Genomic DNA, 47387 nt, shown 5'->3' on the forward strand with positions numbered 1-47387 from the left:
CATTGCTTTACTATCCAAACTCTTTTTTCAAATGTCAATTTGTACATAAACATCACCGAGTGAGGTTTATGTGTAAACTAATAATGGGATAGCACAGTTTGTATTCGTATCCGAAACCTTTAAATAGAAGTGTCTATTTTAACCTTTCTACGTTGACTTAAAGTCAACTAATCTATATGAAATTAAAGATATTTTAAAGGTGCCAGAAGATGACCAAGAAAAAGCACGAGCACGCTGAGGAAAAAGAGCCAAAAAAAGAGGCCGTGCAGGATCCTAAGGATGTTCAAATTGCAGAGCTGACAGACACCCTGCAAAGGCTCCAGGCAGAGTTTGAGAATTACAAGAAAAGAGTGGACAAGGAAAAAGAGAGTTTTGCAAAGTACTGCAATGGAAAGATGGTTGCAAGGCTTTTGCCGCTGCTGGACAGCTTTGAGCAGGCCATCAAGAATGGCAATGGCGCAGATATTGAAAAGTTCAGGAAAGGCATTGAATTGATTTATGCCCAGCTGTATTCACTGCTTGAGGCAGATGGCTTAAGGCCTATCAAGGCTGTTGGAGAAAAATTTGACCCTTACAGGCATGAAGTGCTGATGCAGGCTGAAAGCGACAAGGATGACACCATACTTGAGGAATTCCAGAAAGGATACATGCTCGGGGATTCGGTCTTACGGCACAGCAAAGTGAAAATCGGCAAGAAAAAGCCAGAAAATCTTGCAGGAGAGGAAAAGAATGAAACCTAAAAGATATCCAATTGCAACAACAGGCGTTGTTGTGGCAAACAGGAAGAATGAGATTTTGCTGCTCAAGAGAACCAATAATCCATACAAAGGCTACTGGACAATTCCCGGCGGGCATATTGAATGGGATGAAGATGTGGCAAAATGCGCCATCAGGGAAACAGAAGAAGAGACTGGAATCAAGCTTGACAAGATCAGCTTCCTGAGGTATAACCAGGAGATAGACAGGAAGAGGGATTGGCACGCAATTGCAATTGTTTTTCACGCCAAGACATCAAAGAAGCCAAAAAAGAGGACAAATGAGGCCAGCGAAATCAGGTTTTTCAGCGAAAAGGATGCAAAAAAACTAAAGATAGCATTTGGGCACGGCAAGACAATCAAGGAGTACTACTCAAAATCTGCAGGGTGATATCATGAACATGGAAACAATCATGCCGGAAGGCGGGCAAAACAGGATGTACCTTTCATCAGAGCAATTGTTAAAATACCTCATCGGAAAGGATGAAACTGTTGACACATTAATTATTTGCGGCAAGGAAGGAACTTCTCTTTTTACAACGGATCTTGCCCTGCACGAGGCGTTCGGCTCAATCAAGCCATATGACAATGTGAAGACAAACAGGATTGCAAAGCTGTTTGAGAATGTTGATGTGGAATCTTTTAGGAAGGCGGCCAAAATGGGCAAGCCTGTCCTGACTCATGAAAGGGTCGAAGAGTTGAGGAGTGTTGCATTAAAAAATAAAAATGACAATCGGGGTGGATGAACATGGCAAAAATAATTGGGATAGACTTAGGTACCAGCAATTCAGCAGCAGCATTTTTGGAGGCGGGCAGGCCGAAGATCATACCGAGCGCTGAAGGTGCATCTTTGTATGGAAAGGCGTTTCCGAGCGTGGTTGCGTTCACAAAAGACAACCAGATGCTCGTTGGCGAGCCGGCCAAAAGGCAGGCAGTGAGCAATCCTGACGGAACAATTTTCGCAGCCAAGCGAAAGATGGGAACAAGCCACAAGTACAAGGTGCATGGCAAGGATTACACGCCACAGCAGATTTCTGCATATGTGCTCCAGAAAATCAAGAAGGATGCGGAGGAATTCCTGGGGGAAAAGATTGAAAAGGCAGTTATAACAGTGCCTGCATATTTTGATGATAACCAGAGGCAGGCGACAAAGGACGCAGGGACAATTGCTGGCCTTGAAGTTGTGAGGATAATCAATGAGCCAACTGCAGCCAGCCTTGCATATGGCCTGGACAAGGTTGACAAGGAGCAGAAAATTCTTGTTTTTGATTTTGGCGGCGGGACGCTTGATGTGACAATAATGGAATTTGGCCAGGGAGTGTTTGAAGTCAAGTCAACTTCAGGCGATACGCAGCTCGGCGGCACAGACATGGACAAGGCTGTTGTTGACTGGGTGGTAAAGGAATTCAAGAAGCAGGAAAATGTTGACATATCCAAGGACAGCATGGCCATGCAAAGGGTTAGGGAGGCAGCTGAAAAGGCAAAGATTGAGCTGTCAACAACATTGGATACTGACCTGAACCTTCCGTTCATTACTGCAACAAACGACGGGCCAAAGCATTTGACCATGAAATTGAGGAGGAGTCAGCTTGAGGAGCTTGTCAGGCCGATTATAGACAAGTGCAGGCACCCTGTTGAACAGGCATTGAAGGATGCCAAGCTCACCAGGAATGATGTTGACAAGATTATCATGGTCGGCGGCCCGACAAGGATGCCCATCCTGCAGAAATTTGTGGAAGACATGCTGGGCAAAAAAGTCGAGAGGGGCGTTGACCCAATGGAATGCGTTGCAATGGGTGCAGCCATCCAGGCAGGCGTGCTGTCTGGCGAAGTGAAAGATATACTTTTGCTTGATGTGACGCCTCTTTCCCTTGGCATTGAGACTCTGGGAGGCGTGTTCACTAAATTGATAGAGAGGAATGCGACTATCCCAACTAAGAAAAGCCAGACTTTCTCAACAGCAGCTGACAACCAGCCTGCTGTGACAATAAGGGTATTCCAGGGAGAAAGGCCGATGGCGAATGACAACAAATTGCTGGGCCAGTTTGACCTTGTTGGAATTCCACCCGCACCAAGAGGCATCCCGAAGATTGAAGTCACTTTTGACATTGATGCAAATGGCATTGTGCATGTTACAGCACATGACTTAGGAACAGGCAAGCAGCAGTCCATCAAGATAACAGCAAGCCAGAAGCTGAGCGACGATGAGATTGAGCGGATGAAAAAGCAGGCTGAAGAGCATGCGGATGAGGACAAGAAAAGAAAGGAAGAGGCTGAAGTGATCAACCAGGCTGACACACTTGTCTATTCCAGCGAAAAATTGTTCAAGGACTTTGAAGGCAAGGTCAAGGCAGATGAGCTCGAGCCTGTGAAAGGGGAGATTGCAGAGCTGAAAAAGCTGCTTGAGGCTGAAAGCAAGGATGCATCAGCAATCAAGGCAAAGACGGATAGCATCAATGAGAAAATCCAGAAGCTGAGCACAGAGCTTTATTCCAGGGTGCAGCAAGAGCAGGCAGCGCAGGCTGCTGATCCCGGCAACGGCCATGCCGAGCATGGCGACAGCCATGGAAATGACAGTCCCGGCGACGAAAAAGTTGTGGATGCTGAATATGAAGTGAAGGACAAGGAAGGGAAAGGCGCGGAAGGTGACAGGAAAGCCGGGAAGAAGAAGTAATTAGAAAGATTAAGTTTGAATGGCAAATCACTTGGATTCGAAGTTGTGTTTAAGTTGCATGAACGTGGCCAATGGAAGTCGGAGAAGTAGTGCCAGAGGTGCACTTTTTTCCTGTTCGACCTTAACAAAACTCAAAATATCCGATATATCCGCTGGAAGATGATCATCAACTAAGGTTTTACCACCCATTAATGCATTGGCACGATACTGTGAAAATTGATCAGGATCCGATGTTTGATAAGTAGGAGTGGCATTTTCCCATAATTTGAAGGCTTCCTTAACAGTTGGAACATAGAGTACATATGTGACTTGAGATTTTGGATTGCCTGGTGGCAACAACACTTCCGCGAAGGAATAAGCACTTCGCCACGGGAATGGTACGTCATCGAACATGGGGATTAGCATATGGGCAAAATTATAAATCTTTGCAAAAGAAGGCTGGACTGGATTAAATTTAAATAGAACCAAAGAAGGACTTAAGAAGATGGCAGGGGAAAAAGACTACTACAAAATTCTCGGCGTTGAAAAGGGTGCAAGCAAAGAGGACATTAGAAAAGCCTACAAGAACCTTGCCAAGAAATACCACCCGGACCTCAATAAAAGCCCGGATGCCACTGAAAAGTTCAAGGAAATCAACGAGGCTGCGGCTGTGCTTGCTGACGACCAGAAGCGGCAGCAATATGATGCCTATGGCACAACAGCCGAGCAGTTCGGCGGGGCAGGATTTGACTTCCGCGATTTCATGAGCGGCCATGACTTTGATTTTGACACTATTTTTGACAGCTTTTTCGGGGAAGGCGGCTCAATTTTCGGGGGCCAGGATATTTTTGGGAGGGGCAGGAGAAGGTCAAGAGGCCCAAGAAGGGGCGAGGACCTGAGGTATGACATCGAGCTTGAGCTCGAAGACGCTGCTTTTGGCGCAAAGAAGGAGATTGTCATACCTAAGCTGGAAACCTGCAACAAATGCAACGGCAAAGGCGCCAAGGACCATGAGGACATACAGGACTGCCCGGAATGCCACGGCTCAGGGTATGTCCAGGAAACCAGAAGGGTTGCATTCGGGGTTTTTGCAACAACATCGCCATGCAGAAAATGTAATGCATCCGGCAAGTTTATCAAAAATAGGTGCATGCACTGCGAAGGCACCGGCAGGCTTGAAAAAACAAGCAGGATTGAGGTGGAAATTCCGCCGGGAGTGGATGAAGGGACAAGGATGAGGGTTGCGGGCGAAGGCCAGGCCGGGGAAAGGAATGCGCCTCCTGGCGACCTGTATGTTGTCCTGCACATCAACGAGCACAGGATTTTTGAAAGAAGAGGGGAGGACATCTATGTTGAAGTGCCCATTAATTTCACAACTGCGGCATTGGGCGGTGAAATTGAAGTTCCAACACTGGAAGGCAAGGCGACCCTGAAAATACCGGAGGGAACGCAAAGCCACACTGTTTTCAAGATGAGGAACAAGGGAATGCCAAGATTGCACGGGCATGGATATGGCGACGAGCTTGTGAAGGTCAAAGTGGTTGTCCCGGAAAGGCTCACAAAAAAACAGCAGGAGATTATTGAGGAATTGGCAGATGAGCTTGGGGAAGAAGTCAAGCCGCCAAAGTCATTCTTCAAGAAGATAAGGGAAGCGTTCTAGAATTTTTGGATTTTCATAAGGAGAAAAAACTTGTTCACTCTTGTCACCGCCAATATGATTAGTGATATTGCAATGTACACGGCCAATGCATATCCAAACATGAGCATCAATGGATATAGATCCCCAAGATAAATATATGCAACTATCAGCTGCATCGGTGCATAGGTATCCTGTACCGTGCCTCCATCCGGCAATTGTACATTCTCGTGCATGATTGGCAACAGCAATACCAGAAGCGTCAAGGTGACATTTACTATTGTGGGCCTGAGGAATCCAAATGCCATGGTGGCTAATAATCAGGCATATTTTAAAAAGGTTGCTGAAATAATAAAATATTATTTTTTCTTTATGACCGCTATGGTTACATCATCGTCACTATGCCTGCGCAGCTCTTTCATAATTGCCTGGTAAATTGTCTTGGCCTTCTCAGCCTTTACTTCCTGCAACAGAGGCTCGAGCCCGGTGCCCGCGAAGTTCATTGCGCCCTTTTTCTGCTCTGTCAGGCCGTCGGTATAAAGCAGCATTATGTCTCCCTGGCCGAGCAAGGCTATTTCGTTTACAGCATAATGGTCCTTTGTGCCAAATGTGGGCTCGAAATGCTCAATATCATGGTGGTATCTTGAGGGCAGGACGCCGAGAAAGGTGGAAGCAGCAGTGTACTTTCCGTCCAACTTCTCGAGCCGGTTATTTTCATTGGAAAAAACAAGAGGAGGAGGATGGCCTGCAAGGAGGTACCTGAACCTGCCGTCATTTGCAACCTCGCCATAAATCATTGTCACAAAGGGCGGGCTGGCCATTGTTGAGTGGCTGACAAGGTTGTACAGCCGCGTATTGAGCTTTTCAAAAAGCCGCGGTGTGATTTCGCCATGCTGCTCGAGCTCATAGCCAATGCCCATCTTGAAGGCGGCGTAAAGATATACGCCCATCGTGCTGTCAGTTATCCTGTGGCCAGCCACATCTGCAATCAATATGCCGAAGCGGTCAAGGTTTTTTGACAAGGCTGCTGCCAATTGCTGGTTGTTTTGCTCCAAGGCGCGCTCAATTTTCTTGGCAAGGTTATGCTCATGGAAATTTATGGTGATTGCAAGGTCACCTGACACCTTGCCCTGCAGCGGCTGGGAGCGCACATAGTAATCTATCCCAGGAAGCTGGGGAAAGCTGTCCTGGCGCGGCAGAGTCAGGCCTGCCAGATTCTGAAAATGCTCAATTTCACGCCTTAGACGCCCCAGTTCCTTTTCCAGTTCAGCCCTATCCATACCTTTGATTGGTTTCATACTTGCCTCATAAAAAGTGCCCACTGGCTATTTCATAGCTCTGGCTGGTATTGATTAATCCAGTTTAAAGTGGACGCAGATGCTGTTATTGGGAAAAATGAGGGTTAATAAAGCTATGTTTAAATTGTTTTTTCTCGACGGAGAGATGGCAGTAGTGAGTCTTGATGCCCTCATTCAATTATGATGTGTTTCCGCTTTTTTAGCGGAGACAATGACATTTTCTTTTCCCTGGACCTTAACAGCCGGATGAAGCGGGATATTTCCGGATCATCAGCTACAAGTGTATCAATTAGTTTACGGCGCAATTCAACCCCGACCAATTTTTGCCGGGGCGACTGGAAACCGATTATCAGCTGCGACTCCGAATCGAAATTAACTCCCAGGTACACCATTTCCTTCCTGGAATTGAGTCCCAGCGGAACATAATAGTCGTGTGGAAGAAGGAGAGTGTCTGAATACCGCATCTTAACCCCCTGGTCAGCAATTCTCTTGACCTTATAGCCAGACTCCGAAAACCTGCCAACTATGCCAAAGCTTGGGTCAACCAGAATAGGGTTTGCTGAAAGTATCTTTTCAATGCTGTCCGGACCTTTTGCAATTTGCTGATTGTCCATCAATGGCTCCTCACTAACCAGCAGGAATACATGGCTGCTGGCCTTATCGACAAAATAATTTGTGTCATGGCCTGTGGCCCTATATGCGAAACTTGCCGGGTACTGCTGGCGGATTGCATGATAAGCGGCAATCATCAGTTCAGAACATGAGCCTGATGTGATATTGGCAGCGTGGTTATAGAAAGGGTCGAATTTGAAAACCCTGTCTTCCGGATTATAAGATATGGCCATTCCATTGTCTAGAATGTTGAATTGCCCGTATTTGTACTGCCCAATGATTTTTTTCAGGCCTTGCTCAACCATATCAGAGACAGAAGGTGGCGACTTTTAAAGTTTTGTATTGTAACTACTACTCTGTAAAAAATTAAGTTGAATCCAACCTAAGTCAGTGAATTTCAAAAATTCCATAGTTAGATTTCAATTCAACAAATATTTCTCATAATACATAAACCTTTTATAATTCTGCAGCAAGGATTTCCATATGGCTATGTCATTCAGGGGATGGGCTAAGAATTACCTGTCAGGTCTGCTTGTATACACTTCGGGAATGGCATTGTTCAATTTCTTGCCATACTACCAGTCCGGCCTCTCCTGGCAAACCCAATGGACACTGATGTATCTCTATCTTTCCTATGTGATTTTGTCCCCGCTTTACTATGCATTCCTGAAAAATGGTTCGGGGGAAGGCAAGCCTTTCCTTTTCCTGAGGGCCGTAAAAAAATATTTTTCCACAGTTTTCTGGCCAGGCAAGCATTCTGAAATTTCAAGGGAAGAGAAGGTGGCAACTCTTTTCATGGCAGTGAAGCTCTTCTACCTGCCGACGATGATCAATTTCTTCTGGAACAACCTGGGCATTGCCAGGCCTTTTTATGAGAATTTCCAGTGGTATCCCTTTGCGCTGAATTTCCTGTTTGTTGTGGACACGCTTATTTTTGCATTTGGCTATGCCTTTGAATTCAGGTTCCTGAAGAATGTTGTGAAATCAGTTGAGCCCACCATATTCGGCTGGGCAGTGACACTGATTTGCTATCCACCTTTCAACATGTTTGCAGGAAAATATGTGCCATGGGGGGCAAATGACTATGCTGATTTTGGGAATGTGACAATTTATGCCCGGATAATTTTGGTGCTGTTGCTTGCAATATTTGTGGCTGCAAGCATTTCGCTCGGATTCAAGGCGTCCAACCTCACGAACCGGGGAATTGTGTCAAAGTTTCCTTACTCAGTTGTCAGACATCCTGCCTATGTCAGCAAGATTTTGATATGGTGGATTACATTGGTCCCCGTCATGAGCATCCCGTTTGCGCTGGGCATGTGCTTCTGGACAATAATCTATTTTTTCAGGGCAATGACCGAGGAAAGGCACCTGATGCAGGACCCGGATTATGTTGCGTACTGCAGGAAAGTGAAGTATAGGTTTGTGCCGGGGATATTTTGATTTGATGCTATAATGTTCTTCACTTGCAAAATGTTCATCACTCTGAAAGGACTACGTTCACATAGCTTTATTAATCATAGATAGATTCAGTTTTTTATGAATAAAAAACAGATGGCATACCAAACAACAAGGATTTTGTATGGCAAAGAGGATATTATCCTTCTTGGCTCTGCCGCGCTTTTTGGCTGGAACTCCGCTGATTATTTAGCCAACGCCCAGGATTTTATGCGCTATGCAATAGGAGGGGCATTTGGCCTTGCATCCCTGTCTGTTGGCTTTTTTGCTTTCCTTACAGTAGGAACAAGGCATTACCTGAATAAGGATCGGAAAAAACTCGAAAATGACGGGGCAAGCTATCCTCTCCAAAATTCAGAAAGAATAACAATAGAAGATGCAGATGGCTTGGAAAACCTGCTAGAAAGGACCCGTGCGGGCGAAAGAAAGGAATGGGGAACTTTGCTGAAAGCTTACGATGATAAAGGAACGACAGTTGTTACAGAGATACTTCACCCCGGGATTGCTGAAGCAGAAGGATTGATATTTTTTTTGACTGGAGGGACCGGCCAAGTAAATTCTGCATTGGCACGGCAGCAAGGGTATAATGGATTCCACCATTACCATCCAAATCATGGACCAGGATGGGCTGGCGCAGGGAATTTTTCGATTGGACTGGTGGATAGGAATAAACCATTGGACTGGATAAACCTTTTGACCTTCAACATGCCTGATGGCCCTGAAATAATCGGATTTAACCAGCGATTTGTATATGTGCCATTAGAAAAAGGGAGCAAAAATGAGCTTGTGAGAGCTGACCACGGCAAAATAATGGAATATTTGGGGGCATGAACTGGATTTCCACAAAATTATTTCCTAACCTTGCCAAGCAGATGATTCTGCTCCAGGAATTCCGCAACCATTTTGTCGACGTATTTCTTCCAGTTTCCGTTCCTGGTGATAATTCTCCTGACTTTTGTGCCGGAAATGCCGCGATAGATGTCGACTTTCCTGATAGGGAATTTGTGTTTTCTGAACAAGACCAGCATGTCATTGTTGCCCGAAAACATGATGGAATTGTTTGGCACAGCCTTTCGGAATTTTCGCATCCAGACTGCATCGCTTTTGGTATCCGGGATTCCAATAAGCTGGCAATTTTTTATCTTGAGCTTTCGCAAAGCAGCTTTTATCATCTGATTTCTTTCAGAATAAGTGAATGGGTTGTTCCTGCCTTTTTTCTGGCGTGTCCCGACAAGGATTAAAACCTCGGTATAATCCCTGCTTAGCTTCTTGACTACCCAAAGGTGGCCCAGATGGAATGGCTGGAACCTTCCTAAAAACAAGGCTGTCCTTGTGCTTTTTTTCATTTTTCAGTTTTAGTTCCACAATCATAAAAACTTTTGCATTATGAGACTAACAAGAAAACCCCCCAAACCATCAACGCTGTTCCGGCAAGATGGTAGACAAAGTTCTTCCTTTCCCTGAAAAGGAAAAATGCCACGACAACGGAAAACAGGATTGCCAGGCGCTTTATTGCAATGACATAAGCCACATATGTCAATGTCAAAGTGTACAAGTGGATTGCATACACAACAACCAAAATTGCGGCATATATGGCGCCATGCCGTAATTCCCATTTGTACTTTGAAAAATCAATGCGCTGGTGGTGCTTTCTCACATAAAAGGCTGCAAATGGAAGGACAAAAAAAGACCACAACATGAGGTATGACTCAAAATTTGTGTGGGTGACCATGTACTTGTCAATGACAGAGCCCAGGCCATAGAGCAATGCGACATAGAACATATACCTTGAGCCCCTGTTCCGGAAAATTGTCATGATTGGGGTGAGCAAATTTCCGCCACTGTCCCCTGCGTTGAGGATGTACGTTCCAAGAACTATCGCACTAATCCCGATCAACCCTGTTTGCCCGGGCGCTTCCCCGAGCCAGTAGAAAGCCAGGAGCGTGGTGAATAATGGTGTGAGGGAAAGCAGGGGAATTGTCTCGCCAACTGAAGCATACTTCAAGGATTTGAGGAACAGAAGTTCTTCTATGAGGATCAGGATTCCTGAAAATATGTAGAGAGGGATGAGGGCTAACGGCAGCGACACCTTGTCCCAGAAAATAATCATGCCAATAAGGCTCAGAATGGCAAATACCGAGTTGTAGATGAGAAAGAAAATCAATGCATCAGCCTTTTGCATGGATTTCTTTGCCCAAAGCTGGGCCACAGAGTAAGCGGCTGCAAGGAGCAGCCCGAAGATGATCCATTCCATGCAGGAAGAGAGTTGTGCTTGCTATTTATTGTTTTTGGAAACTGCAGTGCATGGCCGAAACTGGATGGCAAAATTTTTAAAGTGTGACAGCTCAAAGCGCCTGTAGATGGGACTTTTAGGCAAGCTGAAGTTTTGGAAAAAAGAGGACGACAGCCTGGATGACCTGGGCTTGGGTGGCGGTGACTTAGGTAGTGCTCCGGGAACTGACCCTTTCGGCGGTGCGAATGACCCATTTGCAAGTGCAGGCGATAATCCTTTTTCTGACATGCCAATGAATTTGCCAGGCCAGGGAATGCGCTCGCCCCAAGGCATGCCGCCAATGAGGCCCCAGATGAGGCCAAGCATGGACAGCCCTAATTTTGGGCAGCCTGGTTTTGGAAGCCAGCAAGCGCAACAGCCATTGGAGCAGCCGGATTTCAACAGGCCATTTACAATGAGTGCCCAGCAACAGCAGCAGGGCCAGGCCATGGCAAATAACAATTATGCGCTGTCAAAAGACATAGAGCTAATATCAAGCAAGCTTGATTCCCTGAGGGTTTCACTTGACATGATTAACCAGAGGCTTTCGAATATTGAGCGCATGAATGAAAGGGAACAGGTCAGGAAAAAAACAGGATGGTAGGCTTTTCTCAAGCTTTTTTTGGCGTAGTCCCGCAAGATTCCCAGTAAATTTTTATACAGGCAGGCCAATGAACGCTTATGAAGATTGATAATGACAGCAAGAAATTTTTTATTGCGGCGATTATTGTGATTGCGCTTGATTTGTTCTCCAAGATCCTGGTGCGAAATTTTATAGCATTGGGGCAGGAGATAAGGATTTTTGGGATTTTCAGCCTGACGCATACAACGAATACCGGTGCCGGCTTCAGCATTCTGCAGGGCTACAATGCAGTCTTGATATGGGTTGCTGTCATGGCAATGGGAGCTCTTGCCTATTATATCAATGAGTTTAAGGGCAAGAGTGCCGTATGGATTGGAATGGCTTTTGGCGGGATTGCAGGCAATTTGGTTGACAGAATTGCTTTTGGGAGGGTAACTGATTTTCTTGATTTTCATTATTGGCCTGTGTTCAACATAGCGGATTCAGCCCTGGTTTTAGGAGTAATCTTCTATGCATGGCAGACTATGCGGGAAAAATAAGTAGTGCCATTTAGTTCTTACATTTATTGTTAAATTTATGCTTTTTGTTAAGAGTTATATAACACAATAATTAAATGAATATACATAATAAGTATACTAATATATAAAAACATAAAATTTATATACTAGTTCTGTAATTAATATATTATGCAAAACATCCAAGTGTTTTGCGCCACCTAACCTATGCAGGAAATTTGCAAAGGTAGCAAGAAATTGCTAACAAAGCAAGAAATCCGCTATATCACATCAATGGAAGATGGGCACAACCACTATCGATTGCCTTCGTGACAATTCTGATACGTGCCGAGTCCGCCTCAGCCCATCTTCCATAATTCTAATTATGGATAATTGATTATTCAGATTGAAACAGATACCGTTAGAAATAAGATTAAACCTAGAATTCCTCGAAATCCTGCAGATTCTTCAGGTAGCCTTTCCTTTGCAGGAAATCAACCTGGGTTTTCCTGTATTTGAAAATTATATCGCCTTTGTCATCCCCGCTAAGCTCCCATGGCTCAATCAGCACAAGATCGCCTTCCCTTACCCAGAGCTTTCTCTTGAGCCTGCCGGGAATCCTGCAGATTCGCATCTTTCCGTCCAGGCAGCGCACTTTTGCCCTGCTCCCTCCAACCCTTTGCTCAAGAATGCCAAACACCTCATTTCCGCGCGGGAGTTTTACTCGCCTTATCTCTTCCTCAATCTGCTCCTGCCTTGCGAGTTCTTCCTTTTTCTTGCTCATGGCTTCCTCGGAATGCATGGGGTTTTATATATGTTTCTAATTGAAGTTTTGAATCCTAAGACAAAGGCTTTTATAGATTAATTTTTTTGACATTGAGATGCCACCCAAACCAAAGGTATACCTGGCCAATGCCGGCACAATCAAGAGATTACTGGCATTCATGCTCGATTTGTTGCTGCTCAATCTTATTGTATTGACTCCATTCCGAGGCCTGCTGAACAGCTCACTTCCAGAGGGAGACTTTGAATCAATGTACAATTTAATGCTGCAGAATGACGGCGTATACAGTACTGTTTATGCAAGCGCCGTGGCCATAGCCCTGATCATATTGTCCTATTTTGTATTTACTGAATGGAAATTGGGGCAGACGCTCGGGAAAATGATGTTTGGGCTGTTTGTTGTTGCTGAAACTAATGGCAGGCAGGAAAAACTTGACATTAAGGAAAGGGTGAAATTTTGGCAGGCTCTTGTGAGGTCTGCCTATTTTGTTCCAATATTCCCCTTGTTTTTCCTGATAATTATTGACCCGATTTACATGCTATTCAATAAGAATGGCCAAAGGCTCAGTGAAAGGCTGAGCAGGACAAGGGTTGTTGAGATGTACAGGTGGATGTAAGATGATCATTAGGTTTTTAATGTGCACAGATTTTCAATGGGCATTGGATTTTAAGGAGTGAACAATATGGCAGCGCAGAACAATATGGGAAAAAACACAGCATCGGGTGGAAAGTCCAAATGGATTTTTATTATAGGCATATTATTTATTTTATGGCTGATAAGCATTGTTGCTGCGGGCGCAATAAGCCTGTATTTTGGAGGGGATTATAGCATTGAGAGCAAGATGGGCCAGGGAAATGTGGCAGTGATTTCCGTAAAGGGCGAGATTACCGGCGATAAAACAGGCAGCTTATTGCTTGATGAAGGAACTGCGTCAACAACTGTTGTTAAGTTCATCAAGGCTGCAGACAAGGATCAGGGGGTTAAGGCCATACTTCTGGAAATCAACAGCCCAGGAGGGGCAGCGGTTGCCAGCGAAGAGATCATGGCAGCTTTTTCCAAATCACAAAAACTCAAGGTGGCTGTGATAAGGGATGTTGGGGCATCAGGAGCCTATTGGATTGCCTCACCCGCAGACAGGATTTTTGCAAGCAGGATGTCCCTGACAGGGAGCATAGGGGTCATATCCAGCTACCTCCAATTTGAAGGCACAATGCGCAAGTATGGCATCACATACGAAAGGCTCGTGGCTGGTGAATACAAGGATATTGGCTCGCCCTTCCGAAATATTACAGATGAGGAAAAGACCATGTTCCAGGAAAAAATTGACAAGATCCATGAATATTTCCTGAAAAGTGTTGCAGACAACAGGAACATGAGCAAGGAAAACATTGCAATTGTGTCGCACGGCAGCTTTTTCCTCGGGGAGGAGGCGCTGGAGTTAGGCTTGATTGATGAGATAGGCAATAAGGATGATGCTGTCAAGTATATTGAACAGGAAATCAATGCAAGCGCCAAATTGGTGCAATATGAGGAAAGAAGGGGGCTTTTCAACAGCATTATTGACACAATGTCCCACCAGTCATTTTATGTCGGGCAGGGAATTGGCTCTGTGATTTCGCGGCCAGGCATTGAGGAAAGCATTAATATCAGGACCTGATCCAGGTTAAATATTGGGATTGGAATATTGATAGAGAGGAGTGTTGCTTGTTATGGTAACAAAAGAAGAAGTGATTGAAACATTGAAAACATGCATGGATCCCGAACTGCAGATGGATGTCTGGACATTGGGATTGATATATGACATAAGCATTGCCAATGAAAGGGATGTTACCATACAGATGACTTTTACAACTCCCATGTGCCCATATGGCCCAATGCTGATGGATGAAGTGTATAAAAAAGTGCGCAGCATTGAGACAAGCAATAAAGTCAAGATTGACATAACCTTTGACCCCCCATGGAAGCCGAGCGATGAACTCAGGGCGATGATGGGCATTTAGTTTTCTAACATATGCGGCGAGAGTGGCAAAAAGTAAGCTGCCAAGAGTCAGCAGGCATCAATGCTCCTGAGAAATACGGCTAATCCTGTCATTCAGTTCGGGGATAGTGTTGCCATTGCCAGCATTGGCACCTGCATTCACGCCGAGTCCGGAATCATCCTCCACAAGCGAAACTGTCAGGAAAGTTGTCTTGCCCGGCAAAACAATGAAGTTCGCCTCATAAGAATAGTAGCCTTCAGCTGATATTGTGAGGCTGTGCCCGCCAGTAGGCAGGCCAATTATTGTCCTTGGCGAATTGCCCCTGATTTGTCCATCAATATAGAACAGTGCATCAGGGGGGTCAAATTTAATATCAAGCACACCAAATTCTGAAGAAGCTGCTGTAGCCTGGCCCTGTATCTCCTGCCCTCGCGGCACCAGGAGCACAGCGGTAATCAATGCTGCAAGCACCACTAAAACAGTAACATTGAAGGACGAATTCCTGTGTTCAGGACTGCTGCCGGATTTTTTTTGGGTTTGCTTTGCCATTCTTACCTCACCCGACCTGTTGGGTTTTTTCATTGCATGAGGCCAGATGCCCTTAATTTTCAGCTACTGCCTCTTTCACTGCCTGGAGCAGCTCATCCCTCTGGAGGTTAGGATAGCTCGCTGCCGGAAAATTATTCTTTCCTAAGTATCCGCCACCGATTTCCCAGAGTATCATGCCGCCCAGGTTATTCTTCTTGATTACCCGGACGCCATTCTTGATTGTATTGGCATCCTGGAAAGTTATGAAAATGTCATTTGCCGTGCCGGAATTGTCCATGCTGAAATATGGAGCCTGATTGTATTGGTCGTATTTGATGTATTGCGGATACTTGTCAAGATAGCATTTTCTAATGGCAAAATACCTGGATTCAACTGCATTCCTGATCGTGCAGTCAGTTTGGCCTGCTTTCCCAACTGACAGCCATGTTGGCACAGTGCTCCATGTTTCACGAGGATTCAGCAGCCCATTTGTGCCAGCTGAATTCACTCCGCCCTGCCAGTAATGGCCATTGAAATCAATCCCGCCGCCAAGCTTATTTCGCGGGATCCCATAGCCAAGATATTCATTGATTTTTTTCTCAACGGTATTCATGCAATCGGCTTTGCCCACCCTGTAGTCAACAGAACTGCAGGAGCCATCCGGGTTCTTTACATTCTCAGCGGCATTGTTGTGCCACATCTTGCCCCACCAGGTGCCCATGAGATCATAGGACATTATGTTAAGCTGGTCGATATATTGATGCGATTGGCCCCAGTACGTACCGGCAAAGCCCATTGCAGCAGTTATGATGGGCCGTTTTGTATTATCATAATAGGCATACTGTTGATTGAGCCTATTCCTAAGCTCCTGGGCAAATAGAGGCAGTGGCGGGCCCCAGACAGACACTGTACCGCCTTCTGGGTCCAAATCAATGCCATCAAACTGGTATTTGTTCATGAAAGCGACCAAGTTGTTAATAGCCTTGGTTCGCAAGGCCGGGTCAGGCATGACCTCATCCCAGCCTCCTTTGCCAGCGCCTCCAACACTGAAAAGAACTGGCTTACCGTGCGCATGGGCTGCCTGGACAATAGTCCTGAGCCTCAAATCAACCCAATTTCCATAGGGATTCGTATCCACATTACAGCAAGTGCCGTCTATATTAATGCTTGTTGCAAAGAATATCAAGTGCGTAAATGCGTCCCAGTCGATTTCGTCGACTGTCAGCGCACCTTCATTTGAAGCAGTGCCGGGAATATTAAGCTCCCATGATGGGAGATAGGCAGTGACCCACAGGCTGGAGTTGGTAATATTAGGAGGGGGCGGCACGCTGGATACTGTTACAAGGATTGCACTGGATGATGCAGAGTTGCCTGCTGCGTCAAATGCCTTTGCTGAAAGAGTCTTGCTTCCTGAAAGGCCTGCTGTGTTCCATGCAAAATTATAAGGCGAGGAAGTGTCAGTGCCCAGCAGGGTTGAGCCAAGATAGAACTCGACTCTTGTGACGCCGACATTGTCCGATGCTGTTGCTGCAAGATTAACAGTGCCTGAAACAGTCTGGCCATTGGCTGGATAAGCCAAGCTGACACTTGGAGGCGTTGTATCTGTAACTGAGGTTGATTTTGTAACTCGGACAGCTGAACTTGATGCAGTGTTGCCAGAAGTGTCCACTGCCACTGCGCTCAGGAAATAAGTTCCATCTGATAATCCTGAAGTTGACCATTGTATGCTGTAAGGCGAGGCTGTGTCTTCGGCTATTAGCGTTGTGTCGCGGTAGAATTGCACTTTCGCAATTCCAACATTGTCTGATGCTGTTGCGCTTATGGCAACTGTGCCGGAAACAACGCTTCCCATGGTTGGTGTTGTGATTGAAACAGTTGGTGGCGTTGTGTCAGCTGGAGGCAAGTTAGACACTGAAAAGCTTGAGGCTTCTTCAATTATTGAGCCTGTTGAAGTTGTTATAACTGCCTTGATTTGCCGTGGGGAAGGCCCTGTGACAGCCCAGGGTATTGCAAGAGCTGCATCCCCTCCCTGGAAATCCCAGGGAGCAGCGCCCTCATCCTTAACATAAGTGTTGTCAATGTAAAATGAGATTCGGGTGATTCCTGTTTCAGGTAAGACAAAGATGTAGGCATTTGTGCCTGCGCTTAGAGTAGCCCCATTTAATGCCTTGGCTGAAGCCCTGTCAGCGGAAAGGCTGTACAGGATGTTATAATCAGTCGGTGGGATGTCATTGCATATTCCATTGCTGCACATCTGGTTTGCTGAGCACAAAGCTGTTGAGCTCCATTCCAGGCATGAATCAGGGTCATAATTTCCGCATGTTTGGACTCCACTGCCTGAGCACTGCTTTGCGCCGGCTGTTGAACATTGGTTAGTGCAGGGCGGCACAACACCGCCTGATTTTGCGTTCATAATCGCATTGTGGTCGATTATTATGTACTCATCAGATGCACCTTCCCTTATCTGCATCCCATTATTGCTCAGCCACCAGCCAGGCACTTCAGTTGCGCCATACTGCCATAGGAAGGCACCGCCATACGCATCTTCTTGCTCTACCACATCAAGCCAGGAGATATATTCCGTATGATCAGTCTTGTAGCCATATTCCCCCAGTATCACCGGCTTGTTCAATTCAGCTGACACCTCAGCATGGTCCCTAATCCAATTTATTGAATCATCATGAGTCATTCTCCAGCCGTCATCTGGGTACATATGGAGCTGGCCAAAGTCTATTTCCGGAATTGCGGTATTAAGGTAGAAGCTTGACCCCTCATCTCCGCCCATGACCCAATTTGCAAGGCTGCTGTAGGTGGAATATTTGCTATTATACGGGCTTCCGTCAAACCCTTCCTCACCGGTTGTGACCAGATGCTTTGAATCAATTGATTTTATGTATTTGGCAATGTCCCTGTAAAAATCCCTAAGCACAGTTCGGTCAGCATAGACAAACCTGGCTTCATTGACAATTTCCCATGCCATTATTGCAGGGTCATCCTTATACTTGATGCCATTGTATGTATTAACCCGGTTAAGCATGACAGATATGTGATTCTTGAAAAGCTGCCTCACATCAGGGTCCGTATAGAATAGGGTCTTCTCTCCTGTTTTGCCGGCCCAGCCAACATAAGTTGCAATGCTTCCATATTCCTTGTTGGCATTGACAAATGGGAGTATGAGCTTGATATTGCGCTTGCCAGCCTCGGCAATCACATAATCCAGGGCCTTGAAAGTGTTTTCATCGTAAATGCCTGCGCTTGATTGGAGTGTCACCGAGCCAGGATCAGCAGGGCCATCAGCGAATGCCCAAGTTCGTATTACACGTATTCCAATTTCATTTGACCTATCCAGCTGCTGGAGGACTGCATTTTGGTACCCCAGCGCTTTTGCCTGCATGAGGAAATAAGCGTTATTTCCTCCGAAATAGAATGGCTTGCCGTTGAGCATGAAATTTGTTCCGCTCACTGTTACAAAGCCGCTCAGATTAACAATCGGAGGGGTAATGCATGATCCAGCCTGGCATATTTTTCCAGCTGTGCATGATGTCCACTGTCCATTCTGGCAGTATTCGTTGGGATTGGCTGGATTGCATGTAAGGCCTGTACAGGCTGTAGGTGTTTTGCAGGCACCGTTTTGGCATATTTGCCCTGATGCGCAGGCTGACCATTGGCCATTGAGGCAGTATTGACTGCTGTTTGCCGGATTGCAGGATGGCGCATTACAGGTTTGAGGTGGCACGCTTATTACACTAATTGATACAGGAGATGATGTTCCGACATTGCCAGCAGCATCATAAGCCTTTGACACTAAAATTTGCGTGCCGGACAATCCAGCTGTGTTCCATGAGTATGAATAAGGCGAGGATGCGTCAGCGCCCAAAAGTGTTGTGCCCCTGTAGAATTCCACTTTTGTGACAGCTTTGTTGTCTGACGCGGAGGCAGATATTGTGGCAATGCCTGACACGGTCGCGCCTGAAGTTGGAGAGGCAATGGAAACTGAAGGTGCAATTTGATCTTCTACAACCGGGCCTGACTCGCCTGTAAACTTGATATTGTCAATAAAAAAGATTCTTGTTGCGCCATTGAACTCCTGGACATAAAATGATGTAATGCCGTAATTATTGGGATTTAGCTCGCTGAGCGGGATGGAAATTGTGTTCCACGTGTTCGCAGCAATTGTTCTTTGAGAACTAGGGAATGCCAGGCCATCATCATTTTCCATCCTGACATTGATTTTTCCTCCTGTGGTGCCGCCATGTATCATGAATTCAAAGTTTTTGTATTGAGCCGGAAGTATATCCTGGCCAAGACCCCATGGCCCATTCCTAATCCTTAGCGCGCCCCATGGACCAAGAGAGGATTTGATACTATACGAATCTGAGAATACTGTTTCAGTGCTGGAATATTCAATGGACGCCCCCCATGGAGCGCTATACCAGGGTGAGTTCAGTGCATCTGAATAGACAACAAGTTCTTTGGTTTCAGTTGGAATTACAGCACAATTTCCAGATTGGCAGGTTTGCCCTGAGGGGCATGAGGCCCATTGGCCGTTCAGGCAGTATAGATTGGTGGTTGTTGGATTGCAATCACCTGATTCACAAACTGCAGGAGTCACACATTTCCCCTCAGCGCATATCTGGCTGGAGGAACAGGATGCCCATTGGCCGTTCAGGCAATACTGCTGCCTGTTGGCAGGATTGCATGTATTGGCATTGCAAACTGATGGTTTTACACAAAGGCCGCCATCGCAAACAAATCCGGATGAGCATGCTGTCCATTGGCCATTTGCGCAGTATTCGCTTTTATTTGAAGGGTTGCAGGAAGGTGAGCTGCATTCTGCTGCAGGCGGCATCGTGCATCTTCCGGCGTCACATATCTGATTTGTCGTGCAAGAAGCCCACTGGCCATTGAGGCAATACTGCTGCCTGTTGATGGGGTTGCATGCCCCTGCTTCACAAACAGGATGTACAGCACAAATCCCGCCGAGGCAGGTCTGGCCCTCCGGGCATTTAACCCATTGGTTGTCCAGGCAGTAATGCTCTGCAGAGTCAGGATTGCAAGATGGCACCGCACATTGGGTGTAGGGTGCGTATTGGATTGTAACTGCTGCCGTATCCGAAGAGGCGCTGTAAATATCAGTTGCCTGTGATTCAATTGTATTGCTGCCTTCAGCAAGACTGACAGTTGTGCTCCATGATGCGGTCTTGCCGGAAAGCTGGATGGTTTTTTTAACAGCATTGTTTACCTTGACATCGACCTTGCTCAGCCCATTATCGTCAGTAGCTGTGCCAATCACCGCCACTGCAGATGTAGTGAATGTCTCGCCAGTAGTGGGGGAGCTTATCATTATTCTCGGTGGATTTGCTGTGCCCAAGGTGTCAAGCTCCCCTATTTCGATATTGTCAATCCTGTAGCCGCTGGTTGTTCCGCCAAGGCTAGAAACGTATTCAAATGAGATGAAATTCCTGCCGTCCCTAAGCATTTGCCTGCTAAGCGGAATGACTGCTGTTTTTGTTTGCATATCGCCGACAATTGAGCCAGGAAGATTCAACGCATAGCCATTTATTTTTAAGCGGGCTTCATTCAGGGAATCTATGTCATAGGCTGTTATCAGTATTGCTGGCTGGCTGATGGCTGATGGATCCAAATAAGTTATGTAGCTTTTGACTGTCCCGACTGTTGTTCCAAAAAAATTCAAAGGCAGGGTGTTTGTGGTCTTGCGGATTTCAGTATCAATGGATGCCTGCGTTATTCTGAAACCATATGTCGAGCCGCCCAAATCCGATGAATATTCAATTGTCAGGTCATTGAGGCCGTCCTTGAGGTGGGTTGCGCTGATTGGGATTTCAGCAGTCATGGTCTTTTCATTTGAGTATATTGCTGACGGCAGAGACATCTCATAGCCATTGACATATACCCTGGCTTCAGCAGCGGAATCAAGGTCATATGCAGATAATGTCAAGGTCGGCTCAAGGGTCTCGTCTGCATTGTATTCAAAGCTTGTGGACATCTGGGTGCCGACCGGCTTTCCATAGAAGTCAAAAGGAATTCTGTCAAAAGCTTTGGCGCCCAGGACAATTTTGTAAATCCTGAAGCCAGTTGTTGTTCCATCGAGATTGCTTGCAAATTCAAACGTGACTTCATTGACCCCGTGCTTGAGAACCGACTTGGGGATTGGGACTGTTCCCTTTATTGTATTTTGGTCAGAGAATATGTTCGCTGGCAGTGGTATAAGGTTGCCATTGACATACATCTTGGCTTCAGCTTTTGCGTCGAGGTCAAATGCAGCAAGGGTGATATATGGCTCAACTGCTGTGTCCAGGTTGAATTTCAATGGGACAGTTTTCTTGGTTCCGACCGGCTGGCCAAAGAAATCCAAGGGCAAGATAGAATAGGCAGCAATGCTTCCACCAGCTGTTGATTCGCCAAGGCATTTGCCATCCCCACACCCTTTGGCGCAATTGAACAGTTGCATGTTATATGCCCCATTCTGCAGACAGGTGTATTCCTGCAAAGCATTGGCATTTGACTTGGAGCAGGAATCAGAAATTTTGAAAGGCTTGCCGCCAAGCGCGCCGGAAACAGTTCCCCTTTCATAGTAGGATAATCCGCCGTCACTGTCATCGCAATATGTCATCGACTTGTTCAAATCGGCAAGCGAGGCAACGACATTGAAGCGGGAGCTGGTGCCGGTCAGCTGGTTTCCAGAAGGTTCGCGCGCAATTATGATAATTTTTCCAGAGCCAAGATATAATGCCTTCAGGTCTTCAGGGATGTACCAGTCATAATAATTGCTGTCAGCTATATTGCTTGCAATAGTGTATGGCGCGAGTTGTGCAAGGCTGCATGGCGGATCCATGTCAAGGCAGGCTGGGTACACGGGCTCAAGCACAACGGATATCAGAGTTCCCTCTGCAAGCGCATTGGAAATCCATTGAATCCTGTACCCACGGCCTAATTGCCATATGCCATTTTCCTTAGGCGAGAAAACTTGGATGTACTTTGCGCTGCTGTCTGTTCCTGTATCCATGCCAGTGTTGGTTCCGGATGTGCCTTTTATCAAAGTAGCTTCAACAGTGGTAACATCGTTATAGATGACTTCTACGGTCCGCATATAGTCCTGGTAGCCATCCATCGACAGTTTGAGCTGGTAAGGGCCAGTTGGCATGCTGGTCAATTTCAATGGAGTCCTGCCCTGGTATTTTCCATCAAGATAAATGTCTGCGGCATTGGGCACAGAAGTTATGAACAGGCTGCCTTTCCTGGAAGTCAGCTCAGCCTTGATAGTTGTCTGCTGGCCAGCGTTTAGGTAAAGCGTTTTCTTGTAGTCAAAATGATTGGTCTTTTCAATCCGAAGTGAATGCTTGCCTTCGGCCAAGCCGGATATTTCAAGAGGGGTTTTGTCGGCCAATAATGTTTCATCCAGGTATACATTTGCGCCGTCGGGAACTGATTGGACAATAAGCGATGCCCCATTTTCAACTGCAACCAAATTTCCTGTGATCCTGTCAAAAGTCACTTTATTTTCCGGAGGGGAGCAAGCGGACAGGAGAATTAGCAAAAAGGAAACAGCGACGAGGCTAAGATATGCTTTTTTCATCTTTTGAACCAGCCCTTTTTTCATGCCAGACCGTGCATGCCAAGCAATATTGGCATGGCGCCACACTAATAATTTTCAACCCTGTATTGAACCCTAGCTCATATTAACTGTAAAGTCATTTACATTTGATATAATTGCATATATCAGTTTACTAATCTGTATATAAATATTTTGGTGGTTATGGCTGTAAACAGAACCGGTGGTTATGCGAATAAAAACAACCCAGAAGAGATTGAAAATAACAAAAAAAGAAAACAGGCAGGCAAATTGGGCCTGCAAATATTATTCTGCTTAATAGCCGTTTCCTGGCTAGCCTTTGACCATGTCTGCATTAATTTCAAGGACCTGGCCGGGCTCAAGCGTGAATTCCTGGACAAAATCCGCGTACAGCGGCTTGCTTACAGTGAGTGAATAATTGCCGGGCTTCATCCTGATGATGTTCACAGGAGTAAGGTCTTCACGGACCAGCTCATTTGTAGCTGGGTCATAAAGCTTGGCCGAGGCAACTATTGCAGTCCCGTTTTCAGTTGCTGTAATGGTCACATTGGTGGGGGGAATGACTTTTAGGTCTCCGTGAAAGCTGGAAACTTTTCCTGCGCTTACAACAACAATTCCCGTATAATCATAGTAACCCGACTTGGTCAGGCGGATATTGTGCTGGCCAGGTGAAATCCCCGGGATTCTGATATTGGTTGTGCCCTTGATGCCGCCGTCAATATATACCTGCGCCTGTGCCGGATTTGAGGTTACGCTGAGGTTTCCATATGTTATTCCGCCCTCGGCCACAGCCATAGTAAGGTTCACCGAAAGGCTTGTAACCTGGTCTTTCAGGATTGAAACTGATGCGTAATGCTCAACATAGCCTTCCTTGATTATTTTGAGATTGTAATCGCCCGCTTCAAGGGAAATTTTTGTTGGTGTGGTGCCAATGACTTCATCGTCGACAAGAATGTCAGCGCCATCGGGAATGCTGGTGATATCCAGATCCCCCCTGTATTCAGGCTGCTGAACGACAATTGTCTCCTCGCCTCCGGTTTTGGTGTCATCTGCCGGCGGAGTCTCTGTCTGTGTCTTCTGAACTGCGCAGCTTGCCATTAAAACAACAAGAGCAAAAGCCACGAGATGCAATATCCTTATGTTTCTGAAAATATTTTTCATCAAACATCCCCCCAATTCGGTATTAAATAAATCTGCTGTGTAATATTATATCTGTGTAATATTATATTAATATGACAGAGGGTATTAAAGATTTTGCTTTTGTATCGGGCCTTGTCCGGCCTGATTGCCTTCGGGCAAGAATAATCATTTCTTTGCCCTGCTTTTTGCAAGCATTGCATTGGGCTTGTCTGCCCTGTAGGCAATGCTCGTCTTGAGGATGCCTTCCGCGACATCATCAAGGTTCACAACTGGCTTCTGGAATTTGTAGACGTCATCGATGCCTATCCTTGGACAGGCTGTGTTGACCCAGCATTGGACAAACGGAAAATTCTCAAGCTGCGAGAAATCCACGTTGTTGTTGATTATAAAGTAGAAATTCTTTTTTGGGTAAAGTTCTTTCAATTTCATTGCATATTTCAGGAAATTCTGGCCTGGCTTGGTGGAAACAAGGACTCCGATGTTGTCTGCTGCGTGAAACTTCAGGATGCCTCCTTTTTTCCGCTTCAGCTTATCCGCGACGATTTTGGTGTCCAGCATTTCCCATTTCTTATTGTCGCCGAAAGGGTCAAAAATGAAAACGGGCTTGTTGTTTTCAACAACAAGCGTCTGGGGGTGGAATACGCCGTCCCCGACATACAGGAATGCATCAAATTTTTCATTGAACTTTTTTATTCCGCAGCCCAGGAGCTGGCCGGGATATTTTGAATGGGGGGCAGTGGGGAGCACCACTTTTTTTCCTTCTGCCTCAATCTGCCCCTTCATCTTTTGCTGTGAATTTGTGAATTGGACCGAAGTGAAAAGCGCCACTGCGCCTGGCAATGCCTCGACAAGGTCAGTTGGCAAAGTGATAATTTTCCTGTACAGTGCTTCGATAAAAATCGCTTTCATGGAAATCAGATTGCAAAGGTGGTTAAAAATCTTTGTTAAAATTAACCATTGTAATGCAAAACATTATATAGGACTTACTTTTACACATTTTGTAAAGGTTTCGGGTAATATGGATAATATTAGTGCATACGGAAATAAGCCAGTGGCTGGCATTGGTTAATATTATATATAAGCCAGCAAATACAGAGAGGCAAGGCAGTTTAGTGGAGGCATCCGGGAATGATATGCATTATCGCTTTGGTTGTTTTTGGGATTCTTGCTATTTTCAGTGCCAGGCACAGGCCAATGGCTAAAGAGGCCCTGGACTGCGTCCTGAGAAGGATAAGCTTCAGAAAATGCGAAAGCAGGCTGGATGTGAGGCTGAAAGGCGAGCTGACTGGCAAAATCATGAGAACCCATCCCGGCCTTGCAAAATTTGTCTTCAACTATTTTGAATGGCTTTCGTGGGCTTTTATCATCCTGACTGTCCTGAGCCTGGTCTATACAGGCATTGGAGGGTATAATTTTTACAAATATGGCAATTGCAATGGCAAGGTGAACGGGGAGGATTTTTGCATCTTTGACCCGGCAGGGAAAGGCAAATTTTCAGGATTGGTCAGCAATTATACCGGGCCCGTTGTTTTGCCCAGCCTGGGAAAGAACCCGACATTGGGGCCAGCTGATGCCAAAGTCGAAATGATTGAATTCGGCTGCTACATGTGCCCTTTTACCAAGAAAGCAGAGCCGACTGTGAAAATGGTTTTGCAGGCCTATGAAGGCAGAATTTTATTTACATTCAGGGATTTCCCGATAACCGAAAAGCATGAATTTGCAGAGCTGCATTCGCTTGCAGCAAGGTGCTCAAATGACCAGGACAAATACTGGGAGTTCAGGGATTTCCTCTTCGAAAAGCAGGGGAACATGAGCCATGATGCAGATGGCATGAAGTCATTGGCGCTGGAATTTGGCCTTGACATGGAGCAATTCAATGAATGCATGGACAGCAAAAAGCATATAGCCACAATTGAGGAGGATGTCATGGCAGGGATAAAAGCAGGGGTCTATGGCACGCCAACATTTTTTATAAATAACAGGACCCTGGTAGGCCCGCAGGACTTTGAAAAATTCGAGAAGATTATTGAACAGGAGCTCGCGAAATGAACATTGAGAAAATCAGGCAGGATTTTCCTGTACTGGGTGACAAGATTAAAGGAAGGCCTGTAATATATTTTGACAGCGCATGCATGGCGCTCAAGCCCCGCCAAGTGATTGAGGCGATGAATGATTATTACCTCCATTACCCTGGATGCGGCGAAAGAAGCGAGCACGCTTTTGGCAAAAAAGTAACTGAAATGGTTGAGCAAAGCCGGAAAACAATGGCCAAGTTTATTGGCGCAAAAAATCCCGGGGAAATAATTTTCACCAGGAATGCAACTGAAGGCATAAATATTGTTGCAAATGGCTTTGACTTTGGAAAATCCAAATCCAATGTTGCATTGCTGAGTGAGAAAGAGCACAACAGCACACTGCTGCCATGGCAAAAAAGAAAAATGAAGGGCAATGCAAGGATGGAATTTGCCGAGTTTGGAAGAGAGGGCTTTAATCTGGACGATTTCTCCAGGAAAGTGAAAAATGCAGGGATTGTGTCAGTGGTTTACACGTCCAATATGGACGGAAGCTCAGTTCCTGCAGGAGAAGTTGTGAAAATCGCGCATGAAAATAAGGTTCCTGTGCTTCTTGATGCTGCACAGGCAATCCCGCATAAGGAGATTGATGTGAGAAAGCTGGATGTTGATTTCCTTGCATTTTCAGGGCATAAAATGCTCGGCCCGACCGGCACAGGCGTGCTGTACGGCAAAAAAGACATGCTGGAGAAATTGGACGGGCTGTCTGTTGGCGGCGGGACAGTAATGGACTCAAATTACGATTCGGCAAAATGGGAAAATGCGCCTGAAAGGTTTGAAGCAGGATTGCAGAACTATGCAGGGATAATTGGCATGGCAAAGGCAGCTGAATACCTCAAGACAATAGGCATGGACGAAATTGAGAAGCATGAAATAATGCTGAACAAAAAAGCTTCCGATGCCGTGTCAGGCATTGGCGCTGAAATATTGGGGCCAGAAAAGGCCGGACAGAGAGGGGGCATACTGAGCTTTAATTTGCCTGGCATGGACCCGCACGCAATCACAATCATGCTGAATGAAAGCAGGAATATTATGATAAGGGCTGGAAGGCACTGCGTTCATTCGTGGTTCAACCATTACAAGGTTGATGGCAGCGCAAGGGCTTCGTTCTACATGTACAATACTGAAGAGGAAGTTGACGCATTTATTGATGAGATGAAGAAGATTTCTGGAATGATGAGATAAGGATTTTTAGCTTAATAACCATGGATAGAAAATTTTTCTTAATTTGTATACCAAATTTCGAGGGTAATTGCGTCCACATATGCTGTCGCAGTTGCGTTGGTGGAATTCAAGAGATTGTTCATTGCTGCAAATTTAACACCAAAATCCGGGTGGTTAATCATGCTCGGGGACCAAAAAGAATACCCCCATAAATCATCAGGACCGCCATATTTTTGGAAAACATTGTCATCTGTGGGCCATGAAAAAGATGAGTATCTTGGACCAGCGATGGGACTTTCGAAGTACATTAAGTGTACCGCATTATCATTAATAGAGTTTGGAGCGCTGGCTTTTCTTTCAATTCCCACCATGATACCTTGAATGATGGCACCAGTCGGAATTGTGAAGCCAAAGGATTTTGCTTCCAGCCAATTTGATGATTCTTGATATAGTTGTTTGGGCAACACCACTGTAGCAAATTGGTTATCACTGTAGGCAGCATACGTAGGAGTGGACCAGGCCTGGGAACTTGGACCAAATTGAGAGGTGCCAATTATACCGGGACTGAACGGACCCATAGTATTTGTCGTGTTTGTCTGGTTCTGGCAGGCGCCGTCAGAGCAGCCAGATGGGCAGTCATAAATTGTGGAGCTCCAGTTATTACCATTGCAATAAAACTCATTGACCCAATTAGTGCCTGGCTCGCATTCATCCCATCTGGAATATTGCTCTCCATTTTCTGAGCCAGCCACGTAGCCCTTGTTATAATAATTGAGATTATCGCTATCCCTGCAAGAATTGTTGGCCTGAAGGGTAACATAAATATCCGTAGTTTGTCCGGCAATAACTGTTTTAGTCCCGGCCCATGAGTTGTAACCTTCCTTTGAAATGTCGACACGATAATTGCCCTGCTGAAGGTTTGTTGCATAATGAGTGGTATAGCCAGTAAGAATATACTGCCAGCCTGCAACAGGTGTTAAATCCTTGTATAAGTAGAATTTTGCTCCGGTTGGCGTTGAATGGATACCAAGTGTGCCTGTTGTGTTAGTTGCGTTGATGCATACATTGTTTTCATTGCATCCATTCGGGCATAAATATGGCTTAGAGTAATATTCTCCTGTTGCATTACATGCCATCTCATAAAGATATCCGCTGCCGAGACTGCATGAATCATAATGAGTGTATGGGTCTCCATATTGATAGCCAGATACCCAGCCAAACGTGTAATAGTTCAGCCCATTGTCGGAATCTGTACAGTTGAATTGCGTTGTGTTGGTTGTTGTATTAAGCACCATTGCGTGGGTTAAAATTGTATTTTGATTAGCCTGAATTGTAACTCCCTGTGTTACAAAATCCTTATAACCATCTTTCGATAATAATATGTTGTAAGTTCCAGGTTGGAGGCCGCCGAGGGTAGTTTGACCTGTTGCAGCTGTTGTGGTCAAAGGCTCGGGGGGGTACCAGTATCCTGGCGGATACATCCTTACATCAACATAATAAACCGGAGCTGTATTAATTGTAAGTGAACCTGTGGTGTTTGTTTCATTTACGCATGCGCCGTTTAGGCAGTTACAGCTCTTGCTAGTCTGCGTTGGTGTTGTTCCGTCACAGTAATATTCGGTCAATGTTAATCCGTTTCCGGAACAAAAATCATACCAATGTATGGGCTCTGGCCCACCAGCCCAGGCGTCGATATATCCTATAGCATAATAGTTAAGACCGCCATCAGAGTCAGTGCAACTATTTGGTTGAACAACTTCCTCCTGTTCAAGATAGGCAATCACGCTTGTTGTATAACCGGCATTGACATAGGTAGTGTTAGACCAATTTTTGTAGCCATCAAGAGTGACTTTGAGGTAATGGTAGCCGGAGGCCAGGCTGTAGACTGTCAGTGGCGTTGTGCCCCTGTATATATTGTCCACATAAGCCTTTGCGCCAGTCGGGTTTGAATTAAGGTAGATATTGCCTGTGGTGACAATTGGCTGCAAGGTTGCAATGATTTTAACTGTCTGCCCTTTACCGACGTAAATATTTGACTGCGTATAATCCTTGTAACCTGATTTTGTTAATTTCAGGGAGTAAGTTCCAGCTTTAACCTTAATAATTTTAGAGGTCAGGCCCTGATATGCGCCATTGAGGTAGATTGCTGCGCCGCTGGGGGTAGAGGAAACTGAGATATAACCATAACTATATCCACCTTTCACAGGCATGACTTCTACAGGGGAGGTTGCTGCGCCTGTCAAATCATTTCCCTGGTAGGTTTGGGATGAAAGCACAAACAAGCCGATTATTATCAGGCTTGCGGCGAGAAAATGAATACTCAGTTTTGCATGGTGGTAATGAGTGTTTGCATGAATATTTTCTTTTTTAGTCGACATTTTGCCCATTCACCACAACTAGTAGGGGAATTAACCACACATTAGTATAAATATTTTTCGGTGCTTTAGCTTAGCAGAAAACTTCGCCTGAAGGCTCAGGTTTTGCCATCGGCTCGCATGGGCATCTTATTCACGAGAGCAGTTTTCTCCCTGGAACTTAACGATTTTTGGAATCGCTTAAGTGCCGAACGAGCAGAGCGAGTGACCGCACTCCGAAAACTGCTGTCTGCCTTATTTCCAGATGCTCGCAGAATTGATGGCAAAACGTAAACTTTTCTGCTAAGCAGGTGCTTTATTAACGGAACGAGCCTAGAATCCCCCACTCATAAGCTGCTGGACTTTTTTTTCAGCCTGGATTTTGTCCGGAAACTGGTGGTTGCAGATTTCCCTGGCATTGCTGTCACGGCCGTGCCTGGCTATGACGGACCAGCCCTTATCTTGCCTGGCAATCTCAACTGACTTGTCGTAGTAATGCGGGTCGTCATCAGTTTTGTGCACATAGATGTGCTCATCTTCATCCTGGTCCAGCTGGTGCCATTGCTCCGGAAGCTTCATAATTCTGAGAAACCATGTGAGGTTTATAATTCTTTTGGGGCCCGTATTCCAGCACTTGAACCCCTATGTCATTGCCAGTTGGATGAGTGGAAACGAACAGCAAATGGCTGTTATCATACAACAGTTGCCAGCCTAATCCGCCTCTTACCATCTTAGGGGTGATATGACGGCGCTGCTCGTCCGGAATTATTTTAATATCTTCATCCTTGAGCTGATTAACGCCTCCGTCCCTGGTTGAAAAAAATAGGAGATGGTAATCCGGATAAACCAGATGGCTTACAGAAGCATATACCCGCCGGGATGCATCCCCTCCATTGCCGTGCCGAAAATTATTTTGGATAGCCTCCTCAAACTTACGATTGGTTGTATCAGCAATAATGTCATCAAAGCCCCAGCTCATCATTTGGGCATACAATTCCTGCCTGGCTTCAGACATGTTTCCCATAAAAGTATTTCTCAGGACTGTGTGAGGGATTATTGAATATATTGGCGCAAGGCTGCCGGGAAAATCAGGGCTGTTGACTGCCTCATTTATTTTTTCCTTGTCAGGCGCGCTTAAATCCTGGCCGGATTCTTTTGCCCACTGAACTGCATTTTTCATAAGGTTTTTTCGAAAATAGCTTCTTTCAGGCAGTGTTCTCCAATAACTGTCCGTGTGTATGGCCGGGCCAGGAAGAAAAACAAGTTCCGGAGTGACTTTTAGCAGGATATTGTCTGTAGATTGGATGGACTGGAGCAGATGTTCAAGATTGCCGCCTTGAGAATCCATTCCGTAACTATAGTTATTAAACATTATAAATGTTTGCAAAAGCTCGAGGGGTCACTTCAGGTCATTGTAATTCCTGAAAAACTCGTCTGTTTTTTTGCGTGCAGAAAAAATATGGCGCCGTGTTCCCTGGACCCCGACTGCGAATTTGTCCGCGTTCCTTTCCTCTTCATCGATTTCCCTGCCAAAGCTTGCGAATTTGGACAGTGGCGACAATATCCTGAGGAAAAAGCTTGAAATCTTCAGGGAAGGGGTATTGTCCTTCAGGTGGCTCAATTCATGCAACAGCACTGCCTCAATCTCCTTCCTGCCCAGCAGGTCTATCATGCCCACAGAAATGAATATGCTCTTTCTAAAATGTGAAAATGACATTGCCAAAGGCTTTGCCGTCTTTAGCAGGTAAAGCTTGACTTCCTTCAGGCCGTAGCTGACTGCATTCTGCTCGACAAAGTCTGAAAGATAACTGCCCTGCAATTGCTTTGACTTTTTCTTAAAGCTCTGATAGATTACCAAAGGTGAGACAAGCATTGCAGCAATGAGCGCAGATAGCAAAGCCAGGGCTGTAATGTACATGATTGCCTGGAATCGATGGCATGAGCTGAAAAGCATCCTGCACCCGGTTGAATATACAAAGTATAGCACCGGAAACACAAGGGCAAAAACATGCATGTATGCCAGCATAAGCTTATGACTGTTGGATGCTTTTTTGTTGAACTTCATAATCAGGAAAAAAAGCAGCGATGCCATGACAGACGCCAAAGTAACATAAAAATTGGAAGGATTGTAGAAAAAAACCTCGAGGTCAAAGAGCAAGCCCATTTCAGCCTCCCCTTCTTTTTGAGAATCTATCGTTGAAGTAGCTGACTGCTGTCGGCCCGAATTTGTCAATAAGGCTGTCCACTGCCTTTTCTATCACTGAAACCTCGAACTGCGCCTCGTTTTGCTTTGGAAAATAAAGGTACCTTATCCCTCCCCTGCCCGTCTCAACTTTCCTGTCTACAACGCCTTTCTCGTGCAGCCTGTCAAGGATCACAGCAATGCTGCTCAATGCGACTTTTCTTTTCGGCCCAAGAATTGAATAGATCTCCCTAACCTTCATGGTCTTGTTCGGCCATATCACGCAAAGTACATCGCGTTCCAATGGTGAAAGTATTGATTCATATTGTGAATTTGCCTTGAGTTTCTTCATGATAAATCCCCTATTGAGGGCATCTTTATATATTTTACGTTTTTTTTACAAGCCTTGTAAAGCTTTAAATATAAGGCTTTGATGAGAGTGATTATTGACTGAAACTCCGCACAGCTTAATAATGATTCATTGATTAATCCCTTATGGACAGGTTAAGGATAACATTTATATAGTACGCATGGCATTGTTTTACAGAAGTTGTAAAGGTTAGGCAAATGATGGCACTAAAGCTGCATGGGAAAAAGAAATCAATGGTTTATGCTATTGCAATAGCCGGCGCAATAATGATGCTGATAATCCTGCAGGGCTGTGCCAGGCAGGGCAATGCTGATGCTGAAAAATCAAACCAGGCTGCCCTGGCAAGGCTGGATGCATTGCAGGAAAGGCTCATAGGCGCAAAGACGCTTGACCACATAGATGCGCCGGAATTCAGCTTGACCGGGATCAATGGAGAAAAAGTTACAAAACAAAGCCTGTTGGGGAGCCCATATATTTTGCAGGGCTTTGCAAGCTGGTGCGCCACATGCATTGAAGAAGCCAAGAAGATGAGGCAAGTTTACAGCGAGTATTCGGATAATGGCCTGAAAATTGTGTATGTGAGTGTCTGGGACGGGGAAACGAATGAAACCATAACAGAATTCAAGAATAGGGTCAGCGGGCCTGATGACTGGAGCTGGCATGTTGACACTGACCAGGTTGCGCTTAAATTTGAAATGATTTCAACTTCTTCGACCATAATTATTGACAGGGAAGGCAAAATGGTTTACAGGGATGATGATGAAAGCAGGCTTGACAGGATAATTGCCGAAGTGCAGGATGTCGTTTAACCGGTTTTTCGAGAGGGGCATCATAATAATTTCATTGATTATATGATTACAGGGGAATAAAATGGCTGACTACGCTTTAGGGGGGCTGGCATTTTCTGCTGGCCTGATCGCATTTCTCAATCCTTGCGGCATAGCCATGCTTCCTGCCTATGTCTCTTATTACATTGAGAAGAAGGAAAGGGAAAATGAAAGCAAGGCCATTAGGGTTTTGAGAGGGCTTTTGCTCGGAACTGTTGTCAGCGCAGGCTTTCTTTTTGTGTTTGGGCTAACTGGACTGGCAGTGGCTTTTTTAGGCTCGGGCTTTGTCAGCTTCGCCCCTCTTCTTACATTGATAATGGGATTTGTCCTCGCCGGCCTAGGTGCTTACCTGCTTGCAGGAAAGGAAATTTCAATCCTGCCAGGGCTCAACCGAATAGGAGGCAGGCTGCAATCCACAAAAAATTCAAATGAATACCTTGCATTCTTTCTTTATGGGATAGGATATGCCATTGCCTCAATCAGCTGCACGATTCCGATTTTCCTGTATATTGTCACGGCTGCCTTGACGCTTAATGGGATTGTGCAGGGCCTGGGCGTTTTCCTGCTCTATGGCGCGGGCATGGGCATATTTATGCTCGCTGTTTCAGTGGCAACGGCCATATCCAAGGAGTTGATGATAGGCTACTTAAAAAAACACATGCCACTGATAAGGAAGCTAAGCGCAATTGTCGTATTATTGGCAGGAATGTATATTATATATTATGAAGTGTGGATTGCCAGAGTGCTTGAATTGTATTTTGCCTGGAAATAATGGAAAACTTTATATATAGGTAGTTTTACAAGCTTTGTAAAGGTTGGGTGTTTCGACAGCATCATATCATGTTGTCAAAAAATTGACTTGGAGGCGGATGGCAGGATGGATAAGAGTGAAACAGTGACAATTTTTCTGATCATAGTCGTGACAGCAGTTGTACTTTTCAACCAGTACCAGATTTTCTCAGTGAATAACATGATTTCAGGCAAATCAACGGGAGTGGGAGTGTCATTTTTTAACTCTGGCGGGTCATCTGATATTGCAGATGTCAATGTCCTGGAATCCAAGTCAACGGCCCAGTCAATCTCATTGCTGTTCCCAGTGGAACAGATTGCTACAGTCGATGACGCAATTGCAGTAATGCTGCCGGCCGGGACTCCTGAGTATGGCGATGCAATGGGCGTAAGCTTTGATGACCCTGTTGGCTCACTGACAAAACTGCAAAGGGCTTTTCCAGGGCTTCAGAAGGAAATGAAGGAAAACCATCCAGAAGCATGGCAGAGGTATCTTAACCTGGCCACAAAGCCGGTTGGGATTTCATGCGAATATTGCTGCGGAGTTGGGCCAATCGGGATTAATCCGGATGGAAGCTCAAGATGCGGATGCAGCCACAATCCGGCTGTGCATTCTGTGACAATGTGGCTTATGATGAATACTGAGTACACTGATGCTGAAGTTTTGCGGGAAGTGCTTAAGTGGAAAACTGCATGGTTCCCGAAAAATATGGTGACATTGGCCTACCAGGTTGCGACCCAGGGCGCGCCAACAGCAGGAGATGCAGGAGGGGCCTCTGGCCTTGACCAGCTTGGCAACATGGTAGGGGGTTGCTGATAATATTGTGAATTTTACGGCAAACCTGCTTGAAAATCAATAAACCCAATAAAAAGAAAAATATGGAGGGAAAAAATGGAAAACAACACAATTTTGATCATTGTGGTTTCAGTGCTTGTTGTAATTGCCGCAGTGCAGGCAGTTGAGCTTGGAGTGCTGAAGAGCAAGATAGAATCAGGCAGCTTCAGGGCCAGCGGATCAGCATCCACAAGCGTTAATGCCCCGGCCGGCGGGCCTTCTGGTGGAGCAGTTGGCAGCGGTGCACCGAGCCTGGACAGCCTTAGCGGAATGGTCGGCGGCTGCTAGAAAGTTTTTTACATAGTTTTTTATATTTGCATGGATTTCGCTGATTGCATAACAGGAAATTTGCTTACACGGGCAAAAGAATCCAAAGCACTTTTTGGATAGGGGTGGAAGAAATGAACAAAAAAATGTTTATTGTTGTGATGGCAGTATTGATTGTTGGGACATTGATGATTTCCGGCTGTGCCAGCTCAAGCGACTCTTATGATTATAGGGGGAGCGAGGGAGCAGCGCCTGTTGGCGGCGGATGCGGAGTAAGCCTTCCGGCAGACAGTGTGGGGGCAGCGAGCCAGCCAGCAGCAAGCCAAGATTCTTTCTAGCTGAAGCCAGGATTATCAGAATACAATGGGTGAAGGCCTGAGATGGGAAAGCAGTTCGTGAGCAAGAAAGTCGAAGAGGAGCGAAAGGAAGCTCAGGAAAGAAGGGTTAAGATTGATGAGGATATCAATGCCACAAAGAAAACAAAAAGGGGCAAGCGCCTGAGCATGATGTGGATTCTGCTGATAATTTTAATTGCCGGCACTGCTTTTGGCGCATATTTGCACTACAAGCCCGGGAGATATGACTCATTTGCGAAATGCCTTACAGAAAAAGGGGTTATTATGTACGGTGCAGACTGGTGCCAGTATACAGCTGCGCAAAGAGGAATGTTCGGCAAGTCGTTCAAATATATAACATACAAGAATTATGATGCAAGGGATGACATCAAGATTACCCCGACATGGGAAGTTGATGGCCAACTTTATGAGAGAGTGTTGGCATTTGACAGGCTTGCGGGCTTGTCAGGGTGCACCTTAAATTAAGAGGAGAGGGATATCAATGGCTAAGAATGAAGATATGATTCCGGAAGAGATGGATGACATGGAGCAAATGGACACTGCCGATGCAGCAGAAGACAGCCGGGCAGATTCAGATGAGGCACAGGATAATGATGCAGGCAGCAATAAGCAGCAGGCAAGCAAGGGAAAAAAACAGAAGCCTGGCAATGCCCATAAGGCAAAGCATGCCCTGAGCCACAAGAAAGCTGAGAAAAAAACCACAGCAAAACACAGGCCCAAGCACGCAGGCAAGGCGCATGTTGAAAAAAAGGCAGCGAAGCCTGGCAAAGATTCATTAAAAGTGTGGCTTTTTGTGATCCTTGGAGTAGTCCTCGTTGTTAATGTAGCGCTGTTATACCAGATTTTGAAAGTGGCCGGCGAAAAGGAAAAGCAGGCAACAGAAGCCCAGGTCTTGCCAAAGCTGGAAATGGTGTCGCTTGTTGATTCAACCTGCGAGATGTGCTTCTCACTGAATGAGGCGGAAAGCGGCATTGTCAGGTCCAACTACAATATCACAGGCAAGAGGGTTGTGGAATACTCTTCAGCCGAAGGCAAGGAACTCATTGCAAAATATGGGATACAGAAGATTCCAACAATTGTTCTGACAGGCGAAACAGATAAAGTGACAATTGCGGGGTTTGGGGTTTCTTCTGATGGGATGGTGTTTGCCGGAACAGCGGCACCCTACGTCAATGCAGCAGATGGCCAGGTCAAGGGACTGGTGACTGTAACCTACTTAAGGCCAGGCAACTGCGCAGAATGCAGCGACCTGAATGACCTCATTTCACAACTGAGCGCATCCGGGATACAGATTGCAGACAAGAAGGAAATTGAAGTTGCGGGGAATGTTGGCAGGATGCTTGTTGACAAATATGCCATAACAATGGCGCCGACCCTCATCCTGTCGCCGGAACTTGCAGAATACCCAGATGCAATTGGAAGCTGGTCGCTGATAGGAACAGTTGAGGAGGACGGCAATTATGTCATCCGAAACGCACAGGCAATTGGCATCCCCTATTATGATATAACAACCAACACGCTTGGCGGCTTGCTCGATGTTACTTATATTGTCGACAAATCATGCGACGCGTGCTACAATGTCAGCATACACAGGGCAATCCTGCTGAGGTTCGGGGCCGAGTTTGGCAGCGAGACAACTGTTGATGTGTCAGACCCTGAGGGCAAGGCATTGATTGAAAAATACTCAATTACCAAGGTGCCTGCCATTGTGATGTCAGGCGATGCTGCGGCATATAGCGGCTTGGTCGAGGCATGGAGGCCTGTTGGAAGCGTAGAAGAGGATGGCACATTTGTCTTCAGGAACCCGCAGGTAATGACCGGGTCGATTTACAAGGACCTGGAAGTGGGCCAGGTGCTCGGCCAGGCCGAGACGGATGCTGCCACAGAAAACACAGCAGGCGCGACTGAATAGGCCGCGATTTTTTATTTCTATTTTTTTATTGCTGAAATCATGATTTTTGACAAAAACTACTGGCAGAGCGGGCATGGCATTGAATAGGGCATCAAAAAAATGGAAAGCATCCTTGATGAGGAGTACGCTGCAAAATATTGTCTCACAGCCTAGAAACCTGCTGCTGGCATTTTTGTTTGACCTTGCGTTTGTCTTTATAGCCTATATCCTGAGATTCACAATTCTGGACATGCTGGCTTCAACAATGCCAGTCGCGGCGGGCTGGGCGGCTGCGCTGCACCTTTTGGCCATAATAATTTTTTACAGTGCAATCAAGTTCATTGTGCTGGTGCTTATCAGCGAATACAGCCAAAAAAAGCAAAGGCAGGACTACAGCAGGATCATGCCTTTCATCATACTGAATGCAGCGCTTGGCTTAATCCTTACAATTCTGCTCCTGATGCCTATCCTGGTTAACCTTATTCCTGTGTCCCAGGGATTGGCCATTTTTATCTATTGGGCGTATATGGCAACTGCATTGGCATTTTTTTATTTGTGGCTGAACCTTTCACATTCGTTTTTCATAATTGGCAATGGCGCCTTCGGGAGCCTGGGAAAAGGCCTGAAATTTACGCTCACGCAGTTCAGAAAGCATTCAGGAGTGGCTGGATTATTTGTGTCCGCGGCATTGGTGATAGCAGTGTTGGTGCTGCTCATGGACTTGGGGCTGCGGCTGGCGCTCAATGCAGAGACAATTAACATCTCCTATCCAAGAATTGCCATGTGGCTGACTTATGCCACCCTGTTTATTTTCTATTTATTGCACGCTTTTTGCAGGGCTTACTTTTTGGACATTTGCCTAAAAAGCAAAGCATGAGTTTTGCCTGTTGAAGACCTGAGAATAGTGGCCTTGCCCGAAACGTGAGTTTGGGCATCAATTTTGCGAAGCCCATTCCCGGAGGGGTTATGCATTTTTCGGGGTTGCAGAGGAGAAAAATGCAATTCGCGAGAAGATGCAAAGCTGAGCAGATGCCCAAACCGAGCCGGAAGGCGAGTTTTCGGACAAGGCCAAGAATAGGCAAACATTAAAATATGCATGAGAGGTTATTGGTGCCATGTTCGAACACAATATTAATCCGGTGCTTGTAAGCTGGGGATTTTTGGAAATAAGGTATTATGGGATTATCTATGCCCTTGGGTTTGTATTTGCATTGTGGTACCTTTTGCAGAGGAGCAGGCAGGGCAAGCTTTCACTCACTGAGGAAGAGATTTATGATTTCATGGTTTACCTTGTAGTCGGCGTTGTTTTGGGCGCGAGGCTTTTTGAGGTTGCATTTTACCATCCTGATTATTACTTTTTGAACCCTGGTCAGATTTTTGCTGTTTGGAATGGCGGCCTGTCATTTCACGGCGGATTTGTTGGCGGCGTGTTTGCATTGGTGCTGTTTCTCAGGAAAAGAAAGCATGATTTTTACGAAGTGGCGGATGCATTGATGGTCCCTTTGGCATTGGGTTTGGCCTTTGGGCGCCTGGCAAATTTCATCAATGGCGAGCTGTACGGCAGGGTAACAACAATGCCATGGGGGGTAAAGTTCCCGGGCGCAGATGGGTTCAGGCACCCCACACAAATCTATGAAAGCCTGAAAAATTTCCTGATATTCGGCACTTTGTTTTCAATCAGGGACAGGAAATTCAAGAAAGGCTTTTTGTTCTGGGGCTTCATCACATTGTATGGCATATTGAGGCTTGTCATTGAATTTTGGAAGGAGCCGGAAACAATTTTCCTTGGAATTCCCATGGGCCAGCTGATGAGCGGGATTATGATTTTAACAGGAGGGTATGTGCTTTATAGCAAATATTTAAAAAAATAGCCCAAGTAAGAAGTTATATAGCCTGGCATGGCATATGGAAGATTACGGCAGGATAAGAGGGATTAAGAGGGGACATCCAAAAATGAAAGAAATTGACAATACGACCAAGATCATAGCAATAATTGTTATCGCAATAGTCGTCTACCTGTTGTCTTTTCTTGTCCTGAGAAATATTTTTGCCGGAGACCTTAACACAATCCAGCACATGGCTGCGATGAGGGGAGGAAGCGCAAATTATTATCATACACTGATAACAACTTCATCCTTGCTTATTGCTGCTGTTGTTGCATTGATTGCAAGCCTTTTGCTGAAAAGCCAAAAAACAGCAGAACAGGGGAAGCCAGGCAAGGCTGACAAATCAAATGAGCTCAAAATAATAAAGAAAGCCCTGAGCGCAGATGAGAAAAAAATTGTAGAGGAAGTTGAAAAGGCAAGGGAGATAACACAGGATTCCCTGAAGTTCAGGCTTGACTGGAGCAAGGCAAAGGTTTCGACAATACTGACCAACCTTGACAGGAAGGGGATACTGCAAAGGGAAAGGCTTGGAAAGACATACACAATCAAGCTTCAGAAATGATTTTGCGAATTATGCACGGATTATGATTCTGCCAGACGCGCAACAAGGCTGTTTCTGCTGATTCTTCTTGCATTCCACCCTTCAAGGGCCAGCGCCTCAAGTGCTGGCGCAATCCTGTCAGATAATGGCATTGAGCGGAGTATAGCGCCCGGCTTTGCCACACGCCTTAATTCACGGGCAAGTGCATTGGAATCTGAATAGCTAAATGCTGCCTGGACATCCATTATCCTGTCTACGCTTTTGTCTGGTATTTGCTCCAGTGCAGCAACGTCACTTTGCGCGAATTGAAGTGAGCCCCTTTTGCCAACATCAAGATGATTCGAGGAGTACCGTTTGTCAACACCTATCCATACTATCGTGTCATTTTTCCTGTGGGCATTATAAAGCTGCGTCAAAGCCAAGCCTTCGCCAGCCCCCAGTTCCAGGATTGATGTATCAGGTGCGAAAAATTCGTGTACATAAGGGCGAGGGGAATGGCTTTCACCTTTGAGATTGTTATTGGCCCTGATTCCAATAGATTCCAGGAATTCCCGGTCGTTCGGGAAGAGGGACCGAAGATAGTATGCTGCTGTGTGGTTGGTGTACCACAGGGGATTTTGGCCGTCGTAATGGTAATCTGGCAGAGCCTGCGGGGCTTCAAATAGCTTTCTTAAGCTAAAAATATCGTCTGGAGATAGCCAATCATGCCTGGTGGATTCAAACATCTGTTTAAGGAAGTCATAAAATGGAAAAAGTGGAGGTGCCATGCATGAGCTAGCCTGCAAAAATTAATAAAGCTTGCCAATTGTGCATAGGGAAACGGTTCTTAAACCGTTCAGAACGGTTTAACTGGCAAGGAATATATATACCCACCGGCTACTAAAAGCTAATCAAATTAAAAGGTGATGAACATGAAAAATAACACAATTTTGGCTGTTGTTGGAGTAATAGCTGTGCTTGCATTGGCAGGCTTTGCGGCCGGGCACGGCTTTGGAAGAGGCTATGCAACATATGGCACAACTGACGCTGGTGCATTTCAGGGCATGGGAGGCATGCATGGCATGATGGGCCAAGGCTTCAAGAATGGCGGCATGATGGCAATGCACACTGAAGTTGAAGGAGCCCTGGAAAGCGGCGATTACCAGGCTTTCCTCGATATCCATGAAGAGTATGGCATGAGCATGGACATAACCGAGGAGCAGTTCCAGCAGATGGCCAAATGGCATGAAGCCATGGAAGAAGGCGACTATGACACCCTCAACCAGATGAAGGCTGATGGATTTCAGCCAGGCTTTGGCAAAATGGGAGGCATGGGAAGGCATGGCGGCTGCCCCATGATGCAGGGATAGTTCTTTGATCCAAACTTTCTTTCAAAGAAAGTTTGGCATTTTACTTTTTCTTTTTGTCAAGAACCACCGGTCAGAGACCGTGGAATGCCATGTTTAGTTCCATAGACCTCGTGGTTAGTTTGGAATGCTTCGCATTCCTAACTCCATAGAAACCTCGCGGTTTCTAGGGCACCGAAAATGCCGTGCATTTTCCAGTGTCCCAAAAATTGTTTCACAATTTTTGAGGACTTGAACATCATGAAAATGCAAAGCATTTTCATGATCCTGAAAATCGCTTTATGCAATTCAAAAATGCGATTTTCATGATGTTAGGAATTTTTCACTTGAAAGTTTGACATTGGCTTTCCAGCCACCAGTTAATTTTCCTCCGAAATTGCCAAGGTTTATATATTAGAAGCTTTACAATATTTGTAAAATATCAAGCTTGATATTATAAAATTAAATTTAGTATTGATTAATAAATTGTGGATTTAGCGCAGTTAGGAGGTGGCAATGATGAAACATATCATGGTTGTGCCTGTTGGGGAAAAGACAGACACAGATGCATTATATGTAGGCATACGTGAGTTTCCGACAGAAAAAGTCTATCTCATTGCCAGAAAGGACAGGATGGATTCAATGCGCGAGGTCCGCAAAGACCTTGAGAAGTTCAAGCTGCCTGTCTCTGTGATTGAGATGGCAGAGTCAAACCACTGGGAGGAGACTTTCAGGGCAATAAATGAGATTACCCACATAGAAAAAGGCAAGGATATCATAATCAATGTCGCAACAGGAGACAAAGGGGCCAGGTGCATAGCCATAAGCGCGGCATTTGTCAATGGCCTCAAGGCATTTGATGTGACAGGCAGCGAGGTCATGATGCTCCCTGTGCTCAAGTTCTCATATTACAGGCAGCTGACGGACAAGAAAATGGATATCCTTAAGATCCTGAACAACAAGGACTGCTGCTCATCACTTGAGATGCTTGCCAAGAAGACAAAAATGAGCCTGCCATTGATTTCTTACCATATCAACGGCAACCTGAAGTCAGAGGGATTAAAGGCACTCGGGCTTGTGGAAACAGCAGAAGCCAAAGGAAGGCTTGAGGTTAGGCTGACAACATTGGGCAAGCTGCTGATTAAAGGATATGTAAGCTAACATTTTTTCACCTATGAATTGTGGAGACAATTATTTTAGGGCTTAAGAAAAAAATATTAATAGGAGGAGTTAAGGGGTTGTTCCATGGCAGCAGAGATGACAGTGAGCATTTGGATTGCATTCATTGGCGGGTTTCTCGCATTTTTTTCGCCATGCATTATTCCGCTGATTCCCGCGTATCTCAGCTACCTCAGCGGAACCACTCTTTCAGATGTTGAAAAGAAAGGCAAGAGGATAAACTGGGGCATATTCATCAATTCAGTTTTTTATTCGCTGGGATTTGCAGTGATATTCACAGCGCTCGGCCTTTTGACCGGATTGCTGGGCAGCAAGATTGGAAACTTCCAGCTTTGGCTTTCACGGATAGGGGGGAGCATAATAATTATTTTCGGGCTGCATACAGTTGGCCTTCTTGAAATACCATTTTTGGGCAGGGAAGTGAAGATAGGCAAAACAGTCAGGGCTGGAAATTATTTTTCATCCTTTCTTCTCGGGGCAAGCTTTGGAGTTGGCTGGACGCCGTGTGTGGGCCCAATTCTCGCCAGCATCCTTCTCTTGGCCGGAACGAGCAATTCTGCCCTGCAGGGAGGCTATTTGCTGGCATTCTTTTCGCTTGGATTGAGCCTGCCATTTATGCTGACAGGACTGTTCACAGGCAGCGTTGCAAGATTCATCGACAGGAACAATGCGCTTTTCAGGATATTCAATATCATAGCCGGAATCCTGCTCATAGCGCTGGGGATAGTGGTTTTCACGAATAATTTTACCAGGCTGATTTCGTACATATTGTAGGATGGATTTTCGTTAATTGCGTCGCCAACAAGAGGCACGGAAAAATGGACAAAAAATCAATAAGGAGCAACCTGCTTATTATTGCTGTTGCAATAATCATTGGAATAATTTTGTATGTGGAAAAGCCATTCCAGAAGCAAAGCGATCTTGGCACAGGGAGTGGTGGCCTGGCCATGACTGAAGACGGCCTTGTCGAGGATACGAGCAGTTATCCTGATGCCCCTGAATTGCAGGGGATTTCGCATTGGATTAATTCCAATCCGCTTGAAATAAGCAGGCTGAAAGGCAAGGTGGTATTGGTTGATTTCTGGACATACAGCTGCATTAATTGCATCAGGACACTGCCCTATCTCAAGGACTGGCACGATAAGTATGCAGATGACGGGCTGGTCATCATTGGAGTCCATACCCCTGAATTCAAGTTCGAAAAAGAAATCGCGAATGTCGAGGCTGCTGTAAAAGGCTTCGGGGTCATGTATCCGGTTGCCATGGACAATGACTACCGAACCTGGAATGCCTATGGCAACAGGTGGTGGCCGCACAAATATCTGATTGACAAAAATGGAAAAGTGAGGTATGACCATATTGGGGAAGGCGGCTATGCAGAAACAGAATCGCAGATTGTGAGATTGTTAAAAGAGATTAATCAGGATGTTGAAAAAAAGGACAGCGACGTTAAGGATGAAAGCGGGGGATTGGGACGCCTTTTCCAGACCCCTGAATTGTACGCAGGATATGACTTTGCAAGAGTTGACCTGGGCAATGATGAGGGTTATGCCCCTGACCAGATTGTGGATTACAAGGAACCAGAATCAATCTCTGCTGACAGGATTTATGCAGCTGGCAAATGGCTCAACAATGGCGATAACCTAAAGCATGCTGAAAATGCAGAGGGCAAGATACTGTTAAGATATACAAGCAGGGCTGTGCATGTGGTGGCGGACACAGCTGAGCCAAACAGCCCTGCAATGATAGAAGTCCTTCTGGATGGCAACAGCCTGAATGTGAAAAATGCTGGCAGGGATGTAGAGATTGATGCTGAATCAGGCAAAAGCATGATGAAGGTTGACAGGGCACGGCTTTACAATGTCATCAGCGAGAATGCAGATTATGGCAGCCACATGCTCACTTTGGCAAGCAATGACAATAAGTTCATGATTTACACTTTCACATTTGGAAGCTGAGTGGAGAAGTTTATCCTTGATAGATGAGAAGAAAACATGGCCGGGAAAAACAAAAAATCTGAAATCAAGGATGCTGGACCCAGGAATAAGAATAGGACTGCACTGCTGGCAGTGGCGGTTGTGATAATAGCTGGGTTGATATTATGGCTGGAAAATCCCTTCAAGGAAAGGCCGGCCAAGATCTCAGATGTTTATCTGGCTGCAAATGAGGCAAAGCCTGTTGCAATTGGGGAAATGGCCCCTGACTTCGGGCTTGAGGCATTGGATGGAAGAACTGTTAAATTGAGCGAGTTCAGGGGAAAGCCTGTCATTATCAATTTCTGGGCCACATGGTGCCCTGACTGCCTGATAGAAATGCCCTGGTTCGAGGAAACCCACAGGGAATCCAATGGCAGCATAATCCTCCTCGGCGTGGACCTGCAGGAAAGCAGGGAGGACATGATTAGGTTTGTCCAGGAAAATGGTATTACTTACCCTATACTTTTGGATCCTGACAGGGTTGCCAGGGATATGTACAAGTCAATGGGTGTGCCGACAACATATTTTGTGAGCAAGGAAGGCATTATTGTTGACCTTAAGCAAGGCGGGCTTACAAAGGAAGAATACCAGGAAAAACTCAGGGCACTGATTGAATCCTGAAAGCCTGGCAGAATTGTTGGAGGAAGAGTGAATGGCAAATATGCCTGTTCCTGAAGAAAATTTTATTAACACCCCAAAAAAGATTGTTTCGGTGGGAATTTATGGCCTGGCCTTGTCCGGGATTCTTTATGCCCTGACAACCTGGATTGCCTTGGGAGCGGCATATCTCCAGCTATTTTGGGTAATCAGGGCATGGCCGTGGATAAATTTGGCAGCTGCATTGGGCTCTGTCGCATTAATTGCATTGGGATTTGCCAGGGGCTACAGGGTTTAAGGCATGGCAAGAGTAGGTAAGATTGTTTCTAGAAAAAGAAGCTATAAAGCCCTTCAATCAGTATGAATGATGCAAAAACAAGGGGAAACGAGGCAACGATATTCTGCGGCAGTGTGACAACCAGTGAGAGGAAATACAGCACTGATGGAAAAATCAGGAAGAAATGGATTATGTATGAAAGCGCGATATAATCACCGGTGATATGCGCGCCAAGAATGTTTGAAATCTGGATAGCGATTACAGTCAATGCGGCAATCACCAGAATATTGATGCCCAAAAACTTGTCCATGTGGGTGTAGCCATACTCATTCAGGAAGAGGATAATCCCCACTGGAAGGCCCGCTATCCCGACAATGTTGTCTATCATGGCCAAACAATTGAACTTTGAGTATAAAAAATTTTCTGCAATCGGCATTTCCAATGTCATTGTGAAATTGACGGCAGCACCTGCCATTGGAAAAATTGGATACAAAGATTTATAAATAATCCAATTAAACTTAACAATCGTTATGTTAACCAGCTTTTTGATAATGTTTCGTGAAAGCCTGGAAGCTTCGCTGATAGTAGGCATAATCCTTGGCTACCTTGCAAGAACCAAGCAGCAGAAGTACAACAACATTGTTTATCTGGGCATTATTTCCGGAATTGTCAGCAGCGTAATTTTTGCATATCTGTTCAGCATGATTGCCGGAGGATTTGAAGGCGTCGCTGAGCAGGTTTTTGAAGGCGCAACCATGGTTATAGGCGCTGCACTGTTGACATTCATGATATTCTGGATGATGAAGCAAAAAAATGTTTCTGCATCCTATCACAAAAGGATGCAGCGCAGCATTGAGGCAGGGGCATCCTTCGGCCTGTTCACTGTGGGATTTATCTCAATCCTGAGAGAAGGCGTTGAAACAGTAATTTTCCTGAACGCGGCACGGTTCGCCGCAGGCTCCACCAGCATTCTCGGCGCATTTCTTGGCATAATTGCAGCAATTGTCCTGGGCTATGTTGTCTTCACAGGCATGGCAAAAGTCAGCGTAAAAAGATTTTTCAATGTTTCGAGCATTGTCCTTGTGCTGTTTGCAGCTGGGCTTGTGTCCCACGGCATACATGAATTCCAGGAAGCAGGCGTCATCCCAGTATTGCATGGCCAGGCATGGGACATCAATCCCCTGCTCAACCCGGATGGAAGTTTCCCATGGCTGCATGAGGAGGGCATAATTGGCAGCATCCTGAAGGGACTGTTCGGATACAATGGGAACCCAAGCATACTCGAAGTCATGAGTTATGGTGTGTACCTGGGAGGCATCTTTATCATTTACAACAAAATGAACAGGATAAGCTCAGTTCCCGACAAATCTTGAGTATAGGCTCCTTGCATGTTTTTCGTCCCTGGCAGAAACCAGGGCCCTTCCATTCCTGAATAGGGTGAGATGCCCAAAGCTTATGCATTGGCCAAAATCCCTGAAGCCTTTTTTTCGCGATAAAGCCTTCTTGATGGCATTGAATTTTGCCGGGCTGAGCTTTCCGTGGATTTGAAATGTATTCCTGCTGCACAATTTGACAGCGCGCGTCGTGGCCTTGCCGGAAAGGTAATCGTATTTTCCAGAACAGGCATTGCATCCTTTCCTGAAATTGACCTTTATCCTCAGCAAATCATTGCTTTTGAGGTTAAAGCGGACCATGTCTGTGCTGGCCTTGCCATTTGAAACTATTTTTTCTGCTTCAGATGCCTGGTAAGCGGAGGTTATCATCGCTGCCTGAAACATAATACCCAAAGTCTCGCATGTTTCTGCATTGGATGGGCGGCCAAGTGCACATTCAAGGCACGGGCCGCCAGGCAAGATGCTCATTGCAGTGCCTATCCGGCCTGCTGCGGCAGAATAGATCCATGGAATCTTGTTCTTTCTGCAATAATCATTTATCAGAAACCGGGTTTCAAGGTTGTCTGTGCAGTCAAGAATCAGGTCATGCCCTTCCAAAATATGGATATTCCCAGATGTCAGGTCAGCCACAATCGGAAGGCTTTTGCACCGAGGATTGATTTCTGCCAGGTGTTCCGAGGCAGCCAATGCCTTTGGCTTGCTCAAATCCGTTGAGCTGTACAACAACTGCTTTGCGAGGTTGTGTTTTTCCACAATGTCGCGGTCAATAAGGGTGAGCTTCTTAAGGCTGAATTTAGCAACATGTCCGGCTGCCAGGCACCCCAGGGTTCCAAGGCCTACAATCGCGATTCTTGCCTGATTCTCAAATTTTGCCATTGATTTCATGAATATGAAAGTTAAATATTATGCATTATATGTTGATAGCATATTTTGACAATAATTATCATAGAAAAAAGGATTTAGCCAGGTATATTAAGCCTATCTGTACTTGCCCATCTCTTCCCTTGTGTCCTGCAAGGTGTCGTCCATTTCTGTCAAAGCGTCAAGGAGCTCCTGCGCTGTCTTGCTCTTTTCAACGCTCCCGGTAGCGCCGCAGTAAGGGCACTTGGTGACTTCCTTGTCGCGCTGGAACTTGTAATTGCATTTTGTGCAGTGGTATGAGGTTTTCATCATAATTGCATTGGTGTATGTTATTTATATATTTTTTGCTTGTAATAAAACATTGTGCTATCCCATTATTAGTTTACACATAAACCTCACTCGGTGATGTTTATGTACAAATTGACATTTGAAAAAAGAGTTTGGATAGTAAAGCAATGGCA

General features: G+C 45.6%; 51 protein-coding genes. 31 read left to right on the forward strand and 20 right to left on the reverse strand.

Features of this window, described 5'->3' with window-relative positions; genetic code table 11:
• Nucleotides 1-209 precede the first annotated feature (209 nt).
• The 4 genes from grpE to dnaK are packed head-to-tail and all read left to right on the forward strand — an operon-like array spanning nucleotide 210 to nucleotide 3429.
• On the forward strand, nucleotides 210-740 hold the full coding sequence (gene grpE, locus J4227_00870; protein ID MBS3109063.1) for a nucleotide exchange factor GrpE: 531 nt from the start codon (nucleotides 210-212) through the stop codon (nucleotides 738-740).
• Nucleotides 730-1146 (forward strand): NUDIX hydrolase, encoded by a 417-nt coding sequence (locus J4227_00875; protein MBS3109064.1) that lies wholly within the window; start codon nucleotides 730-732, stop codon nucleotides 1144-1146. Before grpE ends, J4227_00875 begins: the two co-directional genes overlap by 11 nt.
• A 4-nt stretch (nucleotides 1147-1150) precedes the next feature.
• Nucleotides 1151-1501, forward strand: a complete 351-nt coding sequence (locus J4227_00880) for a hypothetical protein (protein ID MBS3109065.1) — start codon at nucleotides 1151-1153, stop codon at nucleotides 1499-1501.
• Nucleotides 1502-1503: 2 nt separating this feature from the next.
• Nucleotides 1504-3429 carry a molecular chaperone DnaK gene (dnaK, locus tag J4227_00885; protein MBS3109066.1) on the forward strand — a complete coding sequence of 642 codons (1926 nt, stop codon included), beginning with the start codon at nucleotides 1504-1506 and terminating at the stop codon, nucleotides 3427-3429.
• A 27-nt stretch (nucleotides 3430-3456) separates the two neighbouring features.
• Here the strand turns inward: dnaK and J4227_00890 are convergent, their stop codons facing one another.
• Nucleotides 3457-3822 carry a hypothetical protein gene (locus J4227_00890; GenBank protein ID MBS3109067.1) on the reverse strand — a complete coding sequence of 122 codons (366 nt, stop codon included), beginning with the start codon at nucleotides 3820-3822 and terminating at the stop codon, nucleotides 3457-3459.
• A 91-nt stretch (nucleotides 3823-3913) separates the two neighbouring features.
• Here J4227_00890 and dnaJ point away from each other — a divergent pair, with 91 nt between their 5' ends.
• Nucleotides 3914-5068, forward strand: a complete 1155-nt coding sequence (gene dnaJ, locus J4227_00895; protein ID MBS3109068.1) for a molecular chaperone DnaJ — start codon at nucleotides 3914-3916, stop codon at nucleotides 5066-5068.
• On the opposite strand, the gene J4227_00900 is transcribed toward dnaJ, so the two are convergent.
• The 3 genes from J4227_00900 to J4227_00910 form a co-directional block, all read right to left on the reverse strand.
• Nucleotides 5065-5352: a hypothetical protein gene (locus tag J4227_00900; protein MBS3109069.1), complete on the reverse strand. Its 288-nt coding sequence runs from the start codon at nucleotides 5350-5352 to the stop codon at nucleotides 5065-5067. The genes dnaJ and J4227_00900 overlap by 4 nt on opposite strands.
• Before the next feature lie 51 nt (nucleotides 5353-5403).
• Nucleotides 5404-6342, reverse strand: coding sequence for a serine/threonine-protein phosphatase (locus tag J4227_00905; GenBank protein ID MBS3109070.1), 939 nt, complete (start codon nucleotides 6340-6342; stop codon nucleotides 5404-5406).
• Nucleotides 6343-6512: 170 nt separating this feature from the next.
• Complete coding sequence (locus tag J4227_00910) at nucleotides 6513-7259, reverse strand: hypothetical protein (protein ID MBS3109071.1); 747 nt, start codon at nucleotides 7257-7259, stop codon at nucleotides 6513-6515.
• A gap of 178 nt (nucleotides 7260-7437) precedes the next feature.
• On the opposite strand from J4227_00910, the gene J4227_00915 reads away from it, so the two are divergent.
• Entirely contained in the window at nucleotides 7438-8394 is a 957-nt protein-coding gene (locus J4227_00915) for a hypothetical protein (protein MBS3109072.1), read from the forward strand.
• 96 nt (nucleotides 8395-8490) lie between these two features.
• Complete coding sequence (locus J4227_00920) at nucleotides 8491-9240, forward strand: hypothetical protein (protein ID MBS3109073.1); 750 nt, start codon at nucleotides 8491-8493, stop codon at nucleotides 9238-9240.
• Between the two features lie 17 nt (nucleotides 9241-9257).
• Here the strand turns inward: J4227_00920 and J4227_00925 are convergent, their stop codons facing one another.
• Nucleotides 9258-9755, reverse strand: coding sequence for an adenylyltransferase/cytidyltransferase family protein (locus J4227_00925; GenBank protein ID MBS3109074.1), 498 nt, complete (start codon nucleotides 9753-9755; stop codon nucleotides 9258-9260).
• A gap of 38 nt (nucleotides 9756-9793) precedes the next feature.
• On the reverse strand, nucleotides 9794-10663 hold the full coding sequence (locus J4227_00930; GenBank protein MBS3109075.1) for an EamA family transporter: 870 nt from the start codon (nucleotides 10661-10663) through the stop codon (nucleotides 9794-9796).
• A 106-nt stretch (nucleotides 10664-10769) separates the two neighbouring features.
• Between J4227_00930 and J4227_00935 the strand changes: the two genes are divergently transcribed.
• Together J4227_00935 and lspA are read left to right on the forward strand one after the other, a co-directional pair.
• Nucleotides 10770-11285 (forward strand): hypothetical protein, encoded by a 516-nt coding sequence (locus J4227_00935; GenBank protein MBS3109076.1) that lies wholly within the window; start codon nucleotides 10770-10772, stop codon nucleotides 11283-11285.
• Between the two features lie 77 nt (nucleotides 11286-11362).
• A complete protein-coding gene (gene lspA, locus J4227_00940; GenBank protein MBS3109077.1) occupies nucleotides 11363-11803 on the forward strand; it encodes a signal peptidase II in 441 nt (146 codons plus the stop codon).
• Between the two features lie 394 nt (nucleotides 11804-12197).
• Here the strand turns inward: lspA and eif1A are convergent, their stop codons facing one another.
• On the reverse strand, nucleotides 12198-12542 hold the full coding sequence (eif1A, locus tag J4227_00945; protein ID MBS3109078.1) for a translation initiation factor eIF-1A: 345 nt from the start codon (nucleotides 12540-12542) through the stop codon (nucleotides 12198-12200).
• Nucleotides 12543-12639: 97 nt separating this feature from the next.
• Between eif1A and J4227_00950 the strand changes: the two genes are divergently transcribed.
• The 3 genes from J4227_00950 to J4227_00960 all read left to right on the forward strand — a co-directional run bounded on the left by J4227_00950 (nucleotide 12640) and on the right by J4227_00960 (nucleotide 14542).
• The gene (locus tag J4227_00950) at nucleotides 12640-13158 is read left to right on the forward strand and encodes an RDD family protein (GenBank protein MBS3109079.1); all 519 of its coding nucleotides are present in this window, start codon (nucleotides 12640-12642) and stop codon (nucleotides 13156-13158) included.
• A gap of 66 nt (nucleotides 13159-13224) precedes the next feature.
• Nucleotides 13225-14199 carry a signal peptide peptidase SppA gene (gene sppA, locus J4227_00955; GenBank protein ID MBS3109080.1) on the forward strand — a complete coding sequence of 325 codons (975 nt, stop codon included), beginning with the start codon at nucleotides 13225-13227 and terminating at the stop codon, nucleotides 14197-14199.
• 52 nt (nucleotides 14200-14251) lie between these two features.
• Nucleotides 14252-14542, forward strand: coding sequence for a DUF59 domain-containing protein (locus tag J4227_00960; protein MBS3109081.1), 291 nt, complete (start codon nucleotides 14252-14254; stop codon nucleotides 14540-14542).
• A 57-nt stretch (nucleotides 14543-14599) separates the two neighbouring features.
• Here J4227_00960 and J4227_00965 read toward each other — a convergent pair whose 3' ends face one another.
• The 4 genes from J4227_00965 to J4227_00980 form a co-directional block, all read right to left on the reverse strand.
• Nucleotides 14600-15070, reverse strand: coding sequence for a PEGA domain-containing protein (locus J4227_00965; protein ID MBS3109082.1), 471 nt, complete (start codon nucleotides 15068-15070; stop codon nucleotides 14600-14602).
• Between the two features lie 52 nt (nucleotides 15071-15122).
• Nucleotides 15123-22646 carry a PEGA domain-containing protein gene (locus J4227_00970; GenBank protein ID MBS3109083.1) on the reverse strand — a complete coding sequence of 2508 codons (7524 nt, stop codon included), beginning with the start codon at nucleotides 22644-22646 and terminating at the stop codon, nucleotides 15123-15125.
• Between the two features lie 309 nt (nucleotides 22647-22955).
• Complete coding sequence (locus J4227_00975; GenBank protein ID MBS3109084.1) at nucleotides 22956-23804, reverse strand: PEGA domain-containing protein; 849 nt, start codon at nucleotides 23802-23804, stop codon at nucleotides 22956-22958.
• A 144-nt stretch (nucleotides 23805-23948) separates the two neighbouring features.
• Nucleotides 23949-24692, reverse strand: a complete 744-nt coding sequence (locus J4227_00980) for a diphthamide synthesis protein (GenBank protein ID MBS3109085.1) — start codon at nucleotides 24690-24692, stop codon at nucleotides 23949-23951.
• A 219-nt stretch (nucleotides 24693-24911) separates the two neighbouring features.
• Between J4227_00980 and J4227_00985 the strand changes: the two genes are divergently transcribed.
• Together J4227_00985 and J4227_00990 are read left to right on the forward strand one after the other, a co-directional pair.
• Complete coding sequence (locus tag J4227_00985; GenBank protein ID MBS3109086.1) at nucleotides 24912-25832, forward strand: DsbA family protein; 921 nt, start codon at nucleotides 24912-24914, stop codon at nucleotides 25830-25832.
• The gene (locus tag J4227_00990) at nucleotides 25829-27040 is read left to right on the forward strand and encodes an aminotransferase class V-fold PLP-dependent enzyme (GenBank protein ID MBS3109087.1); all 1212 of its coding nucleotides are present in this window, start codon (nucleotides 25829-25831) and stop codon (nucleotides 27038-27040) included. The genes J4227_00985 and J4227_00990 overlap by 4 nt, the downstream gene beginning before the upstream one ends.
• Nucleotides 27041-27078: 38 nt before the next feature.
• Here the strand turns inward: J4227_00990 and J4227_00995 are convergent, their stop codons facing one another.
• The 5 genes from J4227_00995 to J4227_01015 form a co-directional block, all read right to left on the reverse strand.
• Complete coding sequence (locus J4227_00995) at nucleotides 27079-29397, reverse strand: PEGA domain-containing protein (protein ID MBS3109088.1); 2319 nt, start codon at nucleotides 29395-29397, stop codon at nucleotides 27079-27081.
• 309 nt (nucleotides 29398-29706) lie between these two features.
• The gene (locus J4227_01000) at nucleotides 29707-29952 is read right to left on the reverse strand and encodes a hypothetical protein (GenBank protein ID MBS3109089.1); all 246 of its coding nucleotides are present in this window, start codon (nucleotides 29950-29952) and stop codon (nucleotides 29707-29709) included.
• Nucleotides 29912-30721 (reverse strand): hypothetical protein, encoded by an 810-nt coding sequence (locus J4227_01005; GenBank protein ID MBS3109090.1) that lies wholly within the window; start codon nucleotides 30719-30721, stop codon nucleotides 29912-29914. The genes J4227_01000 and J4227_01005 overlap by 41 nt, the downstream gene beginning before the upstream one ends.
• Nucleotides 30722-30772: 51 nt before the next feature.
• Nucleotides 30773-31537: a M48 family metalloprotease gene (locus J4227_01010; GenBank protein MBS3109091.1), complete on the reverse strand. Its 765-nt coding sequence runs from the start codon at nucleotides 31535-31537 to the stop codon at nucleotides 30773-30775.
• 1 nt (nucleotide 31538) lies between these two features.
• Nucleotides 31539-31907, reverse strand: coding sequence for a BlaI/MecI/CopY family transcriptional regulator (locus tag J4227_01015; protein MBS3109092.1), 369 nt, complete (start codon nucleotides 31905-31907; stop codon nucleotides 31539-31541).
• 215 nt (nucleotides 31908-32122) lie between these two features.
• On the opposite strand from J4227_01015, the gene J4227_01020 reads away from it, so the two are divergent.
• The 10 genes from J4227_01020 (at nucleotide 32123) to J4227_01065 (ending at nucleotide 39338) form a co-directional block, all read left to right on the forward strand.
• Nucleotides 32123-32734: a TlpA family protein disulfide reductase gene (locus J4227_01020; GenBank protein ID MBS3109093.1), complete on the forward strand. Its 612-nt coding sequence runs from the start codon at nucleotides 32123-32125 to the stop codon at nucleotides 32732-32734.
• Between the two features lie 61 nt (nucleotides 32735-32795).
• Nucleotides 32796-33524 carry a cytochrome c biogenesis protein CcdA gene (locus J4227_01025; GenBank protein MBS3109094.1) on the forward strand — a complete coding sequence of 243 codons (729 nt, stop codon included), beginning with the start codon at nucleotides 32796-32798 and terminating at the stop codon, nucleotides 33522-33524.
• Nucleotides 33525-33629: 105 nt separating this feature from the next.
• Entirely contained in the window at nucleotides 33630-34358 is a 729-nt protein-coding gene (locus J4227_01030) for a hypothetical protein (protein ID MBS3109095.1), read from the forward strand.
• A gap of 75 nt (nucleotides 34359-34433) precedes the next feature.
• Nucleotides 34434-34664 (forward strand): hypothetical protein, encoded by a 231-nt coding sequence (locus J4227_01035; protein MBS3109096.1) that lies wholly within the window; start codon nucleotides 34434-34436, stop codon nucleotides 34662-34664.
• Between the two features lie 113 nt (nucleotides 34665-34777).
• Nucleotides 34778-34981, forward strand: coding sequence for a hypothetical protein (locus tag J4227_01040; GenBank protein MBS3109097.1), 204 nt, complete (start codon nucleotides 34778-34780; stop codon nucleotides 34979-34981).
• A 42-nt stretch (nucleotides 34982-35023) separates the two neighbouring features.
• Nucleotides 35024-35464 (forward strand): hypothetical protein, encoded by a 441-nt coding sequence (locus J4227_01045; GenBank protein ID MBS3109098.1) that lies wholly within the window; start codon nucleotides 35024-35026, stop codon nucleotides 35462-35464.
• Between the two features lie 16 nt (nucleotides 35465-35480).
• Nucleotides 35481-36911 carry a hypothetical protein gene (locus J4227_01050; protein ID MBS3109099.1) on the forward strand — a complete coding sequence of 477 codons (1431 nt, stop codon included), beginning with the start codon at nucleotides 35481-35483 and terminating at the stop codon, nucleotides 36909-36911.
• 73 nt (nucleotides 36912-36984) lie between these two features.
• Nucleotides 36985-37767: a hypothetical protein gene (locus J4227_01055; protein ID MBS3109100.1), complete on the forward strand. Its 783-nt coding sequence runs from the start codon at nucleotides 36985-36987 to the stop codon at nucleotides 37765-37767.
• A 238-nt stretch (nucleotides 37768-38005) separates the two neighbouring features.
• Nucleotides 38006-38761, forward strand: a complete 756-nt coding sequence (gene lgt / locus J4227_01060; GenBank protein MBS3109101.1) for a prolipoprotein diacylglyceryl transferase — start codon at nucleotides 38006-38008, stop codon at nucleotides 38759-38761.
• Nucleotides 38762-38795: 34 nt separating this feature from the next.
• Nucleotides 38796-39338, forward strand: coding sequence for a hypothetical protein (locus tag J4227_01065; protein MBS3109102.1), 543 nt, complete (start codon nucleotides 38796-38798; stop codon nucleotides 39336-39338).
• Nucleotides 39339-39358: 20 nt separating this feature from the next.
• On the opposite strand, the gene J4227_01070 is transcribed toward J4227_01065, so the two are convergent.
• A complete protein-coding gene (locus J4227_01070; GenBank protein MBS3109103.1) occupies nucleotides 39359-40084 on the reverse strand; it encodes a class I SAM-dependent methyltransferase in 726 nt (241 codons plus the stop codon).
• A gap of 144 nt (nucleotides 40085-40228) precedes the next feature.
• Between J4227_01070 and J4227_01075 the strand changes: the two genes are divergently transcribed.
• The 6 genes from J4227_01075 (at nucleotide 40229) to J4227_01100 (ending at nucleotide 44692) form a co-directional block, all read left to right on the forward strand.
• Entirely contained in the window at nucleotides 40229-40666 is a 438-nt protein-coding gene (locus J4227_01075) for a hypothetical protein (GenBank protein ID MBS3109104.1), read from the forward strand.
• 492 nt (nucleotides 40667-41158) lie between these two features.
• Nucleotides 41159-41803 (forward strand): winged helix-turn-helix transcriptional regulator, encoded by a 645-nt coding sequence (locus J4227_01080; GenBank protein ID MBS3109105.1) that lies wholly within the window; start codon nucleotides 41159-41161, stop codon nucleotides 41801-41803.
• Between the two features lie 84 nt (nucleotides 41804-41887).
• Entirely contained in the window at nucleotides 41888-42595 is a 708-nt protein-coding gene (locus J4227_01085; protein MBS3109106.1) for a sulfite exporter TauE/SafE family protein, read from the forward strand.
• Nucleotides 42596-42639: 44 nt separating this feature from the next.
• Complete coding sequence (locus J4227_01090; protein ID MBS3109107.1) at nucleotides 42640-43779, forward strand: thioredoxin family protein; 1140 nt, start codon at nucleotides 42640-42642, stop codon at nucleotides 43777-43779.
• Nucleotides 43780-43815: 36 nt separating this feature from the next.
• Complete coding sequence (locus J4227_01095) at nucleotides 43816-44418, forward strand: redoxin domain-containing protein (GenBank protein ID MBS3109108.1); 603 nt, start codon at nucleotides 43816-43818, stop codon at nucleotides 44416-44418.
• Between the two features lie 31 nt (nucleotides 44419-44449).
• Nucleotides 44450-44692, forward strand: coding sequence for a hypothetical protein (locus J4227_01100; GenBank protein ID MBS3109109.1), 243 nt, complete (start codon nucleotides 44450-44452; stop codon nucleotides 44690-44692).
• A 28-nt stretch (nucleotides 44693-44720) separates the two neighbouring features.
• Here the strand turns inward: J4227_01100 and J4227_01105 are convergent, their stop codons facing one another.
• On the reverse strand, nucleotides 44721-45059 hold the full coding sequence (locus J4227_01105) for a hypothetical protein (GenBank protein ID MBS3109110.1): 339 nt from the start codon (nucleotides 45057-45059) through the stop codon (nucleotides 44721-44723).
• A 142-nt stretch (nucleotides 45060-45201) separates the two neighbouring features.
• On the opposite strand from J4227_01105, the gene J4227_01110 reads away from it, so the two are divergent.
• Nucleotides 45202-46044: an FTR1 family protein gene (locus tag J4227_01110; GenBank protein ID MBS3109111.1), complete on the forward strand. Its 843-nt coding sequence runs from the start codon at nucleotides 45202-45204 to the stop codon at nucleotides 46042-46044.
• Here J4227_01110 and J4227_01115 read toward each other — a convergent pair.
• On the reverse strand, nucleotides 46024-46941 hold the full coding sequence (locus J4227_01115; protein ID MBS3109112.1) for a ThiF family adenylyltransferase: 918 nt from the start codon (nucleotides 46939-46941) through the stop codon (nucleotides 46024-46026). The two genes, J4227_01110 and J4227_01115, sit on opposite strands and share 21 nt — an antisense overlap.
• 102 nt (nucleotides 46942-47043) lie before the next feature.
• Nucleotides 47044-47238: a hypothetical protein gene (locus tag J4227_01120; GenBank protein MBS3109113.1), complete on the reverse strand. Its 195-nt coding sequence runs from the start codon at nucleotides 47236-47238 to the stop codon at nucleotides 47044-47046.
• Nucleotides 47239-47387 lie beyond the last annotated feature (149 nt).

It is taken from the genome of Candidatus Woesearchaeota archaeon (assembly GCA_018303405.1).
Lineage (GTDB): Archaea > Nanobdellota > Nanobdellia > Woesearchaeales > JABMPP01 > JAGVYD01.

Bases quoted from the DNA above. Each gene is read 5' to 3' on its own strand.
- grpE (MBS3109063.1), top strand. From the start codon at position 210: ATGACCAAGAAAAAGCACGAGCACGCTGAGGAAAAAGAGCCAAAAAAA.
- J4227_00875 (MBS3109064.1), top strand. From the start codon at position 730: ATGAAACCTAAAAGATATCCAATTGCAACAACAGGCGTTGTTGTGGCA.
- J4227_00880 (MBS3109065.1), top strand. From the start codon at position 1,151: ATGAACATGGAAACAATCATGCCGGAAGGCGGGCAAAACAGGATGTAC.
- dnaK (MBS3109066.1), top strand. From the start codon at position 1,504: ATGGCAAAAATAATTGGGATAGACTTAGGTACCAGCAATTCAGCAGCA.
- J4227_00890 (MBS3109067.1), bottom strand. From the start codon at position 3,822: ATGTTCGATGACGTACCATTCCCGTGGCGAAGTGCTTATTCCTTCGCG.
- dnaJ (MBS3109068.1), top strand. From the start codon at position 3,914: ATGGCAGGGGAAAAAGACTACTACAAAATTCTCGGCGTTGAAAAGGGT.
- J4227_00900 (MBS3109069.1), bottom strand. From the start codon at position 5,352: ATGGCATTTGGATTCCTCAGGCCCACAATAGTAAATGTCACCTTGACG.
- J4227_00905 (MBS3109070.1), bottom strand. From the start codon at position 6,342: ATGAAACCAATCAAAGGTATGGATAGGGCTGAACTGGAAAAGGAACTG.
- J4227_00910 (MBS3109071.1), bottom strand. From the start codon at position 7,259: ATGGTTGAGCAAGGCCTGAAAAAAATCATTGGGCAGTACAAATACGGG.
- J4227_00915 (MBS3109072.1), top strand. From the start codon at position 7,438: ATGGCTATGTCATTCAGGGGATGGGCTAAGAATTACCTGTCAGGTCTG.
- J4227_00920 (MBS3109073.1), top strand. From the start codon at position 8,491: ATGAATAAAAAACAGATGGCATACCAAACAACAAGGATTTTGTATGGC.
- J4227_00925 (MBS3109074.1), bottom strand. From the start codon at position 9,755: ATGAAAAAAAGCACAAGGACAGCCTTGTTTTTAGGAAGGTTCCAGCCA.
- J4227_00930 (MBS3109075.1), bottom strand. From the start codon at position 10,663: ATGGAATGGATCATCTTCGGGCTGCTCCTTGCAGCCGCTTACTCTGTG.
- J4227_00935 (MBS3109076.1), top strand. From the start codon at position 10,770: ATGGGACTTTTAGGCAAGCTGAAGTTTTGGAAAAAAGAGGACGACAGC.
- lspA (MBS3109077.1), top strand. From the start codon at position 11,363: ATGAAGATTGATAATGACAGCAAGAAATTTTTTATTGCGGCGATTATT.
- eif1A (MBS3109078.1), bottom strand. From the start codon at position 12,542: ATGAGCAAGAAAAAGGAAGAACTCGCAAGGCAGGAGCAGATTGAGGAA.
- J4227_00950 (MBS3109079.1), top strand. From the start codon at position 12,640: ATGCCACCCAAACCAAAGGTATACCTGGCCAATGCCGGCACAATCAAG.
- sppA (MBS3109080.1), top strand. From the start codon at position 13,225: ATGGCAGCGCAGAACAATATGGGAAAAAACACAGCATCGGGTGGAAAG.
- J4227_00960 (MBS3109081.1), top strand. From the start codon at position 14,252: ATGGTAACAAAAGAAGAAGTGATTGAAACATTGAAAACATGCATGGAT.
- J4227_00965 (MBS3109082.1), bottom strand. From the start codon at position 15,070: ATGGCAAAGCAAACCCAAAAAAAATCCGGCAGCAGTCCTGAACACAGG.
- J4227_00970 (MBS3109083.1), bottom strand. From the start codon at position 22,646: ATGAAAAAAGCATATCTTAGCCTCGTCGCTGTTTCCTTTTTGCTAATT.
- J4227_00975 (MBS3109084.1), bottom strand. From the start codon at position 23,804: ATGAAAAATATTTTCAGAAACATAAGGATATTGCATCTCGTGGCTTTT.
- J4227_00980 (MBS3109085.1), bottom strand. From the start codon at position 24,692: ATGAAAGCGATTTTTATCGAAGCACTGTACAGGAAAATTATCACTTTG.
- J4227_00985 (MBS3109086.1), top strand. From the start codon at position 24,912: ATGATATGCATTATCGCTTTGGTTGTTTTTGGGATTCTTGCTATTTTC.
- J4227_00990 (MBS3109087.1), top strand. From the start codon at position 25,829: ATGAACATTGAGAAAATCAGGCAGGATTTTCCTGTACTGGGTGACAAG.
- J4227_00995 (MBS3109088.1), bottom strand. From the start codon at position 29,397: ATGTCGACTAAAAAAGAAAATATTCATGCAAACACTCATTACCACCAT.
- J4227_01000 (MBS3109089.1), bottom strand. From the start codon at position 29,952: ATGAAGCTTCCGGAGCAATGGCACCAGCTGGACCAGGATGAAGATGAG.
- J4227_01005 (MBS3109090.1), bottom strand. From the start codon at position 30,721: ATGGATTCTCAAGGCGGCAATCTTGAACATCTGCTCCAGTCCATCCAA.
- J4227_01010 (MBS3109091.1), bottom strand. From the start codon at position 31,537: ATGGGCTTGCTCTTTGACCTCGAGGTTTTTTTCTACAATCCTTCCAAT.
- J4227_01015 (MBS3109092.1), bottom strand. From the start codon at position 31,907: ATGAAGAAACTCAAGGCAAATTCACAATATGAATCAATACTTTCACCA.
- J4227_01020 (MBS3109093.1), top strand. From the start codon at position 32,123: ATGATGGCACTAAAGCTGCATGGGAAAAAGAAATCAATGGTTTATGCT.
- J4227_01025 (MBS3109094.1), top strand. From the start codon at position 32,796: ATGGCTGACTACGCTTTAGGGGGGCTGGCATTTTCTGCTGGCCTGATC.
- J4227_01030 (MBS3109095.1), top strand. From the start codon at position 33,630: ATGGATAAGAGTGAAACAGTGACAATTTTTCTGATCATAGTCGTGACA.
- J4227_01035 (MBS3109096.1), top strand. From the start codon at position 34,434: ATGGAAAACAACACAATTTTGATCATTGTGGTTTCAGTGCTTGTTGTA.
- J4227_01040 (MBS3109097.1), top strand. From the start codon at position 34,778: ATGAACAAAAAAATGTTTATTGTTGTGATGGCAGTATTGATTGTTGGG.
- J4227_01045 (MBS3109098.1), top strand. From the start codon at position 35,024: ATGGGAAAGCAGTTCGTGAGCAAGAAAGTCGAAGAGGAGCGAAAGGAA.
- J4227_01050 (MBS3109099.1), top strand. From the start codon at position 35,481: ATGGCTAAGAATGAAGATATGATTCCGGAAGAGATGGATGACATGGAG.
- J4227_01055 (MBS3109100.1), top strand. From the start codon at position 36,985: ATGGCATTGAATAGGGCATCAAAAAAATGGAAAGCATCCTTGATGAGG.
- lgt (MBS3109101.1), top strand. From the start codon at position 38,006: ATGTTCGAACACAATATTAATCCGGTGCTTGTAAGCTGGGGATTTTTG.
- J4227_01065 (MBS3109102.1), top strand. From the start codon at position 38,796: ATGGAAGATTACGGCAGGATAAGAGGGATTAAGAGGGGACATCCAAAA.
- J4227_01070 (MBS3109103.1), bottom strand. From the start codon at position 40,084: ATGGCACCTCCACTTTTTCCATTTTATGACTTCCTTAAACAGATGTTT.
- J4227_01075 (MBS3109104.1), top strand. From the start codon at position 40,229: ATGAAAAATAACACAATTTTGGCTGTTGTTGGAGTAATAGCTGTGCTT.
- J4227_01080 (MBS3109105.1), top strand. From the start codon at position 41,159: ATGATGAAACATATCATGGTTGTGCCTGTTGGGGAAAAGACAGACACA.
- J4227_01085 (MBS3109106.1), top strand. From the start codon at position 41,888: ATGGCAGCAGAGATGACAGTGAGCATTTGGATTGCATTCATTGGCGGG.
- J4227_01090 (MBS3109107.1), top strand. From the start codon at position 42,640: ATGGACAAAAAATCAATAAGGAGCAACCTGCTTATTATTGCTGTTGCA.
- J4227_01095 (MBS3109108.1), top strand. From the start codon at position 43,816: ATGGCCGGGAAAAACAAAAAATCTGAAATCAAGGATGCTGGACCCAGG.
- J4227_01100 (MBS3109109.1), top strand. From the start codon at position 44,450: ATGGCAAATATGCCTGTTCCTGAAGAAAATTTTATTAACACCCCAAAA.
- J4227_01105 (MBS3109110.1), bottom strand. From the start codon at position 45,059: ATGATAGACAACATTGTCGGGATAGCGGGCCTTCCAGTGGGGATTATC.
- J4227_01110 (MBS3109111.1), top strand. From the start codon at position 45,202: ATGTTAACCAGCTTTTTGATAATGTTTCGTGAAAGCCTGGAAGCTTCG.
- J4227_01115 (MBS3109112.1), bottom strand. From the start codon at position 46,941: ATGGCAAAATTTGAGAATCAGGCAAGAATCGCGATTGTAGGCCTTGGA.
- J4227_01120 (MBS3109113.1), bottom strand. From the start codon at position 47,238: ATGATGAAAACCTCATACCACTGCACAAAATGCAATTACAAGTTCCAG.